Below are 56,144 nucleotides of genomic sequence, written 5' to 3' on the forward strand. Positions count from 1 at the left end.
CACGATTACGAAACCTTCGGCGCCGTGCCCCGCCAGGACCGCCCGTCGCAGTTCGCCGGCATCCGCACCGACGCCGATCTCAATGAAATCGGCGAGCCGGTCATGCTCTACGCCCGGCCGGCGCCCGATTACCTGCCGTCTCCGGTGGCCTGCCTGCTGACCGGCATCACCCCGCAGTGGTGCTTGCAGCATGGCGTGGCCGAGCACGAATTCGCCGGCGTGATCGAACGCGAACTGGCGACGCCGGGCACGATTGGAGTTGGTTACAACTCAATCCGCTTCGACGACGAAGTCACCCGCTTTCTGTTCTGGCGCAATCTGATGGCCCCCTACGCGCGCGAATGGCAGAACCAATGCGGCCGCTGGGATCTGCTGGACCTGGTGCGCGCCACCTTCGCGCTGCGCCCGGACGGCATTCAATGGCCGCAACACGAAGACGGACGTCCCAGCTTCAAACTGGAACATCTAAGCGCCGCCAACGGCCTGGCCCACGAAGCCGCCCACGATGCGCTCTCCGATGTGCGCGCCACCATTGCGCTGGCGCGCCTGATCAAACAGCATCAGCCCAAGCTGTTCGACTTCTACCTGTCGCTGCGCAAAAAAGACGCGGTCAAGGTTCAGCTCCGCCTTCACGCCCCCAAGCCCGTGCTGCACGTTTCCGGCATGTACGGCGCGGAGCGCGGCAATATGGCCGTGGTCTGGCCGCTGGCGGCCCACCCGTACAACGCCAACGAGGTCATCGTCTGGGACTTGTCCCACGACCCCCGCGAACTGCAAGGCCTGGGGCCGGACGCCATCCGCGAACGCCTGTACACCCGCAGCGAAGACCTGCCCGAAGGCGTGCAGCGCCTGCCGCTCAAAACCGTGCATATCAATAAATCGCCCTTCGTGGTCGCCAATCTCAAGGTGCTGAGCCCGGAACGCGCCGCGCATTGGGGCCTGGACATGGAGCAAGTCCAGCGGCACGCGGACTACGCCGGCGCCTTGCCGGACCTGACCCCGGTCTGGAGAAAAGTCTATAAGCGCGAGTCAGGCGAGCCCCGCGACGTCGACGAGAACCTCTACGGCGGATTCGTTTCAAATAACGACCGCAAAGTGCTGACCAAGCTGCGCCGCATGTCGGCCGACCAGCTCGCCGGTGAAATGGCTTTCTTCGAGGACCCGCAACTGGCCGAACTCTTGTTCCGTTACCGCGCGCGCAACTTCCCGCGTTCCCTGTCCGGCGAGGAGCAACAGCGCTGGCAGACATGGCGCCATGCCAAGCTTAACGGCGGCCCCGGTCGTGATTTTCAGCAATTCCGTCAAGAACTGGCGGAGGCCCGCGCCGGCGAGCTAAACGAACAGGCGCAAAGCGTGCTGGCACAGTTGGAGGCCTACGCCGCGCAGCTGTAAGAACCCAATCACAGTCTCGCGAGCAAAAGCAAGACAAGGCGAAAACAAGCGAAAAAGCGGAATGGTCGAGGGGTACATGAGCATTTTGAGCTTGTACTCACTGTGCGACGCTTCACGAAGCGCAGCAGACTTTAGAACAGGCTCCAAGACTACAGCGTCCGCACATAACGCCTGGCGACGAACAAAGCCGCCAGGCTCAAACCCACGATCACGATCATCGCCAAGGTCGATGCGCCTTCATAGCCCCAATAACCAGACATATATCTCCCTTTAAAGCCTGTTCATAAATCTGTCGCTCCGTGAAGATACGACGTTGCAGCTCCTTCGAAAGGCTAATGCCTCATCGCCATGCCGCCGCCTCAGAACCCGTTCAAAGTCTCGCGAGCCAGAGCGAGACAAGGCGAAAACGAGCGAAAAGCGGAATGGTCGAGAGGTACATGAGCATTTCGAAGCGGTACTCACCGTGTCACGCCTCACGAAGCGCGGCAGATTATGAACAGACTCTTAGCCATTCACACCTTGTCTCGCCGTTACCCGCGCGGTAGCTAACAGGTTCTCAAGCCAAACCGGTCTGGCGCATGCGCTCCAGCCCAAAATCGCTGACGCGATAGTTGAACAGCAGACGCGCCCCCTCTTCTTGCCAGCGCTCGCACAGCGCCACCACCAGGCCGCTGGCGCTCAAATCCGCCAGGCAGGCCCGTACCATGCCCAAACAATAAGCATCATCCGGTTTGTGGTACTCCCAGCAGATACGCCGGGCCAGCTCCACATCCCACAAACCCGGTTGCCCGGCCAGGGTTTGCAGAATGAAACCTTTGATATGCACCTTCATGCCCCCTCCTCCACATTGCGCACCGCGCCCGGATGGCGCTCACTGTCCGACACCATGACGAAGCCGCCCAGAATCACCAAGGCCAGGCCAATCAGAAAATGCCACTCGGGAAAGTTCAAGGTAAACGCCGCGGTGAACAGCGTCGCGAACAGCGCGTAGAAAGCGCCGATAGCCTGGCCGCGCCCAACACCGATCAAGGGAAAGGATTTGTACCAGGCCACCGCGCAGAAAGCGAAACTGAGCCCGCCCACCGCCAAATAGAGCATAGGCCGCCACGACCATAGCTCGCCGGCCAGCGAATACACCGGCAAAGGGGTCAACCAGGCCAACGCCGGCAAAATCAGCAACACCCAATACAGCGCCTCTGCCAGATAACGGATCGCCACCCCGCAATCGGGATCGGTCACATCCATCGCTCGTCCAACGATGGCGCCCTCCAGCCCCCAGCCCAGCGCAGCCAGCGCGCCGCCCAGATAGCCCAGCCAGCGCGCGGCGCCCTCTCCGGCCAGGTCGCCTGACAGGCCCGGCGCGTAAATCGCCGCCCCTCCCAGCACGATCACCGCGATGCCCAGTGCCGCGCGGCGGCCTATCCGCTCGTGATACCACAGGCGCGCCAGCGCCGCGCCCACCACCGGGTACAACAGGCCAGCCACTGCGGCGAACACCGCGCCCACATAGCCCATCGCCAGGTAGGAGCCGAAATTGGCCATCAAACCGCCCAATACCGCCGCCAGGAAATACCACTTGGAAATGCCGCCGAAACGCCATAGCGTGCGAAAGAAGTCGGCCAGCTTGCCCAAGGCCGCCAGCCATAACAATTGAAACGCCGCCACCAGGCAAGCGTGAAAAGCCGTCAACACCGCGGCCGCCATCAAAAACGGCTCGGGCCGCCCTTGCGCCAGCCCGGCCAGCGGCGCCTCGTGCCACACCGCGGCGCCCGGCACATACCATGCGCCCCACAACACCGCCGCACAAAGCGCCCAGCCATAGCCCCAGCGGGTCCGGCGGCGGAGATACTGCTGTCTGTGGATGCTGTTCATAGCGCGTCAGCTCCGGTTATCGGACGCCGCCCACACACTCTGCGGCGCCTACTCTGGGTTGAAACGCAACAAGACTCTATCCATCTGCCTTGCCAGACGAGGCACAAAAATTACCATAAGTTAATTTTTTTACCAACAGTAAATCAAAATGCCGTCGCCAATATGTGACCGCAAAGCGGGCGCAAAAAAGCCCGCCGACAAGCGGCGGGCCCCATGTCCCCCTTGGCAAACCGCAGGAATCAGCGCGGCCCCAGGGCTCCGATCAAGCGATCCAGCACGCCGTCGCTTCCCCGATCCGCCGCCAAGGACAACACCAGCGGCAAGGTTTTGCCGCCCTCGGCATGCCATAGCACATCCAACTGCGCGCGGCTGGACATATTGAATATCCCTTCCAGGCTGTCCAACCAGCCCTGCCTCGACACGATGCGCAAGCCATCCAGAAAACGCTGTTCGGGGGCCTCCTCCAAGGCCTCGCCGAACAACAGCCGCGCGGCCTGCGGCGACAAGCGCAAGCGCCCGGCGGCAAGGTCCCACTCCCAGCTGGCCATGGCTATGGACTGCAGCGCCAGCTCGCTACGGAGCCGGGCCTCCTCCAGCGCGCGGCGGGCGGCGCGGCGCTCGGCCGCTTCCTCCACTACGGCAATCAAATGCCATGGCTCGCCGCTCACGGGATGACGGCTCAGCGAGACGCTGACATTCACCCAGACATGGCCGCCCTGTTTGCGCAGCAAACGCTTCTCCAGCGAAAAACTGGCCACCTCCCCGCTCAGCAGCCTATCCAACCTCAATAGATTGTCTTCCAGATCCTCGGGATGGGTCAGTTGCTGAAAGCTCATCCCCTCCATCTCTTGCGGTGAATAACCGGCCATCTCGGCCAGGCGCCGATTCACCTTGAGCCAACGTCCGTCCAGACCCAGATGCGCCAACCCCAGCGCCGCCTGTTCGAAAATCTCCCGAAAGCGCTCCTCGCTCTCGCTGTAGGCCAGCGCGGCCTGTCGGGTGTCGGTCACGTCTTGTGTAGCGCCTATCATCGCCTCCGCCCGCCCTTCCCCGTACAAGACCTCGCCCTCTTCGTGGATATGTCGGCGACGGCCGTCAGGCAGCAAGATGCTGTACTCCACGCAATAGGGTTGGCGCTCGTCTATCGCCCGTCGGATGGCCTGATCAATGCGCCCCCGGTCCTCCGGCGCCATCGCGGCGAAGTAGCGCTCCATCGTTACTTTGAAGGCCTGCGGTTGCCAGCCGAAAATCCGGTAGGCCTCGTCCGACCAGATACAGTCGTCGTTGCGCACGTCCCAAAACCAGCTCCCCAGATGAGCAATGGACTGCGCCTTGTCCAGAATGGCCTGGTTCTGGCGCAGCGCCTGCTCGGCCAGGCAACGCTGGGTGATGTCGAAGCTGACGCCTATCATCTTGACCGGCCGGCGGTCCGCGTCCGGCACGTAAGTGGCGCGCGAGGCGATCCAGCGCGTTTCGCCCGTCGGCCAGCGCACGCGGAACTCCGCCTCGTAAGCAAGGCCGGAACTTAAGCATGTCTCCAGTTTGGCGCGCAGCGCTGGCGCGTCGGCCGGCTCCAGGGCTAGCCAGAAATCCGTCAGCTCGCGGACGGGGCGGCCGAACAGCTGTTCCGCGTTGGCGGAATAGGCCACCGCATCGCTCAGGATGTTCCATTCCCAAGTCACAATGCCGGAAACCTCCTGCGCAAACTTCATCCGCGCTTCGCTTTCCATGATCTCGGCCAGATGCTTGCGACGGATCTCCGTCAATTGCGCGTCCGTCGTTGCCGCCGTGGCGAGATCCAGCACCGCTTGTTCGCCGTAGCGCAGCCATATCCAGTTCACGCCTAGAAAATCGGCCAACACCCGCAACTTGCGGTATTCGATCTCCCCCCCGCGTGTCCATTTGTGAACGGCCGCGGACGACACGCCCAGGGCTTCCGCCACTTGTTTGAGCATGACGCGCTTACGTCCCAGCACGTCTTTCAGACGAACGGCGAAGGTTTCATCCCCGGCGGGAACTGCGGCTTGACTGAGTTGATTTGACGACACAGAACTGGTAGCGGCGGCGGGCCGCGCCTCCTGGGTAATTGAATGCGAACGGGACGCGGCGATGCGCGCGCGCCACAGCCTACGGCTGTCGACCCGCCATGTTAACCCAGGCTAGAAAAATCCCGAAGCGGACTAAAGAATCCGGCGCAGCCAAACCTCAACGGGCCTCCGCCCTGGCGGGAACGCGAGCGATATAGCCAAAGCAAATCAAGCCATCGCCGCCATAGCCGGACCTGGATTGCAGTCCATGGCTAATCGACACTACAATTAAACCAAAGGTAAATTAATTTACCAATAGTTAATTTTACATTCTGTGCGAGGCTGCCATGATCTCAACCCAGCTCTTCATCGATGGCCAATGGCGCGACGCCGCCAATAGGCAAACCCGTCCGATTCTCAACCCCTGCGATGAAAGCGTGATCGCCGCCGCCGCGGACGGCGGCCGTGCCGACGCCCGGGCCGCCATCGCCGCAGCGCGCGCGGCTTTCGATCACGGTCCCTGGCGCTCCAGCACTCAGCGACAACGCAGCCGTCTGCTGCTGGACATCGCCCAACGGGTGGAACGCGAGAGCGAAAGCCTCGCCGCCTTGGAGACGCTGAACACCGGTAAGACCTTAAGCGAGAGCCGCACCGACATGGGCGACATCGCCGCCACCTTCCGTTATTTCGCTGGCCTGGTGGCCACCGAAAGCGGGCAGGTCAATTCCGCTCCTGAGCACGTGATCAGCCGAACCTTGCACGAGCCGGTGGGCGTCTGCGGCCTGATTACTCCCTGGAACTACCCCTTGCTGCAAGCGGCCTGGAAGATCGCGCCGGCCCTAGGCGCCGGCAATTGCGTGGTGCTCAAGCCCAGCAGCCTGACCCCGCTCAGCAGCTGGCGCTTCACCCAGTTGCTGGCCGAGCTGGACTTGCCTCCCGGCGTGTTCAACCTGGTCAGCGGCAGTTCCGAGGTAGGGGCCGAATTGGCGGAGCATGCCGATGTCGACCTGCTGTCCTTCACCGGCGGCGCCCAGGCGGGGGCCAGCATCATGCGCGCCGCCAGCGGCAACTTCAAACGCATCGCCCTGGAGCTGGGCGGCAAGAACCCCAACATCGTCTGCGCAGACGCCGATCTGGACGCCGCCGTCGACTACGCGCTGAATGCCGCCTTCTTTCACGCCGGCCAGGTCTGCTCGGCCGGTTCGCGGCTGCTGCTGCAAGACGAGATTCACGACGACTTCGTGAAGCGGCTGGCGGAACGGCTGCCGCGCATCGTCGTCGGCCCCGGCCAGCAGCCGGACACGCAAATGGGACCAGTGCAGTCGTCCCAACAACACGACAAGATCCTGAGTCTGATCGCCGCAGGCGTGAAAGAAGGCGCCCGCCTGGTCTATGGGGGAGGCCGTCCGGATGGAGAGCGCTACCGTAAGGGCTACTGGCTGCAACCCACGCTGCTGGTCGACGTCCACGCGGACATGCTCATCGCCAAGGAAGAGATCTTCGGCCCGGTCATCACCGTGGAGCGCTTCCGCGACGAGGCCGAGGCGCTGCGGCTGGCCAACAACACCCCTTACGGCCTGGCGGCGGCGGTGTGGACCCAAGACCTGGCGCGCGCCAACCGCATGAGCCGCGCGCTGCGCTTCGGCACGGTTTGGGTCAACGACTACCACCCCTACTTCCCGGAAGCGCCGTGGGGCGGCTTCAAATCCAGCGGCATAGGCCGCGAGCTTTCGCGCATCGGCCTGGACGAATACACCGAGCTGAAGCACAGCTACATCAATCTGGCGCCCAAGCCCATGGGGTGGTTCGGCGCTTGAACCTCCCATCGCCCGGCCCCCGCCTTCGTTCACGTCCGAGGAGAATCAAGATGAGCACCACTCAGGAATACGACTACATCATCGTCGGCGCCGGCTCCGCCGGCGGCGTGCTGGCGGCGCGGCTGAGCGAGGACAGCGACGTCAGCGTGCTGTTGCTGGAGGCGGGCGGCCCGGATTGGCGGCTGGACTGGCGTACCCAAATGCCGGCGGCGCTGGCTTATCCCTTGCAAGGCACCACCTATAACTGGGCCTATATGACCGAACCGGAGCCGCATATGGGCGGACGACGCATGGCCCAGGCGCGCGGCAAGGGGCTGGGCGGCTCCTCTCTGATCAACGGCATGGTCTATATCCGCGGCAATGCGCTGGATTATCAGGGCTGGGCCGAGCTGCCGGGTCTTGGCGACTGGAGCTACGCCGACTGCCTACCTTATTTCCGCAAGGCGGAAACCTATGACAAGGGCGCCAACGACTATCACGGCGGCGATGGGCCGCTTCACGTGACCACGCCCAAGGCCGGCATCAGCCCTCTGTTCGAAGCCTTCATCGAGGCCGGCGAGCAAGCCGGCTACCGCCGCACCGACGATCTCAACGGTTACCGCCAGGAGGGCTTCGGCCCGATGGACCGCACCACCACCGCACAGGGACGGCGCTGCAGCGTGTCTCTGGCCTATCTGGACGCTGCCCGCGACCGCGCCAACCTTTCGGTGAAAACCCGTGCGCTGGCGGACCGCGTCTTGTTCGACGGCGCGCGCGCCGTCGGCGTGCAATATCTGCAGGGTGAACGCAGCCAACGCGCCCGCGCCTTGCGCGAAGTCATCGTCTGCAACGGCGCGATCGCCTCGCCGCAGCTACTGCTGCGCTCCGGCGTCGGCGACGCCGCCGAGCTCGGCCGCCACGACATCGCCGTGGTCGCCCACCTGCCCGGGGTCGGCGCCAACTTGCAGGACCACCTGGAAATGTATCTTCAGTATGAATGCCTGAAGCCGGTGTCGCTGTACCCGTCGTTGAGCTGGTGGAACAAGGCTCGCATCGGCGCCCAGTGGTATCTGAACGGTAGCGGCCTGGGCGCAAGCAATCACTTCGAAGCCGGCGGCTTCATCCGCAGCGACGAGGGCTTCGCCTTCCCCAATCTGCAATACCATTTCTTGCCGCTGGCGGTGAATTACGACGGCAGCCACGCTGTCAAGATGCACGGTTTCCAATGCCACGTCGGCTCAATGCGCTCGCCCAGCGTCGGCCACGTCAAACTGGCCAGCCGCGACCCGCGCGACCCTCCTCAACTTCAATTCAATTACATGGCCCACGACACCGACTGGCGGGAGTTCCGCGCCGCGGTGCGGCTCACGCGCGAGATCATCGGCCAACGCGCGCTTTCCGCCTTCCGAGGCCGGGAAATCCAACCCGGCGCGCGAGTAAGCAGCGACAGCGAAATCGATCACTTCGTCAAAACCCACGCCGAAACCGCGCTGCATCCGTCCGGCACCTGCAAGATGGGCAGCGCCGACGACCCGGCGTCTGTGGTCGACCATCAGGGCCGCGTGCACGGCTTGTCCGGCCTGCGCGTGGTGGACGCGTCCATCATGCCGCGCATCGTCAGCGGCAATCTGAACGCGCCCACAATCATGATGGCGGAGAAGATCGCCGATCAGATCCGCCAATTGCCACCGTTGCCGCGCTCGAACGCGCCGTTCTACCAGGCCGCCCGTGAGCAAGCCTCCGCGACGGACGATGCGCAAGCGCTTCCCCTATAGCCGTTTTCCCAGGAGCTTCGCCATGTACGACCTTATCGGCCTGATCGGCGTCATCAGCTATCTGGGCGCTTACTTAGGCAGCCAGCTATTCGGCTTGCGCACATCGGATCTTCGCTATTTCGTCCTGAATCTGCTGGGTCCGGTCTGTATCCTGGTATCGCTGTCCAACCACTTCAACTTGGCGTCCTTCGTCAACCAGTGCATGTGGTTCCTCATCACCCTGGGCGGCTGGTGGCGCGCCAGCCGCCGCCGGGCGCTGCCGGCGCCAGAATCCGGCTCTTGAGAACGTGTTGACGATCTGCGAGCAGGGCGAGACAAGGCGACAACGGCCGGGAAAGCGGAATGTACGCGTGGTATATGAGCATTTCGAAGCCGTACTCACCGTGGGGCGCCTCACGACGCGCAGCAGATCGTAAACAGATTCTGAGTCATGGGCGGCGCTGTCCGCCCATGATCCACTTATGCGACAATCCGCCGATTGAACCGCAAGACCCGCTCATGAACGACATTCCGCACGCCATCCTGCTGATGGGCCCCACCGCCTCCGGAAAAACCGGCTTGGCGCTGGAATTGGCTCGACATTTTCCGGTGGAGATCATCAGCGTGGACTCCGCGCTGGTCTATCGCGACATGGACATCGGTACCGCCAAGCCCAGCGCGGCGGAAATGGCGCAATGTCCGCATCACCTGATCGACATCATCAGCCCGCTGCAAAGCTATTCTGCCGCTCAGTTCCACGCCGACGCCAACCGGCTGATCCGCGAGATCAACGCCCGCGGGCGGCTGCCCTTGCTGGTGGGCGGCACCATGCTTTACTACAAGGCCTTGCTGGAAGGCTTGTCCGACCTGCCGCGCGCCGACGCCGCGCTGCGCGCGCAATTGGACGCCGACGCCGCGCAAGCCGGCTGGCCGGCGATGCACGCGCGGCTGGCGCAGCTGGACCCGGACACCGCCGCCCGCCTCAACCCCAATGATTCGCAACGCATCCACCGCGCGCTGGAAGTCTGCCTGCTCAGCGGCGAGCCGATGTCGCGCTTGCTGGCTCGCGGCAAGGAAGCCGCGGCGGATTTCCGCCTGCTGTCGCTGGGTCTGGTGCCTGCGGAACGCGGCTGGCTGCACCAACGCATCGCACAACGCTTCGAACTGATGCTGGAGCAAGATTTCCTGGCCGAAGTACGGCGCCTGCGCGCCGATTATCCGGCGCTGACGCTGGAGCTGCCGTCGATGCGTTGCGTCGGCTATCGCCAGGCCTGGGAATATCTGGACGGCGCCGGCGATGAGCAAACCTTCATCGACAAGGGCGTCGCCGCTACCCGCCAGTTGGCTAAGCGCCAGCTGACCTGGATGCGCAGCCTGGACCTTGTGCCGGTCAACGCCCAGCGGGCCGACTTGGCCGAAGAGCTGGCCGCCGCCGTCGCCGCCTTCCAGGCCGGCGAGCCCATGCCCGCCGGCCTGCGTTTCAACGGCGTGTATTAATTGCTCACCAGGGCCGGCTGGCCGACGCGCACAGCGGCACCACCGGTCCGTTGCTGCCTGTGTCGAGGAAGCCGTCGCTGATCCAATCGCCTCCTCGGGTGCGATTCCACACATCGGTGCGGCCCCATACGCCCTCCACCGCTTCGGCGCGCACATGGCACTGCAAAGCGACGCTCTCTCCGCGATTGACCGTGCCGGTGACGCCGGCGCTCAGGCTGGGCGCGCTACGCAGATTCACCCTCCCCTCGCCCTGCGCCGGCGTCGCCACCCCGCTGGCGCCCGCGGGCGCGCCGCCGCCGTAGTTGTTCAGCAGGCCGCCTACATTGACCCGCGTTCCGTTGCGCAAAGCGTACCCTTGGTAAGCGCGGTTGCCGGCGAAGAACTGCCAGCCGCCGAACAGCTTGCCGTTCACCGGCTCGGCCCGGCCCTGATACAACAAGGAAAAATGCACATGCGGGCCGGTGGTGCTGCCGCCGCAAGGCAGGCCATTGCCGATGGTGCCCAGATAAGCGCCCGGATTGACCCGCGTACCGTCCGCCAGCGTGTTCAGATTGATCATATGGTAGTAAGTGGACGAGAAGCCGTTGTCGTGCACCAGCTTGACCAAGCCGCTACCGCCGCGCACGCAGCTCTTGTAGATCACCCCTGCCTGCGGCGCGAGCACCCTGCCGTCTCCGCCGGCGAAATCGATGGAATCGTAAGGCTGACTTTCGCCGCTGTAGCCGTGCGGGCCGCCGGTCATTCGCCAAGCCGCGCCCGGACGCCATGGCAGCCCCAGGCCGGTGGCGTTGGGCGCGAACGGCTGTCCCGGCCGGACCGACTGACTGCCCCAGGCGCGGCGCTCGTCCGCGCTGAGCCAGTTCGCCGGCGCCAGGGTCAACATCGCCGCGAAACCCGGGCTGCCTTCCAGCTCCAGCGTCCAGCCTTGCGCGTCGCGGCGCGCCAGGAACAGCTTGGACACCGGCACATGATCCATCGCCGCGATCGTGGTCATCGTCGGCAGGGGCTGGGTTACCGACCCCAGCACCCAGCCTCCGTCCTCGCTGTCGCGGTTGACCTCCACCAGCATATCCAGCGCCTCCCCCTTGGCCAGCGGCAACAAGGGCTGCAAGGCCTTGGCCGCCGCCTGACGCAACAGCGGGTCCGGCTGCTTCGATTCCGCCTGCGCGCCGCCGGCCAAGCTTGCCAATACCGCCATCATTAGAGCTGCTTGTTTCATTTTGGGCTCCATTCCTGGTTGGGAAAAACCAAAGCGACGCAATGCCAATGACATTACGCCGCAAACCATAGGGTTATAGAAAGACCCGTTCTTATTTCCTGCTGGCCTTTGGCCCAGCAGACAGCCTACAAAAATCAATAAAAAAGCCCACGTCGCATGACGTGGGCGGTGGCGGCGGCAAGGGCCTTTTAGAACCTGTTTACGGTCTGCTGCGCGTCGGCGGGATGGATAGAAAGGGGCATTGAAAACGGCTTCGAAATGCTCATCTAACGCGCTTACATTCCGCTTTCTCAGCCGCTTTCGCCTTGTCTCGCCTTAGCTCGCGAGATCGTAAACACGTTCTTAGCGTGCGGCCACCAGCTTGATTTCCACTTTCCAGGCCGGATTGGCCAGCTTGGCTTCCACCGTAGCGCGCGCAGGCACGCTTCCAGCCGGCACCCAGGCGTCCCAGGCGGCGTTCATCGCATCGTAATCGGCCAGGCTGGCCAAGAAGATGGTGACATCGACGATCTTGCTCTTGTCCGAATCCAGCTCCGCCAACAGCGCGTCGATCTGGCCCAGCACGTTTTCAGTTTGCGCCTTGGCGTCGGCGTCGGTGTTTTCCGGCACCTGGCCAGCCAGGAAGATCAGGCCGTTGGTGACCACGGCTTCTGCCAGACGCGCGCCTTGCTTGTGACGATAAATGCTCATGCGGATTCCCCTTGGTGAGTCGGATCAAGACAAAGATTCTAACCCGGTCGCGCAGGCTATTGCCATGCCTGACGCAAGTCCTCGATCAGCGCGGCCTCGCCCTCGATGCCCACCGACAAACGGATCAGATTATCGGCAATGCCCAGCTCGCGCCGACGTTCAAGCGGAATCGACGCATGCGTCATCGCCGCCGGCAGGCACACCAGGCTCTCCACTCCGCCCAGGCTTTCCGCCAGCGTGAACAACTTCAAACGCGCCAGCACCCGCCGGGTTTCTTCGGCGTCGCCTTTCAAATAGAAAGACACCACACCGCCGAAACCCTGCATCTGCCTGCGCGCCAGCTCATGTTGCGGATGGCTGGCCAGGCCCGGATACAATACCCGCTCCACCTGCGGCTGGGCTTCCAGCCAGCGCGCCACCGCCAGCGCGTTGCTGTTGTGGCGCTCCACCCGCAGGGCCAGCGTGCGCAAGCCGCGCAACACCAAGAAACTGGCGAACGGGTCCAGCACCGCGCCGACGGCGTTGTGCAGGAAAGCCAGCTGCTCGGCCAGCTCAGGCCGCCGCCGGCTCACCACCGCCGCGCCGGCGATCACGTCGGAATGACCGTTCAGATATTTAGTGGCGGAATGGACGACGATGTCGAAACCGAAAGCCAGCGGCCGTTGCACCACCGGCGAGGCGAAGGTGTTATCCGCCACCGTGATCAGGCCGTGCCGCCGTCCCAGCTCGGCCACCGCCGCCAAATCCACCAGCTGGTTCAGCGGATTGGACGGGGTTTCCACCCAAATCATGCGGGTGTTCGGTCGGATCGCCGCCTGCAAGGCCTCTAAGTCCTCCGACGCCACATAGCTAATCTCCAGCTGAGCGCTTTGCTTGCGCACCTGCTCGAACAATCTATAAGTGCCGCCGTACAGATCGTTGACCGCGATCAGGTGGCTGCCCGCCGGCAGCAGCTCCAGCACCGTGGCGATGGCCGCCAGGCCGGAGGGAAAGGCGTAGCCGCGCACGCCGTCTTCCAGCTCCGCCAAAGCGCGCTCCAAGGCTTCGCGCGTCGGGTTCTGCGAACGTGAATACTCGTAGCCGCTGTGTTCGCCCGGCGCGTACTGCCGGTAAGTGGAGGTGGCGTAGATGGGCGGAATTACCGCGCCGAAGGCGTCCTGATGCAGTCCGGCGGTGATGGATAAAGTGTTGAAATCGGTCATGGCGTTTACTTTCAATACGGATGGCCGGTCCCGTTCGGACCGGCGCTTAATTAGGACTAAACGGAGCGCGAGCGCGGCTGACGGCGCCAGAAAGCCAGCAGGTCGGCCTGAGTGATCAGGCCCAGATAGCGCTCGCCGTCCACCATCAAGGCAACGTGGCCGTCGTTGAAAATATGCAGCAGATCCTGCAAAGAAGCCCGCGGCGACAGGGTGCGCACCTCGCTGGTCATCGCGCTGCGCACGTTCTGACGGAAGTTTTCCGGCTCGCCGTGCACTGACAGCAGCAAATCCCACTCGTCCAGAATGCCGACCACCTTGTCATCGGCCAGCACCGGCAACTGCGACACATCGTGCAGGCGCATGCGTTGATACACCACGTTCAAGGGCTCGTCCGGGTGGCAGGAAACGGTGCTGCCGTCGGCGTGGCGGCGCACGATCAAGTCGGTCAGATCGCCCAGCCGCGGCAGCTCCACCAAGCCGTTGTCCACCAGCCAATCGTCGTTGTACATTTTGGATAGATACTTGTTGCCGCTGTCGCACACCAGCGTCACCACCCGCTTGGGCTCGGTTTGGGCGCGGCAATAACGCAAGGCCGCCGCCAGCAGCGCTCCGGACGAGGATCCGGCCAGAATGCCCTCCTGGCTCAGCAAAAGGCGGGCGCTGTCGAAGCTTTCCTGATCGCTGATGCGATAAGCGCGCTTGACCAGGCTGAAATCGGTTTGCGGCGGGATGAAGTCCTCGCCTATGCCTTCGATCAGCCAGCTGCCGGCCTCGCCGTGCCGCCCGGTTTCAACATGGTCGGCCAATACCGAGCCCACCGGATCCGCCAGCACGATCTCCACTTGCGGCGCCTCTCGGCTGAAAAAACGCGTCAGCCCGGTCAAGGTGCCGCTGGAGCCGACGCCCACCACCACCGCGTCCAGTTCATGACGCATCTGCTCCCAGATCTCCGGGCCGGTGCCGGTTTCATGCGCCAGCGGATTGGCCGGGTTGTTGAACTGGTCGATGTAATAAGCGTCCGGCGTTTCCTTGGCGATACGCGCGGCCAAGTCCTGGTAATACTCCGGATGCCCCTTGCCCACGTCGGACCGGGTCAGCACCACTTCCGCGCCCAAGGCCTGCAGATGCAGAATCTTCTCCCGACTCATCTTGTCCGGCACCACCAGCACCAGCCGATAGCCTTTTTGCGAAGCCACCAGCGCCAACCCCAAACCGGTGTTGCCGGCGGTGGCCTCGACAATGGTTCCGCCCGGTTTCAGCTTGCCTTCGCGCTCGGCCGCGGCAATCATCGACAACGCCACCCGGTCCTTGATCGAACCGCCCGGATTGTGGCTTTCCAGTTTCAAATACAGCTCGCACAGGCCGGTGTCCAGATGCGCCACCTTTACCAGCGGCGTATTGCCGATCAAGGACAAAACGGATTGGTCTTGCATATTGAAATCTCCTAGCTACCGCATATAAATATTATTTTTAAAAACTTGTAGTTATATAGAGAGTAAAAAAAACCGCCGCTTCACACCACGGCGGTGGCTTGCAGAAAACTATAGAAAAACACCAGCTCCGGATTGCTGCGCAATTGGCGCAGTTCCCGCGTCATCGCCGCCACCAGCCCGGCGTCCACTCGTCCGGCCTCGATCAGTTGATCCGCGGCCGACAACAACAGCTCGGTCCAATAGTCCAGCACTTGCTGTCGGCGGTGCGGGTCGCGGCTATCCAGATGCCAGGTCTTGACCTGGGTTTCGACATGGCGGAAACCCAGCCGCAGCAGCATATTGCCCAGCTTGGCGCCAACGAAGGGATCTCCTCCTACCGCCAGTTGATGATCATTGAAAGCCAGCCAGTATTGCTGCAGATGGGAGGAATAAGGCGACAGGAAGAAAGAAGCGTTCATCGCCTCGGTGGCGTAGAGCCGCGCGCCAGGCTTCAAGACGCGACGCACCTCGGCCAACACCCGCTCCGGCGACAATACATGCTCCAGCACCCAGCACAGGAAGGCGGCGTCGAAGCTGGCCGGCTGGAAGTCCAAATCCTCGGCATCCATATGCAGCAGCCGAGCACGGTCCTGCCATGGGCTGCCTTGCAGACGCTGGCGCGCCACAGCCAACTGACGCTGGCTGAAGTCGACGCCGGTCACCTCCAGATCAGGATAGCGCCGCAACAGAATCTCGGTCTGCGCACCGACGCCGCACCCTACTTCCAGCAATTGGCCGACGCCGGAGAAATCGATGTCCCGGTACACGACGGATTCTGAGAAGCGCGCCTGGCGCACCAAACGCGCCTGCTCGGTAGCGGAAAAACCATGAATATAGGGCAGCTCGCTCGCCCCGTCGGTCAGTTGCAGTGTAGCCATGTCCATCTCGCAGAGTTGCATCAAGATGGCCCATTATATTTCCAAATATTATTACAAATATAAATTTTATTTCTTATTTTTATATAAAAAACAAATCTAATTGGCATGCAAAAAAGCATGGTTGCCAACCCGCGCGGACGCAAAAAAACCCGCAGCGCGCTGCGGGTTTTTATCGAATCAAACCGGCTTAAACCATTGCGGCCTGACGCAAGCTTATCGAGAAACGCTGCAAGGCGGCGATGCCCGAAGCCTCGGCGCGGGTGCACCAGTCCTGCAGCTCCTTGAGCAGTTGCTCGCGGCTCAGTGTGGAGCGCTCCCACAGGCGGGTCAACTCCTGACGCATCGAATACACCGTGGCCAGCACCTGGCTGTGTTCCATCAAAGCGGCCAACTGCATGCGCTCGGTTTCCGGCGTGTCCTTGGCGTCCTGCTTCAACCACACTTTCATCTTGCGGCTCAGCTTGCTGCCGGAAAAGTCGGGCAGATTGATCTTGTCCAACTCGCTGCGATACACCTCCTTCAACTCACGCGCGTAACGGGAAGCGATGGCGTAGCGGTTGGAAATGATGGCCTGCAAATGTTCAAGATCCAATTGCGGACGCGAAGCGTCCTCGGCCAAGCGCGGCGCCACCTTGCGCACCTTGGCCAGACCCAGGATTTCCAGAATGCGGATATACATCCAGCCGATGTCGAACTCGTACCATTTATACGACAGCTTGGCCGAGGTGCCGAAGGTATGGTGGTTATTGTGCAACTCTTCGCCCCCCACAAGGATGCCCCAGGGGAAGATATTGGTGGACGCGTCCTCGTTCTCGAAGTTGCGGTAGCCCCAGAAGTGGCCAATGCCGTTGATGACGCCGGCCGCCCAGAACGGGATCCAGATCATCTGCACCGCCCAGATCGTCAGCCCAATAGGCCCGAACAACACCAGATTGATCAGCAACATCAGCACGATGCCCTTGGCGCTGTGACGAGTGTAGACATTGCGTTCCAGCCAATCGTCCGGGGTGCCGTGGCCGAACTTGTCCATGATGGCCTGATCCTTGCAGGCGCCGCGGTACAGTTCCGCGCCCTCCCACAATACCTTCTTGATGCCCAAGACCTGCGGGCTGTGCGGGTCGTCCGCAGTCTCGCACTTGGCGTGATGCTTGCGATGGATGGCGGCCCACTGTTTGGTGACCATGCCTGTGGTCAGCCACAACCAGAAACGGAAGAAGTGGCTGGGAATGGGATGCAAATCGAGCGCGCGGTGCGCTTGGTGACGATGCAGAAAGATGGTGACCGCTGCGATGGTGACGTGGGTCAGAGCCAAAGCGACCACGATATAGCCCCACCAGGGGAGGTCAAGCACGCCGTTTATCCAATTCATGTACTAATCGCGCCTCGTAAATCAAACTAGAAGAAAGACTCTATTCTATACAAGCGGTCCGCCAATGTCAGACCGTTTTGCGTTTTCGCCGATTATCCATCCGCCGCAAACGCGAGTTTGGACCCCGCCAGCGCTCTTGGGTTCACTCGCCGGCAGTAACGCAAGCGGCGGACGATGGTGTACCATAGGGCTTCATTCCATCCTAGTTAAGAAAAAGCGCTAGTGTTGCCAAATCGTCGTCTGATCATTGCCGGCGCCACCCTCGGTGGCCTGTTCGTTCTGTATGGAGGCGCAACCCTATGGGCCGGCGTCAAGGCGGAGCAGACCTTGCAGGAACAGCACAAGATGCTGGCCGACCTGCCGCTGTTCAAAGTCAAATCCCACAGCTACCAACGCGGTTGGTTCTCCTCCACGGAAACCACAGAACTGGTGTTCAACCGCCATTTGTCCGGCCCGTATGAAAACATGCTGCCCGACAATGTGAAGCCCTTGTTGAACGCCACCATCAAGTTCACCAACCACGTCAAGCACGGCCCCCTTCCCGGCATCGGCGATTTCGACTTCCGGCCCGGCCGCGCGCTGGTGCGCACGGAGTTCGCGATGAGCGACTCCACCCGCAAGACGCTGGCCAGCTTCTTCGGCGACAAGGAACCCATCACCATCTTCAACCGTCTGGGCTTCGGCGGCGGCGGCGAACTGGACGTCAAGGTTCCGGCCTTCGACTATGAGGAAGCGCTGTCCGGCGTGAAGATGAAATGGAAGGGCTTTGACCTGAAGCTCGACTACGCAAACGGCTACAAGGAATACAAAACCGAAGCGCTGTCTCCCGGCTTCCTGCTGGAAGCCGCCAGCAAAGGCACGGTCGCCTTCGACGGCGTGCGCTACGTTTCCGACATCCGTCCGGGCAGCACCGGCGTCAAGCTGGGCACCAGCGAACTGACCGTGGGCAATGTCCGGCTCAACTCCCGCGAAAGCGTGCCCTACAGCATCAAGCTGAACGAGCTGGTCTATCTGATGACCCGCGTGCGCGTTGGCGAGTTCATCAACCCGTCCGGCGAATTCAAGCCGTCCGCGGTGACGCTAAAGGATTTCCGCTATCAAATCGTCACCAGCGAGCAGGACGACTACGTCAACACCCGCGGCAAGCTCAACTTCGCCGAGTTCAACTTCAACGACCACCGCTACGGCCCGATGCGCCTGGATATCTCGGCCAACCACCTGCACGGCCCGACGCTGGTCAAACTGGACCAGGCCATCGGCCAAATCCCGTTCGAGGGCGTAGACCCCGCGCTGCTGCGCAAGCAATACATCGACACCATCAAGAAGAACGGCATTCCGCTGCTGCAGAACGACCCCAAGGTGGTGATCAACGAGTTCTACCTGAAAATGCCCAACGGCGAAGCCAAGCTGGAAGGCAGCCTGGGCGTCAAGGGCCTGCAGCCCGCGGACCTCAACGACGCGGCGCAGTTCATCCGGCGCTTCGAAGTGGACGCCAAGCTCAGCCTGCCGCGCCAGACGCTGGAAGACCTGGTGATCGCCCAAGCGCGCACGCTGTTCACCGTCGATCAGAGCGCCGAGGACCAGCCGAACATGAAGGAAGTGGAAGACCTGGCCAAGAACCTGCTGGACAGCCAGTTGGCGCAGTGGAAGAGCGAGCAGTACATCGTCGAGGACAAGGGCCAGATCAACACCGAGCTCAATTACGGCAGCGGCGTGCTGACCATCAATAAAAAGAAAGTGGCCCTGCCTTGGGAGGAAGCCGAGGCGGAAAGCCCGCGCGACGCCTCCCAGCCCAGCACCGACAAGAATACGGACAAAAAGAAATAAGGCGGCGGGCGCCGCATGCAAAAAGGGCTGTCGCAAGACAGCCCTTTTTCTTTCCCGACCCGGTCGAAACCTGGCCGCGTTTAATCGTCGTGCATCTGGCTTTGCAGGTAGTTCTGCAGCCCCACGCTTTCGATCAAGCCCAGTTGCGTCTCCAGCCAGTCCACGTGCTCTTCCTCGCTCTCCAGAATGTCTTCCAGCAAGTCGCGGGTCACATAGTCCTTGGCGCTTTCACAGTAGGCAATGGCTTCGCGCAACACCGGCAGCGCGTCCATTTCCAACTTCAAGTCGCATTCCAGCATTTCCTTCGGATTCTCGCCGATATGCAACTTGCCCAGGTCCTGCAGATTCGGCAAACCTTCCAGAAACAGCACGCGCTCGATCAACGCGTCGGCATGCTTCATCTCATCGATGGACTCGTGGTATTCGTGCTCGTTCAGTTTCTTCAAACCCCAGTTCTTGTACATGCGGGCATGCAAAAAGTACTGGTTGATCGCGGTCAGTTCGTTCTTGAGGATCTGGTTCAGATACTTGATAACTTTTTTATCGCCTTGCATCGCGCTCTCCGGGAAGAAATGATTCTTCCATTATGACATAGCGCGAGCCAGTCTCAAGTTATCACAAGCAAAATAAAGGACTACGCGCCGCGGGGTGCGGTGCGTGGAAGATTTGCAGTTCGCTCGGCCTTGGCCGAGACTAGCAACAGGCGAGGTCAGGAGTTAGGCGGCGCTGCGAGCGGTCGAAGCCGGTCCAAGCGCGTGGACAGCCTCCTTGCGAAGTTGGTTAGCCATGCAGGCGCATTTGCCGCACTCTGTCGCCACCCCGAGCTCGCGGCTCAGATCGCACATGCGGGTTGCCCCATTGTGCACCGCTTCGCGGATTTGCTTGTCAGTCACAGCGTGGCAGAGGCAAACGTACATGGCAGTTCCGGTGGTGAGTTAACTCGGGATTGAGTTAAAGTAATCGAGAATCGTTATCAAGAATATAGATTCAAACAAGAATCATTGTCAACAAGAAAGCGCAGACCATGACGCAGTGGAAACCAAATGCGACAGTTGCGGCAGTCATTGAGTTGGATGGGCGCTACCTGATGGTGGAAGAGGTGACCAGCGATGGCATTTGTTTCAACCAGCCCGCCGGCCATCTGGAATACGGCGAAACACTGGAAGACGCGGTAAAGCGCGAAGTTTTGGAAGAAACCGGCTGGCACTTCCGGCCCTTGGGGCTGGTGGGCATTTATCTGGTGGACCGCCCCAACAGCGACATCACCTATCTGCGTTTCGCCTTCTACGGCCACCCCTTGCGCCGCGAGGACTACCCGCGGCTGGACGAGGGCATCCTGTCCGCGCAATGGCTGAGCCACGATGACATCGTCGCGTTGCGCCCCCGGCATCGCAGCCCCGTGGTGCAGCAATGCCTGGACGATTACCGCGCCGGCAAGCGCCACCCCCTGTCGCTCATCCACCACCTCGACCGCTAGCGGGCGCCTTAGCCCGCAGCCCGGAGTCTGCATGTCCTTGAGATCATTGCCTTTCCTATTGGCTATGCTGGCCTGGTTTCCATGGGCCGCGCAAGCCAGCGCCATCAATATCTGCTACCATTACGGCTGTTCCAGACATGCCTACGTAAACATCTCCGCCGAGGCCGACGCCTGGCTCGCCGCTCGCCTGTCCGAGGCCAACAGCCCGGAAACCGAACGTTCCGCCGTCGGCGCCGCGGTCACCGCGCTCTATCACATCGCCGCGCGCACGCTGCCCATCTGGCAGGACAAGGGCGGCAATTTCCGCGACGGACCCGCCGAAGGCCGCATGGACTGCGTGGACCACAGCAGCAATGTCACCACTTTCCTCACTTATCTGCAGGATCACGGCTGGCTGCAATACCACACGGTGGGCAAACCGGCCTGGCGCGCGCCGCGCCTGCTCGATCTGCATTACACCGCGGTGCTGCGCGACATGCTTTCCGGCCAGGACTGGGCGGTGGACAGCTGGTTCAAGGACTTTGGGCAAGCCCCGGTGGTGCTTGCCCTTGATATTTGGATGGAAGGATATTCCCCGTGACGGGTAAGAAAAGAATTGTCGTCGGCATGTCCGGCGGCGTGGACTCCTCGGTGACCGCTTCGCTGCTAAAACAGCAAGGGCACGAGGTGATCGGCGTCTTCATGCAGAACTGGGAAGACGACAACGATGACGAGTACTGCTCGATCAAACAAGATGCGCTGGACGCGATGAGCGTGGCCGACATCGTCGGCATCGACATGGAAATCGTCAACTTCGCCAAGGAGTACAAGGACCGCGTGTTCTCCTACTTCTTGAAGGAATACTCCGCCGGCCGCACGCCCAACCCCGACGTGCTGTGCAACGCCGAAATCAAGTTCAAGGCCTTTCTAGACTATGCGATGGAGCTGGGCGCCGACTGCATCGCCACCGGCCACTATGCGCGCAAGCTGGAAAAAGACGGCACCCACTATCTGATGAAGGCGGTGGACCACACCAAGGATCAGAGCTACTTCCTGTACCGGCTGCAGCAGCATCAGTTGGCCAAGGCCATTTTCCCGCTTGGCGACATCCGCAAGACCGAGGTGCGCAAGCTGGCCGAGGAAGCCGGCCTGCCCACTGCGGCCAAGAAGGACTCCACCGGCATCTGCTTCATCGGCGAGCGGCCGTTCCGCGAATTCCTGCAGCGCTATCTGCCCACCAAGCCCGGCGAAATGATCCTTCCGGACGGCAAGGTGGTGGGCGAGCACATCGGCCTGATGTATTACACCCTGGGCCAGCGCAAGGGGCTGAACATAGGCGGCGCGCGCGACGGCACCGGCGAACCGTGGTTCGTCGCCGGCAAGGACATTCCCGGCAACAAGCTGATCGTGGTGCAAGGCCATGACCACCCGCTGCTGCTGAAGCCCACCTTGGCGATGGCTGACCTGAGCTGGACGCTGCCGGCGCCGCCGGCGGCAGGCGAATACGCCGCCAAGAACCGCTACCGCATGGCCGACGCCAACTGCAATCTATCCGCCATCGTCGACGGCCAGGCCACGCTGACCTTCCGCGACAAGCAATGGGCGGTCACCCCCGGCCAGTCCGCGGTCCTGTACGACGGCGATGTCTGCTTGGGCGGCGGCATCATCCAATAAGAAGCGGTTCAAAGTCCGCTGCGTGCCGACTGCACAATGAATAAGCCCTGCGCCAAGCCGCAGGGCTTTTTTCTTTCAGGCTCAAGGTTGCGGCAAGGGCTGCAGCCGCCTCAAGCCCAGGCTGATCGCCAGCATCGCCGCCAGGCTGGCCGCCAGCACCGCGGCAACGCCTTGCCAACCGCCCCTCCCCCACATCAGGCCGGACAAAGACCCCACCAAGCTGGAGCCCAGATAGTAGGCGCTCAGATAAATGGCCGAGGCCAGCGCCCGCCCCTGCCGCGCCCGCAGCCCCACCCAGCTGCTGGCCACCGAATGACCCGCAAAAAAACCGAAGGTGAACAAGGCGATGCCGGCTACCAGCAGCGTCACGCGGTCGCTCAGGGTCAAGCCCAGCCCCAGCAACATGGACAGGACCATCAGCCACAGCACATTGCGCCGGCCCAGGCGGTCCGACAACTTGCCTACCCAGGCCGATGACCAGACGCCGACGATATACAGCGAAAACACCAGCCCCAACAAGCTCTGGCTCATATTGAACGGCGCGGCCAGCAGACGAAAACCCAAATAGTTGTACAAGCTGACGAAACAACCGGACAACAAAAAGGCGCTGACGAACAACCAGGGCAGTCCTGGATCGCGGAACAAGCCCTTGGCTTCCCGCCACATGCGGCCGAAATCATGCCTGCGCGGCTGGAAATAACGCGACGGGGGCAGATTGCGCCAGAACAAGCAAGCCCCCGCCACGCCAAGCAAGGCCAGCGTCAGCAACGCCCAGCGCCAGCCTAGATGATCGGCCAGCAAGGAAGCGATGAAACGGCCGCTCATCCCGCCCAGCGCATTGCCGGCGATATACAGGCCCATAGAGTGGCCCAGTGACTTGGCGTCCACCTCTTCGCTCAAATAGGTCATCGCCACCGCAGGCAAGCCGGCCAGAGCCAGCCCGAACGCCGCGCGCAGCCACAGCAGATGCTGGAAGCTGTCCGCCAGCGCAGACAGCAACATCAGCAGCGCGCCCAGCGCCAGCGCCGCGTTCATCAAGGGGCGCCGGCCCAGGCGATCCGCCAGCAGGCCGGCGGGAATCAGGCTCAGGGCCAGACTGCCGGTGGCCAGCGACACCACGCCGCTGGAGGCGGCCGGCGACAGGGCGAACTCCTGAGCGAACATCGGCATCAGCGGCTGCGCGCCGTAAAGCATGGCGAAGGTGCAATAGCCGCCGACAAACATGGCTCGCGCGGTGGCGCGAAATTCTGGGGTGCCTGCATGCAATTTGGCCGGGGGAAAGCTGGGTTCGGACGGTGGCGGCGCAAGGGCGCGAAGGCAAGGAGACGACGAATCGGCGGACATGAAAAGCTTTCAATGCGAAATATGGCTTTGAGCTTAGTCTTGGCCGAAAGCGCAGTCCAATATATATTTAAACATCATTTGATACTTTTGAAATATCAATCATGGAACTGCGCCATCTACGCTACTTCGTTGCGGTTGCCGATGAGCTCCACTTCACCCGCGCGGCCCAGCGCCTGCACATTGGCCAGCCTCCGCTCAGCCAGCAGATCCAGGCCCTGGAATCCGAACTGGGCGTGCGGCTGCTGCGCCGCCACCAGCGCAAGGTGGAGCTGACCGAGGCCGGCCGCCAATTCCTGGGCCGCGCCCAACGCATTCTGGCCGACGCGGAACTGGCCGCGATGGAAGCCCGGCGTGCCGCGCGCGGCGAAATCGGAGAGTTGAGCATAGGCTTCACCTCCTCTTTGCCGCTGTCCCCCATCCTTCACACCGGCTTGCACGATTATCGCCAGCGCTTTCCGGAAGTGCGGCTCAAACTGCGCGAGATGTTCACCACAGACCAATACCAAGCCTTGCAACAACGGCGACTGGACATCGGCTTCGTGCGCTTCAACGGTCTGGAGCCCATGGAGGACATCGCGATGGTGGAATTGCAGCGGGACGCTTTGCGGGTGGTGATCAGCGCTGATCATCCGCTGGCGGGCCTGCCGGCGCTGCGGCTCGAGCAATTGCGCGGAGAGAGCCTGATCGGCTATCCCCAGGAGGCCGGCACCGGCTTGAATACGGTGCTGCGCGAACTGGCGCGCCGCCAAGGCATGGACTGGCGGCCGCGACAGGAGGCGGGCGAGGCGATCACCCAAATCGGCCTGGTGGCCGCCGGACTCGGCATCGCCATCCTGCCCTCTCCGCTGGAATGCGTGCGGCTCCCCGGCGTGCGCTATGTGCCGCTGTTGGACGAGGGCGCTTATCTGGCGATGGGCTTGGCCACCCGTCTGGACGAAGATTCGCCGCTGGTGGCCCAGTTTCTCAATTTGATGCGCGAGCGCTGGCTCAACGACCGCCGCTGACGTCCAGCAAGCTGCCTGTACAGAAAGAGCTGGCGTCGGACAACAGCCAGACAATGGCGGCGGCCACCTCCTCAACCGCGCCGCCGCGCCCCATCGGCACGCTGCCGGCCAGGCGCTCCACCCGGCCGGGCTCGCCGCTGGCGGCATGAATGCCGGTATGGATCAGCCCCGGCCGCACTGCGTTGACGCGGATGCCTTCGGCGGCCACCTCCCGCGCCAGGCCCAGGGTCAGGGTATCGATGGCCCCCTTGCTGGCGGCGTAATCGACATACTCTCCGGCCGAGCCCAGCCGCGACGCGGCGGAAGAGACGTTGACGATGGCGCCGCCAACGCCGCCATGGCGGGTGGACATCCGGCGCACCGCCTCGCGACAACAGAGAACGGGGCCCAACACATTGCTGCGCAAGACTTGCTCCACCCGTTGCGCCGAGTAATCCTCCAGCCGGCCAATTGGCGCGGTGACGCCGGCATTGTTGACCAGCGCGTCCAGGCGGCCAAAATGCGCCGCCACCGCGTCGAACAAGCCCACGATGTCCGCCTCGAGCGAGACATCTGCGCAAAACGCTTCGGCGTCCGCGCCCGCTTGCCGCAGCTCGGCCACAACCGCCTCCGCTCCGGTTTGGTCAAGGCGGTAATTGACTGCAACGCGCCAGCCCTCTACTGCCGCCAGGCGCGCGGTCGCCGCGCCTATGCCGCGCGAAGCGCCGGTAATCAACACCACTTTGACGCTCATCTTCACCCCTTGCGCATGAATTGCTGATGCCAGCGCGTGCGCGCGCCGCGCGCCGCGCCGAAACGCTCCGCCAAGCGCTCTCCGTCTCCCGCCGCCAGCATTTGACGCAATTGGTCCAAACCGGCGCGATAGCGGTCGAGTTCCTCAAGCAAGGCGTCCCGGTTGGCCAGGCTGATGTCGGTCCACATTTCCGGATGGCTGCCGGCAATGCGAGTGAAGTCGCGAAAACCGGTGGCGGCGAAATCAAAGCAGCGCTCGGCGTCGGCCTTGCCCGCCACCATGTCCACATAGGCGAAGGCCAGCAAGTGCGGCAGGTGGCTGACGGTGGCGAACACCGCGTCGTGCTCCTGCGCCGTCATGCAGTGGATTTCCGCGCCGCAGGCGCGCCATAGCGCCGCCACTCGCTCGGCGACGGAAGGCAGGGTCTCCGGCAACGGCGTCAGCACGACTTTGCGGTTTTCGTACAAGCCGTACTGCGCGGCGGCGGCCCCGGATAGATCGGAGCCGGCAATGGGATGCGCCGGCACGCAATGCGCCAACTGGTCCGGCAGATGCCGGCGGTACAGCTCCACCACGTCGCCCTTGGTGCTGCCGGCGTCGGTAACAACCGTCTCCGGCCGCAGCCGCGGCGCCATCGCCGCCATCAGCGCGCCCATCTGCCCCACCGGCGAGGCCAGCAACACCAGATCGGCGCGCCCGGCCACCTCGGCCAAATCCTGGCTGATTTCGTCCACCACGCCCAGTTCCAGCGCCCGCTCCAGGTTTTCCCGGGTGCGGCCGACGCCGATCACATGCCGCGCCATCCCGGCGCGCTTCAGCGACAGGGCGAACGAACCGCCAATCAGGCCCACGCCCACCACCACCAGGGTATCCATCCCTTGCTGCACCGCTTCTCCTCTATCCATCGCCTTGGAACCTAGAACGGCTATCATACCTGCCTAGTGTTGGCTGACAACCACTCCGTTGCGACGCATCAAGCGCGCGCCCTGCATAGGACATCCGATGAGCTACAGTTTTTATTGCTATTTCAAGGTCGACACGGACAACGCGCCCCTGCTTGCGCGGCTGCGGGCGCTGCAAGCCGGCGTTCTGGCCCGCGCTGGCGTCGCCGGCCGCCTGCTGCGTCGACGCGACGACGCCGGCACCTGGATGGAAGTTTATGAGGAGATAGCCGACGCGGACGCTTTCCGCCGCGTCTGGCAGGAGGTCAGCGCCGAATGCGGACTTGCGGCCTTAAGCCGCCATGAGGAGTGGTTTCAGCCGCTGGATTAAGAAGCTGTTCACGATCCGCTGCGCGTTGTGGGGCGTGACACGGTGAGTATCCCTTCGAAATGCACACGCACCGTGTCAGCCGTTTTCAAGGCGGTATCGCCGAAGCGCAGCAGACTTTGAACTGGTTCTAAGAGCCTGTTCACGATCTCGCGGGCAAGAGCGAGGCAAGGCGAAAACGAGCGAAAAAGCGGAATGGTCGAGTGGTACATGAGCATTTTGAGCTTGTTTTTAACGCCGTATCGCCGCAGCTCAGCAGATCGTGAACAGGTTCTAAGAAATCGGCCAGCTCAGGGTATCTACTGGCCGCGCCAAGTGAAATCCCTGGACAAAGTCGCAACCGGCGGCGCGGGCGATGTCCAGTTGCATCTCGCTTTCTATGCCCTCGCCCACCACCTTGGCCCCGTGCAGCTTCAGGATGGCCACCAACTCGGCCAATTTGTCTCGCAACGCCGGCCGCATCAAGGCACGCCGCATCAGCACCTTGTCCAACTTGACGTAATCAGGCTCCAGCAGCCACACCCGTTCCAGATTGGACGCGCCCTGGCCAAAGTCGTCCAGGGAAATCAGGAAGCCCAGATCGCGGTAGCGTTGCACCGCGCCATGCAGCCGCACCGGATCGCTGACCGCGTCCTCGACAATCTCCAGGCACACATGGCTAGGCTGCACGCCCAGCAGTTGCAAGACCTCGGCGAAAAACTGCCCATGCGCCTCGTTAACGTTCACCAAGTGCTGGGCATTGACGTTTAGCGACAGCACCAGGCCCGGCGGCGGCGCTTGCAACAAGAAATTGAGCAGATGCAGACAGCGCAGCTGCCGGTCCACATACACGGTGCGGCGCGGCGTGGTTTCCGCGGCGAACAGCACCGTGGGAATCAATTGCCCCCCAAAGCGGTCCGACACCCGCGCCAGCGCCTCCACCGACCACAACTTCGGCTCGCCGTCCTGCAAACGGAACACCGGCTGGAAGACGCTGCGAAAGCGCCAGTCCTCATGCTGTCCGCGCACGCGCTCATCACGCCAGGACAAGGGCTCCTCCTCGAAGCCATGCCGCGCCAGCATCTGATTCAAGCGCGGCAACGCCGCCTGCGCGCGCGGCGCGCCCAGGTCCCAAACCGCCACCTCACACTCCGCCATCGCCGACATCGCGCCTCCCGGCATGCGCCAAGAAAACAAACAAGAAAAAGGCCGAACATCGTTCGGCCCAAACAGGATACGAGAGAAACCTGCATGCGGTTCCATTGAACCGGCAAACAGAAAAAGGCCGGCTTTCAGGCGACAGCGCCGCCGAAAGCCGCCAGCGCTCTACTGCGCCAGAAAGACCGGCTCAATATACATGGCTCTCTTTATCTCTAAAAATAATTAAATGCTCGTTGTATAGTTCGCATAAATCTATGAGTCGAATTCAGGCTTGCTGCGAAGCCGGCTTGGCTTCCGCCTCGTCCGTCTCCCCCGCCGGCCTTCCCATGATGCGGTCCAGCCACAACGCGATCACGCCGTCGCCGGTGACGTTGCAGGCGGTGCCGAAACTATCCTGCGCCAAATAGAGCGCAATCATCAGGGCCAGGCTGGCCTCGGGGAAATGCAACATGCTGGCCAGGATGCCCAGCGCCGACATCACCGCGCCGCCCGGCGCGCCCGGCGCCGCCACCATGGTCACGCCCAAGAGCAGGATGAAGGGGAACATCACATCCCAGCTAGGCACATCCAGGCCGGCCGTCATCAACATCACCGCGGTGGCGCAAGTCACCAGCGTGATGGTGGAACCGCACAGGTGGATCGTGGCGCATAGCGGCATCACGAAATCCGCCACCGGGCCGGAGACTTTCATCTGCTTGGCCGAGCGCAGCGCCACCGGAATCGTCGCCGCCGACGACATGGTGCCCAACGCGGTCAGGTAGGCCGGCAGCATATTGCGGATCAAAGACCAGGGGTTGCGGCCGCTGGCGAGGCCCGTCACCGTGTACAGCAGGGTCAGCCAGATCCAATGCATGGCGATGGCCAGCACCAGTACCACGCCAAAGGTCTTCAGCGTGGAGAACACGGAGCCGTCGGCCGCCATCTCCGCGAAAACGCAGGCGATATAGGCAGGCAACAACGGAATCAGCACTTTTGCCAACACCAGTTCGACGATGTCCTTGCCTTGATCCACCACTTCCTTGAGGCGCTGCGCGCGGGTGACGGCGATGCCCAGGCCAAACACGAAGGCCAGCATCAAGGCGGTCATCACGTCGAACAGCGGCTTGATCTCCAACGTGAACAAGGCCTTGATCGCCGCCGGCTTATCGGTGGCGTGCACGCCCTGAGCGATCAGCGACGGCAGCACGCCGGAGGAGACGGCGAAGGCCGCCAAACCGGACAGAATAGTGGAGCAATAGGCCAGCCCCACGGTCCAGCCCAGCATCTTGCCGGAGTTGGACTCCAACGCGGCGATGCCGCTCATGATGTAAAACACGATAATCAGCGGAATCATGAAGCCGATGAACTGCCCGAACAGGGCTTTGAAAGTCATCAGCAAGGCCAGCGGCCCATCCGGGGCCCATAGCCCCAGCGCCAGGCCAACCGCCATGCCGGCCAGTAGTTTAAGGATCAATTTCACGGCAACCTCTCTGAGCTTGGTCTTAATGTTGTTCGCGATCCGCGCATGCGCTTGCCGCCATGCCCGGTCCGGACACGGCGCGCCAGTCGGAAGAATGGAATCCGCCCGGCAAGGGCGGCTTGGACAAGAAAGCAGACGCGGTCTGGGCAGGCCTGCCGACAACGCCGGGAACTGCCCTCCCGGCGCCAGGCTTCAACCTTCAGGCTTGAAGCGACAGGCTGTGTTGCAGGGCTCGCAGCAGCGGATGAGGTGTCCAGTTGCGCTCGCCCAAGCGGGTAATCTGCCAGATACCCATCAGGCTATTGGAGAGAAACACCGCATCGGCGTCAATCAAGCGCGACGTGGAAAGTCGCGTTTCAGTAAAAGAGCGTCCGATATCCAAACAATACGCGGTCAACCAATCCCGCACCGCTCCGTTCACACCGCAACGGTCCAACCTCGGCGTGACGATCGCTTCGCCTTCCAGCACGTAGACATTGCTCATCGTGCCCTCGGCCACCCAACCCTCCATGTCCAGCATCAGGCCCTCGGCGACGGCGGGATCTTGCCACTCAGAGCGCGCCAGCACGTTCTCCAGCCGGTTTAGGTGCTTGATGCCGGCCAAAGCCGGCTGCAAGGCCAAGCGGGTTTCGCACCAGCGCGCCGTCACGCCCTGTTCAGATCGCTCCGGCGGATAGCCGTTCCAGGCCGCGGCGCTGACGATCCGAGTGCAGGACGGGGCCTCCGGCATCGCATAACCGCGCGCGCCTGCGCCGCGGGTCAGCATAATCTTAGCCGCTGCGCGCGGCAGGCCGTCTCCCGCCGCGGCCAGTTCCGCCAGCAGCAAGCTCTCCTCCGGCGGGGGCAGGCGCAGCCTGCGCGCGTCGTCGCACAAACGCGCGTATTGCCACGCCCACAACCTGGGCTTGCCCTCTCTCAGCTCCAGCGTCCGAAACACGCCGTCGCCGTAGGCCAGGCCGCGATCCGCAGCAGCGACCCCCTCGTCGGCGCGGCCATTGATCAGCATCGCCATCAGGCCTGCTCCACGCCCAGCGCCCGCAGCAGGCCGCGCGCCTTGTGGCGGGTTTCCTGCAGTTCGCGCTCGGGATCGGAATCGGCGACGATGCCGCCGCCGGCGCGAAAACGCAGCGAGGCGCCCTCTTGCATGAAAGTGCGGATCAGGATGTTCAAGTCCATGCTGCCGTCACGGTTGAGGTAGCCAAGGCTGCCGGTATAGGCGCGCCTAGCGCTGTTTTCCAGTTCGCGAATAATTTGCATGGTGCGCACCTTGGGGCAGCCGGTGATGGTGCCGCCGGGAAACAACGCACGCAGCGTGTCAGCCGGACCCACGCCGGAACGCAGGCGGCCTCGAACATTGGATTCAATGTGATGAACATAAGCGTAGCTTGCCACGGCCATCAATTCGTTGACCTCAACGCTGCCGGGCAGGCAAATACGCCCCAGATCGTTGCGCTCCAGATCGATCAGCATCACATGCTCCGCCCTCTCCTTGACGCTGGAAATCAACCGTTGCTTCAAGGCGGCGTCTTCCACCGGGTCCTTCGAGCGCGGATGGGTGCCGGCGATCGGCCGCGTTTCCGCCCATCCCTCGCTCACCCGCACCAGTCTCTCCGGCGAAGAGCTGACGATCTGCGCGTCGCCAAAGTCCGCCAAGGCCGAAAACGGCGCCGGGTTGGCGCGGCGCAGAGCGGAGAACAGATCGACGGCGGCCACGCCGGCTTCCAGCTCGGCGCGCCAGCCGCGCGAAATATTCACCTGGAACACATCGCCTTCGTAGATGTAGCGCTTGAGACGGACGACCGCGTCGGTGTACCACTGCGGCGGATCTTCCTCCAAACCCCGCAGGGCCACCGGACGCGGCGCGAACACCGGCGCAGCTTGGGCCAGGCTCAACGCCCGCTGCCACAGTTCGGCGCTTTCCGCCACGATCCAGCCGCAGCCCTCGCGGCGATCCACCAGCACCGCGGCCGGGGTGCGCGCCAACGCCGCCAGCGGAAAGCTGTCCGGCAACGCTTCGGGCACGCTGGGCTCGAACTCGGACAGCAGATCGTAGCCCAGGTAAAGAAAATGCCCGCCGACAAAAGGCAGTTGGTGGCGGTTATCGACCGCTTGCGGCTTGAACTCCGCCAAGCGACGCAGGAAATCGCCGCCTTCGCCCGCGTAAAACAGCTCGCGCCCGTCTTCCAGCAACAAAAGATCCCAGCCAGTGTCCCCGGAGGACATCATCAAGTAGGGAAAGGTTTGCGGATCCGCCGCATGCATCGCCAGCAAGTCCGGCGCAAAATCCAGTTTCTGAGTGAACATCGAGAAAGTCCCGGGCCGGCAGCCCGGCGCAGCTTGCCGCCCGCTTTGACCCGGACGGCGTGAAAACAAAGAAAAACCGCTGCGAGTGTAGCGCAGCGGTTCGGGCTGTCAATCGACAAGACTACGATCAGACGCGCTTGAACACCAGCGTGCCGTTGGTGCCGCCGAAACCGAAGGAGTTGGAGATGCCGATATCGATCTTCATCTCGCGAGCGGTATTGGCCACGTAGTCCAGATCGCAGCCGGCCTCCACATCCTGATCGTGCAGGTTGATGGTGGGCGGCGAAACCTGGTTGTGCACCGCCAAAATGGTGTAGATCGCCTCCACGCCGCCAGCGCCGCCCAGCAAGTGGCCGGTCATCGACTTGGTGGAGTTGACCACCAGCTTCTTGGCGTGGTCGCCAAAGGCCAGTTTGAGCGCCGTGGTTTCATTGGCGTCGCCCAAAGGCGTGGACGTGCCGTGAGCGTTCACGTACTGCACTTGGTCGGCGTTGATGCCGGCGTCGCGCAGCGCGTTGCTTATGCCGCGCGCGGGACCCTCGGCGCTGGGCGCCGTGATGTGGTGGGCGTCCGAACTCATACCGAAGCCGATCAACTCGGCGTAGATCTTGGCGCCGCGTTTGACCGCGTGCTCATAGTCTTCCAGCACCAGCACGCCGGCGCCCTCGCCCATGACGAAGCCGTCTCGGCCCTTGTCCCAGGGACGGGAAGCCGTGGCCGGGTCGTCGTTGCGCGTGGACAAGGCCTTCATCGCGGCGAAACCGCCGATGCCCAGGCGGGAAACCGCGCCTTCGGCGCCGCCGGCCACCATGACGTCTGCGTCACCGTACTGGATCATCCGCGCCGCATCGCCGATGCAATGCGCGCCGGTGGTGCAGGCGGATACGATGCCGTAGGTCGGACCCTGATAGCCTTTCAGGATGGATACCTGGCCGGCGATCAAATTGATCAGCGAGCCCGGAATGAAGAACGGGCCGATCTTGCGCGGGCCGCCTTCCTGCAAGGCCACGCCGGTTTCCTCGATCAGCGGCAAGCCGCCGATGCCGGAGCCGATGTTGACCCCGACCCGGGTCTTGTCCAGGCCCGGAATATCATCCAGCCCAGCGTCCGCCACCGCCTGCAAGGCCGCGGCGATGCCGTAATGGATGAACAGGTCGTTGCGGCGGGCTTCCTTCGGCGAGATATAGTCGCTGATCTCAAAGCCCTTCACTTCGCCCGCGATCTGGCAAGCCATGTCGCTGGCGTCGAAACGGGTAATCTTGGCGATGCCGCTGTGGCCGGCCAGCAAATTGGCCCAACCGGTGGCGACGTCGTTGCCGACCGGGGACACATGGCCCAGGCCGGTTACTACAACTCTGCGTTTTGACACGAAGAATCTCCGTGAGAGATGGGAGGGCAGTCTCCCGACGAGACCGTCCACGCATTACGATGCCCTACGGTTTGGCAGGGATCAAACGCGCGTTTGGCATCCTCTTGGCAAAAGACCTCTGCGAAGAGACCAGAAGGCTCCGGGCAGAGGTCCTAATACCCCTCGAAAGGGAAGGAATTACTTGTTCAAGTGAGCAGTGACGTAGTCGACGGCTTGCTGAACGGTGGTGATCTTCTCGGCCTCTTCATCCGGAATTTCGCACTCGAACTCTTCTTCCAGAGCCATTACCAGCTCAACGGTGTCGAGGGAGTCGGCGCCCAGATCGTCCACGAACGAAGATTCGATTTTCACTTCGGCTTCGTTCACGCCCAGTTGTTCGGCAACGATCTTCTTAACGCGCGCTTCGATGTTTTCCATTTGTTTAAACCCTTGACCTTTCTGATTCGGGATAACAAAACCCCGGTATTCTACAAAAAAAAATTAGAGCAGCCTACCTAAATCTCCAGGCGGGCCGCAAGCTCGTTCACGGCATCAACATGCCGCCGTTGACATGCAGCGTCTGGCCGGTGATATAGCCAGCGCGATCCGACGCCAAAAATGCGGTGGCGTCGGCGATATCCTTGGCGTCGCCCAGGCGGCCCAGGGCAATCTGCTCGACCAGCGCCGCGCGTTGCGCTTCCGGCAGCGCGCGGGTCATGTCGGTATCAATGAAGCCGGGCGCCACGCAATTGACGGTGATGTTGCGGCTGCCCACTTCGCGCGCCATCGACTTGGTGAAGCCGATGATGCCGGCCTTGGCCGCAGAATAGTTGGTCTGGCCCGGATTGCCGGACACGCCCACTACCGAGGCGATATTGATGATGCGGCCGAAGCGCGCCTTCATCATGCCCCGCAGCACAGCCTTGGACGCCTTGAACACCGATTTCAAATTGGTGTCCATGATGTCGTCCCAGTCTTCGTCCTTCATCCGCATCAGCAAGCCGTCGCGAGTGATGCCGGCATTATTGACCAGGATCGCGATTGCGCCGAATTCTTTCTCGATGGATTCGACCAGCGCGTCGATCGCGCCGGCCTCGGTCACATTCAGCACCCTGCCGGCGCCGCCCTGTGCGGACAGACGCTCATGGATGCTCGCTGCGCCGGCCTCGCTGGTTGCGGTGCCGATCACCACGGCGCCTTCGGCGGCCAGCGCCGCGGCGATCGCCGCGCCGATGCCGCGCGATGCGCCGGTGACCAATGCCACTTTGCCTTGCAGGCTCATTGCAGTCTCCTTATCGTTATTCCCGGCCCCGTCTTGGCGAGGCCGCATTACATTCAGTTCAGTTCGCCGCGAGCGGCTTCCAGCGCCGCCACATCAGTCAGCGCCAGACATTTGACGTTACCGTCGATGCGCTTCGCCAAGCCGGCCAATACCCTGCCCGGCCCGCATTCCGCCATCTGCGTCACGCCATCGGCGGCCAGCTTCTGGATGGTCTCGGTCCAACGCACCGGCATGTACAACTGGCGCGTCAGCGCGTCGCGAATCTGCGCCGGCTCGGTGTAGCTGGCGACGTCTGCGTTGTGCAGCACCGGAATGGCCGGAGCGCTGATGTCCGCCTGTTCCAGCGCCGCGGCAAGCTGCTCCGCCGCGGGCCGCATCAGCGCGCAATGCGAGGGCACGGACACCGGCAAGGGCAGCGCGCGCTTGGCGCCGCGGGCCTTGCACTGCTCCATGGCCCGTTCCACCGCGCCTTTATGCCCGGCGATCACCACCTGGCCCGGCGAATTGAAATTGACCGCTTCCACCACTTCGCCCTGAGCCGCTTCCGCGCAAGCGGCGCGGATGTCCTCGTCGGACAAGTTCAGGATGGCGGCCATCGCGCCGACGCCCACGGGCACCGCGGATTGCATCGCCTCGGCGCGCAGACGCACCAGTTTCACCGCTTCGGCGAAGGGCAGCGCCGCCGCCGCCACCAAGGCGGTGTATTCGCCCAGGCTGTGACCGGCCACCAGCGTCGGCTGCCGGCCGTTCAACTCCTGCCAGGCCAGGTAAGTGGCGTAGCCGGCGGCCAGCATGATGGGCTGGGTGTTGACGGTGGCGTTGATCTCGTCGGCCGAGTCCGCCTGCAGCATCGCCCACAGGTCGACGCTCAAGGCGTCCGATGCTTCGTCAAAAGTGTGTTTCACCACGGGCAAATCGGCAAAGCCATCCATCATTTTCAAGCTTTGCGAGCCTTGGCCCGGGAACAGAAATGCAAACGCCATAGTCGACTCCTGAGAATTCGACGCAAGAATGACGCAAACCGGCGACGTCTGCCAAGCCTAACGATCAAATATCGCTCAGACTAGTGACCTCACGGTCAGCCGTCGGCGGCTTGCGCGCCAATGTTTGGATCAGATCTTCAACAATACAGCGCCCCAGGCGAAACCGCCGCCTATACCTTCAAGCAATACGGTCTGGCCCCGACGAATGCGCCCGTCGCGCACCGCGCTGTCCAAGGCCAGCGGAATCGATGCGGCGGAAGTATTGCCCTGTTGCGGCAATGTGACGATCACGCGGTCCATCGGCAAGCCCAAATGCTTGGCGGTGGATTCGATGATGCGCAAATTGGCCTGATGCGGCACCAGCCAGTCCACTTCGCTCTTGTCGACGCCGGCTTCCGCCAGCGTCTTGACGGCGATGTCGGACAAGGCCTTGACCGCGAATTTGAACACAGCCGGGCCATCCATGTGCAGATAGGGCATGCCCTGGATCTTGCCGCCTGAAATCTGGGCCGGGGTGTTGAGAATGTCCTTGTAGCGCCCATCCGCCGCCAGCTTGGCGTGCAGGATGCCCGGCTCGTCGGAATCGCCGAGAATCACCGCGCCGGCGCCGTCGCCGAACAGCACACAGGTGCGGCGGTCGTCCCAATCCAGCACCCGCGACATGATTTCCGCGCCCACCACCAAGGCGCGACGGGCCATGCCGCTCTTGATGTAGTTGTTGGCGGTTACCAAGGCGAACATGAAGCCGGCGCATACCGCCTGCACGTCAAACGCCGCGCAGCCGGGAATGCCCAGTTTTTCCTGCAGCAAACAGGCTGTGCTGGGGAAAACCATGTCGGGAGTGGTGGTGGCGACGATGATCAGATCGATCTCGTGCTTGTCGATGCCCGCGCTCTGGATCGCGGCTTCCGCCGCCTTGAGCGCGAGATCGCTGGTTTTGTGTTCCTCTGCCGCAATATGGCGCGCGTGGATGCCAGTGCGCGAGACTATCCACTCGTCGCTGGTATCCACGCGTTCGGCCAACTGCGCATTGGTGAGCACCTGCTCGGGCAGAAAGCTGCCGGTGCCTAGAATGCGGGAATAGCCCATGGTTGTCAGTTCGCTTCCGCCTCGGACTGCTTGAGATTATTTAATTGGTGCGCAATCCGGTCGGCGATGTGACCAATCACGTCGGAGCCGGCTTCCTCGCAAGCCTGCTCCAGCGCGTAACGGAATCCTGTGACATCGGTCCCGCCGTGGCTTTTCACCACGATGCCGCGCAGCCCCAGCAAGCTGGCGCCGTTGTAGCGGCGAGGATCAATGCGTTTCTTGAAGAGCTTGAGCACCGGCAGCGCGGCCAGCGCGCACAAGCGCGTCCACCAACTGCGGCCAAACTCTTCTCTCAGGAACACGGCGAACATGTGAGCCAGCCCCTCAGCTGTCTTCAAAGCCACATTGCCGGTGAAACCGTCGCAGACTACCACATCCACCGTGCCTTTACAGATGTCGTCGCCCTCCACGTTGCCGTGGAAATTGAGTTCGGACTGGCGCAGCAGTTCAGCGGTCTTCTTGATATTGTCGTTGCCCTTGATGTCTTCCGAGCCGATGTTCAGCAGGCCCACGCTAGGAGTGGCGATGCCGCTAAGGCACACCACCAGTTCGGACCCCATGATGCCGAACTGCAACAGTTGTTCTGGAGTGCAATCGACGTTGGCGCCCAAGTCCAGCACGCAAGACAAGCCCTTGACGGTGGGCAGCATCTTGGCGATGGCGGGCCGGTCGATGCCGGGAATGGTCTTGAGCACGAAACGCGCGGTCGCCATTAGGGCGCCGGTATTGCCGGCGGACACGGCGGCCTGAGCCTCGCCTTCTTTGACCAGATTGATGGCCACCCGCATCGACGAGTCTTTCTTGTTTTTCAAGGCGAACTGAGGCGCCTCATCCATGCCCACCACTTGGGTAGCGTGCTGGATGCGGATGCGTTCACGCGCGACGCCTTGGTGCGCGTCCAGTTCCGCCTCTAGGGCAGGCTGGTCGCCAACAAGAATCAAACGGGTGTCGGGATGGTTCTGCAGGAATTGGATCGATGCAGGGACGGTAACCTTGAGGCCAACGTCACCGCCCATTGCATCAACCGCGACGGTGATAGTCATCAACGAGTGCGGTAATAGTGCTGCCTAATCAGTGAGGAAAGTAGGAAAACGGGGAGATTACTCGCCCTTGGTCTTCACAACTTTGCGGCCGCGGTAAAAACCGTTCGGGCTGATGTGGTGGCGCAGGTGTGCTTCACCGGTGCTGGCTTCTACGGCCAATGCCGGGGCGGTCAGAAAATCGTGTGCACGATGCATGCCGCGCTTGGACGGGGACTTTTTGTTCTGTTGAACAGCCATGGTCGACTCCTAAGAAATTCAAGTAGATTCGGTTCGAATCCGGGTTTTACTCGGACTTGGGTCTCTTAAGCGCCGCCAGCACCGCAAACGGATTGGGCTTGTCAGCCTTGGCGAGCGAGAGAGTTTCCCTGCCGCAATCGTCGTGTTTCGGCGACAACGGCAAGCCCATAATGATTTCGTCTTCGATCAGCGCAGTCAGGTTCAGTTCCGGTTCGGCGATGATCGCGTCCAGCTCTTCGTCTTGCTCGCAAGCTTCTTCCAGCTTGTCCGGATCGGTAAACAAGGTGACCACCGAATCGGTGTCCAGGCTGTACGGCATGCTTTCCATGCAGCGCTGGCAAGTCACTTTGAGTTCCGCCGACAAATGAAGACGCAGCGACAAACGGTTCAACCGGTCGCGAAAACCGTCCAGGGCGTATTTTACTTCCCCGGAGGCGTCGGACAGGTCGCTGTGCACACGCTCATCCAGCTCGCCAACCGGCAGTTTGCCGGCTTGCGAACGCCCTTCCCGGGCGAACTTGAGCGGATCGATCAAAATCGGTTTAGACATAAACCTCGCATGGTACAATCCATTCCCCTGATTTGTCAAAAGAAACAAGGAGCCCTCCGCGCGCGCCGCCAGGCCGCCCCGGCTCCGCAACAAGCGACGTCCACACCATGCAGATCGTACTGGCCTCCACTTCCCGCTATCGCCAAGAAATCATCGCCCGTCTGGGCCTGCCCTTCCACGCCGAACCGCCGGTGTGCGACGAAACCCCGCTGCCGGGCGAAACCGCGCTGGAAACCGCGCTGAGGCTGGCGCGCGCCAAGGCGCAATCGCTGGCGGAGAAGCATCCGCAAGCGCTGATTATAGGTTCCGACCAAGTGGCTTTGCTTGACGGACAGCAGATAGGCAAGCCAGGATCGTTTGAAAACGGCGTCAAGATGTTGCAATGGATGAGCGGCCGTACCGTCGTCTTCCATTCGGCGCTGGCCTTGTATAACAGCGCCGAAGGCCGCCTGCAGGAAACGGTGGGCATCACCCGCGTTACCTTGCGCGAGCTGAGCGAAGCGCAAATCCGCAACTACCTGGAACGCGAACCGGACGCGCTGCACTGCGCCGGCAGCGCCAAGAGCGAAGGCCTGGGCGGCGCGCTGCTGGAACGCGTGGAATCCGACGACCCCAACGCGTTGATCGGCGTGCCCTTGTTCAAATTGATTACGATGCTGGCCAACGAAGGCGTGGAGATTTTGCGATGAGCGGCACCCTGTTTCTAATCCCCGCCCCCTTGGGCGACGAATCCATCGCCTGGCTGCCCGAAGCCGAACGCGCCAAGGTGCTGCACCTGACCCGCTTCGTGGTGGAGGCCGAAAAAACCGCGCGCAAGCATCTGAAGGCGCTGGGCGTCAGCGCGCCCATCCGCGAACTCGCCATGAGCACGCTGAACGAGCACACCCCGGCCGCCGACGTGGCCGCCTTGCTCCAACCTCTGCTGGACGGCCACGACCTCGGCCTGATTTCCGAAGCCGGCTGCCCGGCGGTGGCCGACCCCGGCGCGCAACTGGTGGCGCTGGCGCACGAACGCGGCTTGCGAGTGGAGCCCTTGATCGGCCCCTCCTCCATCCTGCTGGCGCTGATGGCCAGCGGCGCCAACGGACAGTGCTTCGCCTTCCACGGCTATCTGCCGGTGGACGCCGCGGACAAGGCCAAAATCGTCAAGGAACTGGAGCTGCGTTCGCGCCAGCGCAACGAAACTCAAGTCTTCATCGAAACGCCGTACCGCAACAACGCCTTGCTGCAACAGCTGCGGGACACGCTGTCCCCCGCCACCCGGCTGGCAGTGGCTTGCGACCTGACTTTGCCGAGCCAGACCATCGTCAGTCGCCGGGTCAAGGACTGGCCCAAAGACGCGCCGGATCTGCACAAACGTCCGGCCATTTTCATCATTCACGCCGCCTGAGCCCGCCCATGGCCAAAATTCCGCCGCTGATCCACTCCCTGCTGGATACCGATCTTTACAAGTTCACCATGCTGCAAGTGGTGCTGCACCAGTTCCCCGCCTCGCACGGAGAGTACGAGTTCAAGTGCCGCAACCGTCCAGACATGCCGCTGACCCAGCTGAAGAAGGAGTTGGAAGCGCAACTGGACTGGCTGTGCCAGTTGCACTTCACCCAGGAAGAGCTGGCCCATCTGCGCACGCTACGCTTCATCAAGAGCGATTTCGTCGATTACCTGGAGCTGTTCCACCTGCAGCGGCGCTTCATCACTGTGTCCTGCCAAGACGAGGAACTGGTGATTCGCATCAAGGGCCCGCTGGTGCAAGCGATGTTCTTTGAAATCTTCGTGCTCGCCATCGTCAACGAACTGTATTTCCGCCGCCTCGATTCAGCCGAGGTCCGCGCCGAGGGCCTCCGCCGGCTGGAAGCCAAGATTGCCGTGCTGGAACGCTTCCGCGACAGCGAGGCCGAACAGCAACGCTTCCCCTTGCTGATCGCCGATTTCGGCACCCGCCGCCGCTTCAGCCGGGAATGGCAGCAGCACGTGGTGGAGCGCCTGAACAACGCGCTGCCGGACATTTTCCGCGGCACCAGCAATGTTTATCTGGCCTGGAAACTGGGCATCACCCCGATAGGCACCATGGCGCATGAGTTTTTCCAAGCCTTCCAGGCGCTGGGGGTGCGGCTGCGCGATTTCCAGAAGGCGGCATTGGAATCCTGGGTGCAGGAATATCGCGGCGACCTCGGCATCGCGCTGACCGACGTGGTGGGCATGGACGCTTTCCTGGCGGACTTTGACCTTTATTTCGCCAAGCTGTTCGACGGCCTGCGCCATGACAGCGGCGACCCCTATCAATGGGGCGAAAAGGCGATCGCGCATTACCGCAAGCTGCGCATCGACCCGGCCACCAAAATGCTGACCTTCAGCGATGGCCTGAGCGTGGACAGCGCGCTGGACCTGCACCGCCACTTCAGCCCCAATATACAAGTCAGCTTCGGCATCGGCACTCATTTCACCAACGACATGGGGCTTGAGCCACTGCAAATCGTCCTCAAATTGGTCAGCTGCAACGGCCAGCCGGTGGCCAAGCTGTCCGACAGCCCGGGCAAGACCATGTGCAGCGACGAAACCTTCCTCGCCTATCTGCGCCAGGTGTTCAAGGTGGCGCTGCCAACCTGAGAGCGCACTCAAAGTCCGCTGCGCGTCGGAAGGGAAATTGTGCGATGAGCGCCGGCTTCGAAATGCTCATGTACCACGCGCACATTCCGCTTTCTCAGCCGTTTTCGCCTGTCTCGCCCTAGCTCGCGAGACCTTGAACAGGCTCGGAGCCCTCCTCGAACGCCAGCGCGCTCAGCACTTGCCGGCGCGCCGGTTCTGGCAACCCTTCGCCGGCCAGCGCGACCGTCTGCCTGCCCAAGGCTTGATAGACGGCGCGCAGCTCGCCGTCGTCCATCGCCTGCAAATGCAGGGCCACCGTCGACGCGTCGCCCCGCGCGATCGGCCCGGTCAAGGCCGCTTGCGGCCCTAGCGCCAACGCATTGCCCAAGGTCTGCCGCATCAACCCTCCCAGCAAAGGCGTCAACAATTCTTCCGGCACGCCGCCCTGGCAGGCTAAACGCCGCGCGATGGCCATCAGCGTCACTAGATAATTGGACGCCACCGACAAGGCCGCGTGATAGGCCGGTTTGCCGCCGTCGGCCAACCGAAACGGCAGGCCGCCTATGGCCTGCGCCAGCGCCCGCAAAGCGGCGCACGCCTCGGCATCGCCCTCCAGCGCGCACAGCACGCCGGAAAACCCTTCAAGCGCGACAGCGGGATCGGCGAAGGAAAATGCCGGATGCAGGCTGCCGATATGCGCGCCGCGCGCCGCCGTCGGCCGCAATAATTCGGCCCCGCTAACGCCGCTGGCGTGAAACACCACCGCGCCGGACGGCACGCCGGACGCGGCCAGCCGCTGGGCACAATCGGCGATCGCCGCATCCGGCACCGCCAGCAGATAAAGATCGGCGGCGGCCAAATCCGCCCACTCCGTCACCGGCCGGCCCATGCCGATGAAGGCGCAGGCGGCGGCGGCGGAGTCCATATTGCGCGTCATCACGTCCTGCACGCTGTAGCGGCCGGAACGCCGCGCCAACGCCGCCAAGGTCTTGCCCAGGCGCCCCGCGCCTATGATGTTGATCCGAATCACGCTCCCCCCCTGAATATCTCAACCGCCTGGGCGAGACCCGACCCGGGCGCAGACAAAAAAACATCGTTGCACGATAATGCGGTGCATGGACGCCGCGCATCGGCGACGCCTGCCTCCGGAGAGATCTCACCATGAAGCTCGCCGTTTTTCTCGGCGTCATCGCCGCCGTCTTTCTCTACCTGATCACGCTATACAACGCGCTGATCAATTTGAAGCACCAGTTGACGCAAAGCTGGGCCAATATCGATGTCACCCTCAAACAGCGACACGACGAGTTGCCTAAGCTGGTGGAGGTGTGCCGGCAATACGCCCAGTTCGAACAGGAAACCCTGACTCAGGTAATGGCCGCCCGCGGCGCGGTGGCCGATTCCGCCCGGGCCCGGGATCCGGAAGCCCTCGGCGCAGCGGAAGGCCGCCTGCACGGCCTGATCAGCCAGCTGTACGCGGTGGTCGAAGCCTATCCGGCGCTGCAGGCGGATCAGCAATTCTCGCAATTAAGCGCGCGCATCAGCCAACTGGAAGAAGCGCTGGCGGATCGCCGCGAACTTTACAATGAGGCGGTCAAACTCCACAACGCCCGCATCGAACAGTTCCCCGATGTGCTGCTGGCCCGATTATTTCACTTCCCGCCGGCCCGGCCCCTGCGTTTTGCCGCCGCGGAAACCCGCGACGTGGACATGAAAGCGCTGTTCGCGCGCGACTGACATGCCGGCGCTCCCCTCTGTGCTGCAAGTCCTGGGGCTGACCCTGTATCTGCTGGCCGCAGCCATATGGCTCCTTGGCGGAGAAGCCCGCCACGGCCTGCTGATCGCGGCCATCGTCGGGCTGATAAGCTGGCGCATGAACTACCGCCATTATCGCCAGGTGGCGGACACGCCCACCTCCAGGCTGGGCAGCGCGGCGTTGGGTCAGGTCGAATTATGCGGCCGGGCCCGCTGCCATCCCGGCGCGCCCAACTACAGCCCCTTAAGCGGCCGGCGCTGCGCTTGGTATCGCTGCTGGCGCGTAGACGAGCGCCGCAAGCTGGACTGGGATGACTGGCTGGCCTGGGCCTTACAACGCTCCAACCGAATGGCGACCAGTACCAACCCGCCGGAAATCAGCAGCGACGACAGCTTCCTGCTAGTGGACGGCGACGCGGAAGCCACCATCCTCCCCGGCACCGCGCAAGTGGTCGCCCGCCACCGGCGCCGCTGGCACGAAGATGGCATGCTGCTGATAGAGGAATGGATAGACGAAGACGAGGCCATCTATGTCCGCGGCCAGTTGCGACGCCTGGATTTTCGCGCCACCGCCCTGGACTTGCGCCTGGACATCGGCGCCAAACTGGCGGAATGGAAAAACGACAAGGAAGACCTGTTGCGCCGCTTCGACCTGGACGGAGACGGCCAACTCAGCGAACAGGAGTGGTCGCTGGCGCGCGCGGCGGCGCAACGCGAAGTCATCGCCCTGCAGCAGGAACTGGCGCGACAGCCGGCCTCCTTGCTGCTGAGCGGCGATGAGCAAAGCGGGCCGCTCATCATCACCACCTTGTCGCCGGAGCAAAGCGCGCGATGGTTCCGCCGCCGAGCCTGGCTCCACACCGCCGTGGCGTTTGCCTGCGTATTGGGCTGGCTCAAGCTGGCTCGGCTCTAAAAACCTGCTCAAAGTCTGCTGCGCGTCGGCGATACGGCGTTAAAAACAAGCTCAAAATGCTCATGTGCCACGCGTACATTCCGCTTTCTCAGCCGTTTTCGCCTTGCCTCGCCTTAGCTCGCGAGATCGTAAACACGTTCTAAACCTCTATACTGAAACCAGAGCAATCGCCACGCGGCAGGAGCGCACATGATCCGCCTAATCTATAGCAGCGCAGCCCACCACCCGGTTTCAGCCGAAACCATGCATAAGCGCATCCGCCATTTTCGCGACTACAACCAAAGCCAGGGCATCGCCAGCGTGCTGCTGATGCTGAACGACGACTTTCTGCAAATACTGGAAGGCCCTGAAGAAAACATCGATGCGCTCTATCAACGCATCGCGCGCGACCCGTTGCACCATCAACTGACTTTGCTGTCGCGCGAGGAGATCGAACACCCCATTCTGGCGAACCATCCGCTGGAATACCTTGCTCCGGTGCCGCAAGCCGATGGCAAACCGCTATCCGCGGCCGCCATCGCCCGAGACGCCGGCTGGACGCTGCACGGCAAGGTCCAGCATGTGATTCAAAGCTTTCTCGACGGCAAATGGCATCACCACCTGCCCAACGGCATGAATCCGCAAGTGCTGCACCGCGGCTGAATCCATCTATATATAGTGTCTTCGCGATCAACCGCGGCTTGCACAACCCCCTCTTCGGCCCTCCATCTTGCCTCACACATCCGCAAACAAGCGTTACCGCGCCGCAGCAGTGAGCGCCTGGTCGATGTCGGCCAGAATGTCGTCGATATGTTCGATGCCTATCGACAAACGCACCATTTCCGGCCGCACCCCGGCGCGCAATTGCTCATCAGCCGACAACTGGCGATGAGTGGTGGTGGCCGGGTGGCAGGCCAGCGATTTGGCGTCGCCGATATTCACCAGCCGGGTCACCAGTTGCAAAGCGTCGATGAAGCGCCCGCCTGCCGCCGCGCCGCCCCGGATGCCAAAGGACAGCACACCGGAAGCCCGGCCGCCGAAGTAACGCTGGGCAAGGTGGTGGTCCGGGTGATCTTCCAGCCCGGCGTATTCAACCCACTCCACCGCAGGATGAGCTCGCAGATGCTCGGCCACTTGCTGCGCGTTGGCGCAGATTCGGTCCATGCGCAACGCCAGTGTCTCTATGCCTTGCAAAATCAGAAAGGCGTTGAACGGCGCCAGCGCCGCTCCCATATTGCGCAAGGGCACCACTCGCGCCCGCGCGATATAGGCCGCCGCCCCCAGCGCTTCCACATAGTTGACGCCGTGATAGCTGACGTCCGGCGTGTTCAAGCGTGCGAAGCGCTCGGCATGCTCGGCCCAAGGGAAACGGCCGCTATCGACAATAGCGCCGCCTATGCTGTTGCCGTGTCCGCCCAGATATTTGGTCAGGCTGTGCACCACGATATCGGCGCCGTGCTCGAACGGTCGGCATAGATAAGGCGACGGCACCGTGTTGTCGACGATCAAGGGCAGACCATGGCGATGCGCTTGCTCGGCGAAAGCGGCGAAGTCGACCACATTGCCCAGCGGGTTACCAATGGACTCGCAAAACACCGCCTTGGTGCGCGCATCCGCCTTTTCTCCTATTTGCTCCGGATGACGGTGACTGACAAAGCGCACCTCGATGCCTAGCTGCGGCAGCGTGTGGGCGAATAAATTGTAAGTGCCGCCATACAGGGTGCTGGTCGCGATGATGTTGTCGCCGGCCTCGGCAACAGTTTGTATCGCGTACGTGATCGCCGCCATGCCGGAAGCCACCGCCAGCGCGCCAATCCCGCCCTCCAGCGCAGCCACCCGCTTTTCCAGCACATCGGTGGTCGGGTTCATGATGCGGGTATAGATATTGCCCTGCACTTTGAGATCAAACAGATCCGCACCGTGCTGAGTGCTGTCGAATGCGTAGCTGGTGGTTTGGTACAAGGGCACCGCCACCGCCTTGGTTGTCGGATCCGGCGCATAGCCGGCATGCACTGCCAGGGTTTCCAGCTTCATCTTGTCGGTCCTTCCTTCTATTCAGGGTAAGTGGCATACCGTTCGCCCATGCCACCCACCTACCTTAACCGGGAACCAAGACCAACAAAAGAAGCGAAACCTAACACCGCCAAACCAAACAATCTATGCGGACGCAAGAACAGACTGCAAACCTCGTACAACTTCAAAACAGACAAAATAAAACAAAACATATTTTACAAACAACAAGTTAGCACTCACAGCCAATAGCATATATTCAAGTACCCATCTCTTTTCAAGCTATTTACATAGACATCGCTTTCTATTATGATTCGATTGTGAATTCGTTCCGATGTGCGTCTTGCGGCATCGTGAATTCTCTTCAAGTCACGTTGATTTTTGAGCCCGCTCCTCGCGGGCTTATTTTTTTTCACCTCTCCGAATCATTCCATTCTTCCTCTCACCGCCGATACCCCTTTAGCATAAGGCTTTCCGCCAGCAAGTGCGTTTTTACAACACTTGCACGCAATGAGCCATTTTCATGATTTACCCATTTACTTCATTGGCTTAGCAAGACATTTCCATGTAAAACCACACATACAAAGCAACAATTGGTTGTTGATTTGCAACACCGCATTTACCTAAAAGTTGCATTTACACAACTTAGCCAATAGCATTTGCTCACATTCCTAAACCCATATAAAAGGATGACTTGACCATGAAAAAGAGTCTGATCGCCCTGCTGGTAGCTACTCTGCCGGCTGCAGCTTTCGCTGACGTGACCATCTACGGCAAAATCAAAGGCGGCGTTGAATACGTTGACAATGGTTCCACCAAGCAAACCAACATCGACGACCTGGGTTCCCGTATCGGCTTCAAAGGCAAAGAAGACCTGGGCAACGGTCTGAAGGCTATCTGGCAAGTTGAAACCGGTTTTGGCATTGATGGCACCGGTAAAGCAAATGATGACGGCTCCGCTAATAGCAGCAGCGGCACCTTCGCCAACCGTAACTCCTTCATCGGCTTGCAAAGCGATCTGGGTACCGTTCGTCTGGGCAACGTGTCCAACTTCCTGGACAGCGACATGGGCATCGTTGACAGCTGGGAATACAAGAACGACGCACTGGGCCTGGGCGTATTCACTCGCGACGGCACCCGTCTGAAGAACTCCGTACGCTACGACCTGCCGAGCATCGCTGGCTTCAGCGCTGCCCTGCAATACGGCACCAAAGAAGACAAGAGCACGAACACCAAAGCTCGCGAAACTTCCATCGTTGGCTTGGGCTATGAAAACAGCGGCTTCTTCGGCAAATACGCTTACATCCATGAAAGCAAAGCGCTTGTTGATGGCATAAAAGACAACACTGGCATGTCTTTTAACGTGAACCAGACTGCTAACGATAAGCATCGCTTGGAAGTTGGTTACAACGCCAACAACCTGCTGGTTGCCTTCGGCTACCAACAGCAAAAAGGTGGTGTAGATATCGTTGGTTGGAGCAAATACGTAACTCCGGGTTTTGTTATTCCCGGCAACTTTGACGGCAATACCAAAGTTAAAACTCGCGAATACGCTCTGACTGCTGCCTACACCCTTGGTGCTTTCACCCCGAAATTCACCTACGCTCATGGCGACAAGGTTGAAGCAGGCGGCGTGAAACTGAACGACACCGGCTACAACCAGTACGTACTGGGTGTTGACTACGCGATCTCCAAGCGCACCACCTTCGGCGCGCAATACGGTCAGATCGACGTTAAAGGCGGCGTGAAGGATGCCAACAAAGATCTGAAGGCTTTCGGCCTGAACATGATCCACGCGTTCTAATTTGTCGGTTCGACGCAAGAACCTACGAACATGAATGAGAAAAAGGCCCGCGCAAGCGGGCCTTTTTCATTGCCGGAGCCTTCTTCTCCAGCTCACGGCCATTCCTGCGATAGCCATAGACGATAGTCTCTAGCAGCAGTCAGTCTCCGCCACACCTCCATGAAAAAAGGGCAAGCTGCACGCTCGCCCTGTGATGGCCCTGCTTCGCCGCGAATCAGGCCGGCGCCGCCTCGAACGCCCAAGTATCCTCCAGCCCGAATTCCACCCAGCACTCGCCCTTGGGCTTGGCTTGCTGACCAAAGGCGCGCAAGCGCAGATCTCCATGTTGCAACAGGTATTCCCAGCGGTCGCCCAAATACATCGACGCGATCAAGTGGGCCGGCAGGCTGTTGCCGCCCGGCTCATCTTGCACGCGCAACCGTTCCAAACGGATCACCGCCTCAGCCTGCTGCCCCACCTGCAATGCCTGCCTCGCAGTGGCGCGAAGTTGCCAGCCCTCGCCCAGCAAGGTGACGCTGGCGCCATCCCGAGCAGCCACCTTGGCCTGCAACGTATTGTTGGCCCCCATGAATTGCGCGGTATAAAGGGAAGCCGGCGCGGAATACAGCTCGGTAGGACTGCCTGCCTGTTCGATGCGACCGTTCTTCAACAACAAAATCTGGTCCGACATCGCCATCGCCTCACCCTGATCGTGGGTGACGCACAAGGCGGACAAGTTCATCGACACGATCAGTTCGCGCAACCACGCGCGCGCCTCTTCGCGCAGCTTGGCATCCAGATTGGACAGCGGCTCGTCCAGCAGGATCACCGGCGGGTTGTAAATCAGCGCCCGGGCGATAGCCACGCGCTGCTGCTGGCCGCCGGACAATTGATGCGGATAGCGCTCCGCCAGATGCCCTAGCCCCAGCTTGTCCAGAATCTGCCTCACCCTTGCGGCGATCTCCGCCGTCGAAGTCTGGCGCAATTTCAAACCATAGCCGACGTTCTGCGCCACGGTGCGATGCGGCCACAAGGCGTAAGACTGGAACACCAGGCCGAGGGAACGCTGCTCCACCGCCAGATTACAACCGGCGGACGCGTCATACAAAGGCCCGCCGTCCAGCAGGATTTGACCGGCCGACGGCTGCTCCAGCCCGGCGATAGCGCGCAGCAAAGTGGTCTTGCCGCTGCCGGAAGCGCCAAGCAAGGACACCACCTGGCCGGCGGCTAGATCAAAGGAGACACCCTTCAAGATTGGATTCTGATCGTAATTCAGATGCAGATCGCGCACGCTCAGCTTAGTCATGCAGTTTCACTCCCAGACGCAAGGCCAGCGCCAAGCCGGCGCCCACCATCAAAATATTGATCACAGACAGAGCCGCCACTTGGTCCACCGCGCCGGTGGCCCACAAGGACACCAGCAGGGAACCGATCACCTCGGTGCCCGGCGACAACAAATACACCGCAGTCGAATACTCCCGCTCGAAAATCATGAAGATCAGCAGCCAACTGGACAGCAGACCAAAACGGATCAAAGGCAAGGTCACGTCCAGACTGGTCCGCCGCTGACTGGCCCCGGCGGTGCGAGCGGCTTCTTCCAGCTCCGGCCCTACTTGCAGCAAGGCGCTCTGCACCAAGCGCATGCCATAGGCCAGCCAGACCACGGTGTAGGCCAGCCAGATCGACAGCATGCTGTTCTTCGCGCCTTGTAGGCCGGGCACAAACAAGAACACCCACAGAAAGGCCAAGCCGGCCAGGATGCCCGGCACCGCGCGAGGCAACAGCACCAGATAATCCAGCAAGCGCGCCCCCCAATCGTGGCGGCGATGACCCGCGAAACCGACCAGGGTGTAGAAGCCCACCGCCAGCGCGCCGCCGATCACGCCGACGCCCAGCGTGTTGACGATGGCGCGGACGATGTTGTCTTCCTCGAACACCAGCGCGTAATGATCCAGCGTCAAGGTCTCCAGCAAGGACACGCCCTCGCCCCAGTGACTGACCACGGAGCGCAGCGCAATGCCGGAAATCGGCACCACCACGGTGAGAAACAGCCACAACAGCACGATGGCCAGCGCCAGATAACGCCAAGGCCCCAGCGATAGCGGATGCTGGCGGCCGGCCTTGCCCTTGAGCGCGACGAAACGCTGAGCGCTGCGCAACAATCGGCGCTGCAACAGGACCAGCGGGAAAGTAATGGCGATCAGACACACTGCCACCGCGGCCATCAGGTGATAGGACGGCACGCCGAGTTTATTGGTCAGCTTGTACAGATAAGTGGCCAGCACCAGATGCCCTTCCGGATCGCCCAGCACCAGCGGCAGGCCGAATACCTCGAAACCGAGAAACACCACCAGCACGCCGGCAAACAGCATGGAGGGCATCACCATCGGCAGGCTGACGTCCCGCGCCACGCGGAAGGGACTGGCGCCGGCCACGCGCGCGGCCTCTTCCACATCCGAGCCCAGATTGCGCAAGGCCGCCGACGCGTACAGATAGACATGCGGCACATGAGTCAGCCCCGCCACTACCGCGATACTCAGCAGGGAATAGATGTTCCACGGCACCTCTTCCACGCCGAACCACTGCTTGAACCATAAAGAATAAAAACCCACCGGCCCGGCCGCCACCACATAACCGAAGGCCAGCACCATGGGCGACACGAACACCGGCGTCAGCAGCAAGGGCTCCAGCCAACGCCGCCCGGGCAAGTCGGTGCGCGCCATCAAAAACGCCAGCACCCCGCCCAGCGGAATAGCGATCAGCGCCATGCCGGCGGCGATCACCAGCGAATTGCCGAGCGCGGACCAGAAATCGGGATCGGTGAACACAAAGCGATAGGCGACCAGCCCCACGTTCTTGTCCGCCATGAAAAAAGGCTGATCCAGCAGGCTTTGGTAGACCACCAACGATAGCGGGGCCAATACCAGCAGGGCCAGCACGCCCAAGACCAGCCAACGGCCGGCGGCGCTCCCGCGTGGCCAGCCGCCGTGGACGGCGGCCTTGGCCGTCTCAACGGGGACTGCCGGATTAATGGAAGAGTTCATGCTTGCTCCCAGACCTGCGCGCAGGCCTCTGCGCCGTCCGCGCGCGGCGGACGGCTGATTCTGTCATTGGAAATGTCGGCCGCTGCGGCCGAGGACACGCTACTTCTTCAGCGCTTGCTGCCAGCTACGCATGAAGTCCAGCCGCTTGGCCTGGTCCAGATAGACCAGCAGGCCGGTGCCCACCTGGATAGGTTTGGCGCTGCCGCCCAATTGCTGGTTCAAGGCAGCGATGGAAGCCGCGCCGCTCACGTCGCTGCGCAGCGAGAACAGCTCGGACTGATTGGCCAACACGCTTTGGCCGCGCTTGGACAGCAAATAATCCAGCCACAGCCGCGCTGCACCGGGATTGCGCGCCTTCTTGGAAATGATGGCCAAGCGGCTGACCACTTGGGTGTAATCCTTGGGATAAACGTAGCCGATGGCCGGGTCTTTTTTCGCCTTGGCGTAAGCGTAGGAGCCAAGGATGTTGTAGCCGATCAGGTTCTCGCCCGAGGAGATCCGCTCCATCATCGCACCGGTGGAGGTTTGCAGTTTGACCCCCGTGGCGCCAAGCGTACGCGCCAACTCCCAGGCCCCGTTGGCGTTATGGCGCACGTCCTGAGTCAGAAAATTGAAGCCGACGCCGGACTTTTCCACATCGTAAGTCGTGACCTTGCCTTTGAAACGGACCGGGTTCGCCTTGAGGATGCGCACCAGGTCGGCGCGGGTCTGCGGGATTTCCTCCGGCTTCAGCAAACGCTTGTTGTAGACAATGGCCACCGGCTCGTAGGTGGTGCCGTAGGCTTGCTGTTGATAATGCGCCCAGGTCGGTATATTGGCCGCCTCCGGCGAGGCGTAGCTGGCGGCGTAGCCATCATTGACGAACTTCACCTGCAAATCCATCGCCGAGCTCCACACCACATCGGCGCTGGCGCTATTGGCCGCGTTCTCGCTGATGAAGCGGTTGTAGATCTCGGTGCTGTTCATATCGTGATATTCCACTTTGACGCCGGGATACAAGGCTTGGAAATCCTTGATCAAGGGCCTCGCCGCGGCACTGTCCGTGGCTGAGTACACCACCACCTTGCCCTCCTTGACGGCGGCGTCCACCAAATTCTGGTAAGCGGCGGGATAGCCGGCTGGCAGCGCCGCCCAAGCGGCGGCGGAACCCAGCGCACAGCACAGCGCGGACAGGCTTCTGACTCTATTCATGGTGTTGCTCCTAGGTAGATGAAGATGTTCGCGACATCTTTCGAATCGCGCAGCTCTATTGGCTTCGCTTCCCCAGCCATGATATTAGAGTAAAGCTTTCAATCCGCTTTCAGTGACCCACACCATGCGCTTGCTCTTAGTCGAAGACAATCCGGCCTTGTCCGAATCGCTGGCCCAGGCCTTGCGCCAGGCCGGCTTCGCCGTGGACTGCATGCTCAACGGCAGCGACGCCGATCATGTGCTCCGCACCCAGGACTACGCGCTGGCCATCCTTGACTTGGACCTACCCAAACTCAACGGCTGGGAAGTGCTGCGCCGGCTGCGCGGCCGCAAACAAACACTGCCGGTGCTGATACTGACCGCGCACGGCTCGGTGGAGGAGCGGGTGCGCGGGCTGGACCTGGGGGCCGACGACTATCTGGCCAAGCCCTTCGATCTCAATGAACTGGAGGCGCGGGTGCGCGCGCTGATCCGCCGTAGCCACGGCAGAGAGAGCCCTCTGCTGGAATTAGGCCCCCTTAGCTACGACAGCGTCGGACGCCAGTTTCAACTGAGCGGCGACGCGCTGCATCTGACGCCGCGCGAACACGCGGTGCTGGAAGTGTTGATGTTGCAAGGCGGCAAGGCCATCGGCAAGAGCCAGCTGTCGGAAAAGATTTTCGGCCTGGATGAAACCGGCAGCGCCGAAGCCATAGAAATCTATGTGCACCGCCTGCGCAAGAAACTGGCCGGCCAGCCGGTTTCCATCGTGACCCTGCGCGGGCTGGGCTATCTGTTGACCACTCCGTAAATGCGAACCGCCCTCTCCCGTCTCAAACCCGCCAGCTTGCGCAAGCAATTGCTGCTCGGGCTGTCCGTTCCGCTGCTGCTGATGCTGGCGCTGGACGGCTGGATGACTTACAACCGCGCCTTGCAGGCGGCCAATACCGCCTTCGACCGCATGTTGCTCAGTTCCGGCCGCGCCATCGCCGACGGCGTCGCCGCCCACGACGGCGCCGTCAGCGTGGACATCCCCTATTTCGCTTTGCAAATGTTCGAGTCCAACGCTTCCGGCAAGGTCTTCTACCGCGTCAGCCGCGCGGACGGCGCGTTGCTCACAGGTTACGACGACTTGCCGCTGCCGCCGCCGAGCCGGCGCGAGTCCATCCGCTACCAGCCCGATTACATGGACATCACCTACCACGGCGAAACGCTGCGCCTGCTGACCTTGCGGGTATCGGTGCGCGACATGAGCACGCTGCGCAGTCAGGACGTGTGGATACAAGTGGCGGAAACGCCGGAATCCCGGGAGCAACTGGCGCGCACCTTGCTCATCGGATCCCTGGCGCAGGAAACACTGCTCGGCATCCTCATGCTCGCCATCGTGCTGCTGGCGGTCGGCCACAGCCTGCGCCCTTTGCGTCGTCTGTCCCGTAATGTAGTGGCCCGCAAGGAAACCGATCTCAGTCCCCTGCCCAGCCGCGAACTACCCACCGAGTTGACGCCCTTGGTGGAAGCCCTGAACCAGCAAGGCGTGCGCTGGCACAAATTGCAGGCGGCGCGCCGCCGCTTCATCGACGACGCCGCCCATCAGCTGAAAACGCCGCTGGCGGTGATGCGGACTCAAGCGGAGCTGGCGCGTCGCCAGGCGCTCGAACCCTCATTGCGCCAGCAACTGGACAAACTGCTCGCCTCGCTGGACAGCGCCAGCCATGGCGTGCATCAGCTATTGCAACTGGCGCGGGTAGAGCCGGACAACGGCCAATCCATCAAACTGGACGACATGGACCTGGCCGCCTGGGTCAGGGACTGGGCACTGGAGCAAGCGCCCTGGGCGCACGGCCAAGGCGCGGATCTGGGTTACGAAGGAGAAGATACGGTGCGGATACGCGGCAACGCCGGTCTGCTGCGGGAATTGCTGGCCAACCTCCTGGACAACGCCATCCGCTACCACCCCAGGGACAGGGACGCGCAAATCACGATTGCGGCCGGCGGGTTGCCGACGCCGTGGCTGCGTGTCGACGACAACGGCCACGGCATCGCAGAAACGGAACTAGACAAGGTATGGCTGCGTTTTTATCGCATCGCCGGCGCAGCCAGTAGCGGCAGCGGCCTTGGCTTGGCCATTGTCAGGGAGATCGCCCACCGGCACGGAGCGGCGGTGGAGTTAAGCCGCAACGCCGGGGGCGGGCTCCGCGTCAAACTGCAGTTCCCCCCGGCCGGCAACGAAGCGGTTTAGAACGGAAGCTGGTACAAAGGGTTACGGCTATCGGCGCCTTCCGCTCGGATGCGCTCCAGTTCGGTGCGCAAAGCGGTCAGCAACCACTGTTCGCGCATTTTGTCCCCTTCCGGATGCTCGTTCAGCATCCGGTACAAGGCCATGCCGTGGAAGGTGGTCATCATGGTCAGCAAAGTAGCGAAGAAGCCGGTAGAGATCGCGTAACGCGGAAACAGCGATGCCATCATCGCGACGAAGCGATCGCGGAAGTAGTTGCTGGAGCTGGCCAGGAAGATTTCCCGCAGGTCGGCGGTGGTTCGGGCCGCCATCAGCAGTTCCATCAACACGATGTGGCGCGGCGACAGCACCAAGGCCTTCATCAGCGCGACGATTCTCTCCTCTTCCGGCATCGTGCCGGGCATTTCCGCCGCCAGCTTGAGCCCGGCCTCGAAAATATCGTCGACTACCTTGCGCCCCACCGGCAGCATCAGTTCGTTCTTGGTAGCGAAATGGCGGAACAAGGCCCCCTGAGAGACGCCGGCCCGGCTGCAGATCAACTGCACGCTGGTACCGTGATAGCCAAACTCCAGCAGACACTCGATGGCCGCTTCCACCAGTTTCCCAATGGTGGACTCCCTACGACTTTGTTGTGTTCGTCTAGTTTGCATTATATTCTTATGTCATGTTTATCCCAACCAAGCTTTGATGATACGCGAAACTTTTGCCATAAGCGAGGGTGAGCGCACGCTAAATAGGCCAGTGAGTAGTTTCAACTAGGGACAACCCAAAAAACGCTGTCCTTTTTAAGATTATTTCCCAATAACACTTAAAAAGAGGTCGCAAAAATTAAAATAATTATTATTAAATTGCTTAGTTCTAATGATTTGGAACATTTTGCATGACAGGCTGTCCTCGCAGCCGCGTCCATCGTGGTCTAGCGGCCGGCGTGGCATCCGCGCAACGTGGGAAAATAGCGGCAAGATCGCCGCTGATATGCGAAAAACAGCGCCATCGCCAAGATAATCGCTTGCACCCGCCTTTGACTCCCCAGCCCTCAGCCCACTCGCTCTCGGCGCACTGCGCTTCTTCTCAAGATAACAAGCACACACTCAAGCAATGTCATCCTTAGGAAGCAGACAGTTTCTAATCGAAAAAATAAATACTCTAAAACAACATTTCAACAAAAATACGATGCTGAATTAGTTGATACGGGAAAATATTCACTTATAAGTTCGCATCCGAACATTACCCTGAGTCTAGCGCCAGATGCTGACAAAACCTGACGGACCAGCCGCAAGCGGCCAGTCCGCCGGGCTCAATTCAACTGCGCCCGCCCAAAGTCCACCCGCCCAAACGGGCTAACCGCATAGCCGCTCAAACTCTTGCTTGCCAATGCGTAAGCGGTGGGATGCGCCAACGGCAGCCACAGGGCCTGTTCCTGGATCAACTTTTGCGCCGCCAGATACAGTTTGGCGCGCTGCGCGAAGTCGCTGCTCTTCTTGCCGTCGCTGATGAGCTTGTCCAGCTTGGCGTCGCAGAAACGCGCGAAATTGGTGCCGGACTGCACAGCCGAGCAGGAGAATTGCGGTGTCAGGAAGTTGTCCGGGTCGCCATTGTCGCCAGCCCAACCCATGAACAATAACTCATGCTCTCCGGCTTTGGCGCGCTTGATCAGCTCCCCCCACTCGATCACCTTGATCTGCACCTTAACGCCGATCTTGGCCAGATCCGACTGCAACAGCTCGGCGCCGGCCTTGGGATTGGGGTTCAGCGTGCTGCCGCTGGGCCGCACCCATACCGTGGTTTCGAAACCGTCTGGATAGCCTGCCTGGGCCAACAGCTTCTTGGCTCGCGCCGTATCGTAGGGATAGGGTTTCACGCCCTTGTTATAACTCCACGTATTGGGCGGATAAGGCAGGTCCGCCGCGGTGGCGGTGTTGTCGAATACCGTTTTCAGGTAGCTGCTCTTATCGAAAGCCAGGTTGAGCGCTTGCCGCACCAAGGGGTTGTTCAGCGGCTTTTTCTGGCTGTTGAAGGCGATGAAAGCCGTCATGAAAGCAGGAGTCTGCAACACCTGCAGCTTGGAATCGGCCTTGGCCGCCAACACATCCTGCGGCTTGGGCGACAAGGCCAGCTGGCACTCTCCCGCCTTCAATTTCTGCGCCCGCACCGCCGAATCAGGAGTGATGGCGTAGATCAACGCTCCGACCTTGGGTTTGGCGCCCCAATAAGCGGGGTTTGGCGCGTAGCGCACCACCGCGTCCTTCTGGAAGCTACGGAAGACAAAAGGGCCGGTACCGATGGGCTTGGCGTTCAAGTCCGCCTGACGACCGGCCGCCAGCAACTGCCCGGCGTATTCAGCCGAGTAGATCGACGCGAAGCCCATCGTCAGGCTGGACAGAAAGGTGGCTTCCGGATAGTTCAGCTCGAAACGCACGGTATTGGCATCGACCTTCTGCACGGCCTTGATCAGCTTGGGAAACTGCATCGACTGCGCGTGCGGATAACCGTTCGGCGCGCTCTTGTACCAAGGGTGCGCGGGGTTGAGCATGCGTTCGAAGGTGAACACTACGTCGTCGGCCGTCAGCTTGCGGCCAGGCTTGAAATAATCGGTGGCGTGAAACGCGACATTGGGACGCAGCTTGAAGGTATAGCTGAGGCCGTCCTCGCTGACCTGCCAGCTTGCGGCCAGCCCCGGAGTCACTTTGCGAGTAGCCGGATCGTATTCGACCAAGCGGTTCATCAGCACGTCCGCCGACGCATTGGTGGTGACGAGGGA

Annotated in this window: 53 protein-coding genes (2 of these 53 cut by a window edge); 20 read left to right on the forward strand and 33 right to left on the reverse strand. The window is 61.9% G+C overall.

The genetic code is table 11. The annotated features are described in order from the left end of the window. On the forward strand, positions 1-1,392 hold the 3' portion of the coding sequence (gene sbcB / locus DXT74_RS19880; protein WP_194426841.1) for an exodeoxyribonuclease I. It extends 24 nt beyond the left edge of the window; only the last 1,392 of its 1,416 coding nucleotides appear in the window; its start codon lies off the left edge, out of view; its stop codon occupies positions 1,390-1,392. A gap of 556 nt (positions 1,393-1,948) precedes the next feature. Here sbcB and DXT74_RS19885 read toward each other — a convergent pair. The 3 genes from DXT74_RS19885 to DXT74_RS19895 form a co-directional block, all read right to left on the reverse strand. Further along, positions 1,949-2,224 carry a hypothetical protein gene (locus DXT74_RS19885; RefSeq protein WP_043635805.1) on the reverse strand — a complete coding sequence of 92 codons (276 nt, stop codon included), beginning with the start codon at positions 2,222-2,224 and terminating at the stop codon, positions 1,949-1,951. Continuing rightward, a complete protein-coding gene (locus DXT74_RS19890; protein ID WP_052370442.1) occupies positions 2,221-3,264 on the reverse strand; it encodes a DMT family transporter in 1,044 nt (347 codons plus the stop codon). The genes DXT74_RS19885 and DXT74_RS19890 overlap by 4 nt, the downstream gene beginning before the upstream one ends. A 239-nt stretch (positions 3,265-3,503) precedes the next feature. Beyond that, complete coding sequence (locus DXT74_RS19895; RefSeq protein WP_194426842.1) at positions 3,504-5,219, reverse strand: helix-turn-helix transcriptional regulator; 1,716 nt, start codon at positions 5,217-5,219, stop codon at positions 3,504-3,506. Positions 5,220-5,638: 419 nt separating this feature from the next. Here DXT74_RS19895 and DXT74_RS19900 point away from each other — a divergent pair, with 419 nt between their 5' ends. The 4 genes from DXT74_RS19900 to miaA all read left to right on the forward strand — a co-directional run bounded on the left by DXT74_RS19900 (position 5,639) and on the right by miaA (position 10,338). Next, entirely contained in the window at positions 5,639-7,108 is a 1,470-nt protein-coding gene (locus DXT74_RS19900) for an aldehyde dehydrogenase family protein (protein ID WP_194426843.1), read from the forward strand. Between the two features lie 50 nt (positions 7,109-7,158). Then, positions 7,159-8,862, forward strand: a complete 1,704-nt coding sequence (betA, locus tag DXT74_RS19905; RefSeq protein ID WP_194426844.1) for a choline dehydrogenase — start codon at positions 7,159-7,161, stop codon at positions 8,860-8,862. A gap of 22 nt (positions 8,863-8,884) precedes the next feature. Next, entirely contained in the window at positions 8,885-9,145 is a 261-nt protein-coding gene (locus DXT74_RS19910; protein ID WP_019103463.1) for a hypothetical protein, read from the forward strand. A gap of 215 nt (positions 9,146-9,360) precedes the next feature. Further along, entirely contained in the window at positions 9,361-10,338 is a 978-nt protein-coding gene (miaA, locus tag DXT74_RS19915; RefSeq protein WP_194426845.1) for a tRNA (adenosine(37)-N6)-dimethylallyltransferase MiaA, read from the forward strand. A gap of 4 nt (positions 10,339-10,342) precedes the next feature. Here the strand turns inward: miaA and DXT74_RS19920 are convergent, their stop codons facing one another. From DXT74_RS19920 to DXT74_RS19945, 6 genes are all read right to left on the reverse strand, one after another. Next, a complete protein-coding gene (locus DXT74_RS19920; protein WP_161784615.1) occupies positions 10,343-11,557 on the reverse strand; it encodes a M23 family metallopeptidase in 1,215 nt (404 codons plus the stop codon). A gap of 342 nt (positions 11,558-11,899) precedes the next feature. Next, complete coding sequence (locus DXT74_RS19925; protein ID WP_043591820.1) at positions 11,900-12,247, reverse strand: RidA family protein; 348 nt, start codon at positions 12,245-12,247, stop codon at positions 11,900-11,902. Between the two features lie 56 nt (positions 12,248-12,303). Then, positions 12,304-13,449, reverse strand: a complete 1,146-nt coding sequence (locus DXT74_RS19930) for a PLP-dependent aspartate aminotransferase family protein (RefSeq protein WP_019103973.1) — start codon at positions 13,447-13,449, stop codon at positions 12,304-12,306. Between the two features lie 56 nt (positions 13,450-13,505). Further along, positions 13,506-14,882, reverse strand: a complete 1,377-nt coding sequence (locus DXT74_RS19935) for a cystathionine beta-synthase (protein WP_019103974.1) — start codon at positions 14,880-14,882, stop codon at positions 13,506-13,508. An 80-nt stretch (positions 14,883-14,962) separates the two neighbouring features. After that, on the reverse strand, positions 14,963-15,799 hold the full coding sequence (locus DXT74_RS19940) for a class I SAM-dependent methyltransferase (RefSeq protein ID WP_019103975.1): 837 nt from the start codon (positions 15,797-15,799) through the stop codon (positions 14,963-14,965). Between the two features lie 187 nt (positions 15,800-15,986). After that, the gene (locus DXT74_RS19945) at positions 15,987-17,168 is read right to left on the reverse strand and encodes a fatty acid desaturase (protein WP_019103977.1); all 1,182 of its coding nucleotides are present in this window, start codon (positions 17,166-17,168) and stop codon (positions 15,987-15,989) included. A gap of 222 nt (positions 17,169-17,390) precedes the next feature. Here DXT74_RS19945 and DXT74_RS19950 point away from each other — a divergent pair, with 222 nt between their 5' ends. Beyond that, positions 17,391-18,995, forward strand: a complete 1,605-nt coding sequence (locus DXT74_RS19950) for a YdgA family protein (protein WP_019103978.1) — start codon at positions 17,391-17,393, stop codon at positions 18,993-18,995. Between the two features lie 80 nt (positions 18,996-19,075). Here the strand turns inward: DXT74_RS19950 and bfr are convergent, their stop codons facing one another. Together bfr and DXT74_RS23250 are read right to left on the reverse strand one after the other, a co-directional pair. Then, the gene (bfr, locus tag DXT74_RS19955; protein WP_019103979.1) at positions 19,076-19,549 is read right to left on the reverse strand and encodes a bacterioferritin; all 474 of its coding nucleotides are present in this window, start codon (positions 19,547-19,549) and stop codon (positions 19,076-19,078) included. 162 nt (positions 19,550-19,711) lie between these two features. Continuing rightward, positions 19,712-19,912, reverse strand: a complete 201-nt coding sequence (locus DXT74_RS23250; RefSeq protein WP_043635824.1) for a (2Fe-2S)-binding protein — start codon at positions 19,910-19,912, stop codon at positions 19,712-19,714. Between the two features lie 107 nt (positions 19,913-20,019). Here DXT74_RS23250 and DXT74_RS19965 point away from each other — a divergent pair, with 107 nt between their 5' ends. Genes DXT74_RS19965 through mnmA form a run of 3 tightly spaced genes read left to right on the forward strand, consistent with a single transcriptional unit; the run spans position 20,020 to position 22,125 of the window. Then, positions 20,020-20,472, forward strand: a complete 453-nt coding sequence (locus DXT74_RS19965) for an NUDIX hydrolase (RefSeq protein WP_043635827.1) — start codon at positions 20,020-20,022, stop codon at positions 20,470-20,472. A gap of 31 nt (positions 20,473-20,503) precedes the next feature. Next, positions 20,504-21,052 (forward strand): hypothetical protein, encoded by a 549-nt coding sequence (locus DXT74_RS19970; protein ID WP_231138230.1) that lies wholly within the window; start codon positions 20,504-20,506, stop codon positions 21,050-21,052. Continuing rightward, on the forward strand, positions 21,049-22,125 hold the full coding sequence (gene mnmA / locus DXT74_RS19975) for a tRNA 2-thiouridine(34) synthase MnmA (protein ID WP_194426846.1): 1,077 nt from the start codon (positions 21,049-21,051) through the stop codon (positions 22,123-22,125). Before DXT74_RS19970 ends, mnmA begins: the two co-directional genes overlap by 4 nt. A gap of 81 nt (positions 22,126-22,206) precedes the next feature. On the opposite strand, the gene DXT74_RS19980 is transcribed toward mnmA, so the two are convergent. Further along, complete coding sequence (locus tag DXT74_RS19980) at positions 22,207-23,349, reverse strand: MFS transporter (RefSeq protein ID WP_231138231.1); 1,143 nt, start codon at positions 23,347-23,349, stop codon at positions 22,207-22,209. 221 nt (positions 23,350-23,570) lie between these two features. Between DXT74_RS19980 and DXT74_RS19985 the strand changes: the two genes are divergently transcribed. Then, positions 23,571-24,473 (forward strand): LysR family transcriptional regulator, encoded by a 903-nt coding sequence (locus tag DXT74_RS19985; RefSeq protein ID WP_194426848.1) that lies wholly within the window; start codon positions 23,571-23,573, stop codon positions 24,471-24,473. Here the strand turns inward: DXT74_RS19985 and DXT74_RS19990 are convergent. After that, on the reverse strand, positions 24,457-25,206 hold the full coding sequence (locus tag DXT74_RS19990; protein ID WP_081546180.1) for an SDR family oxidoreductase: 750 nt from the start codon (positions 25,204-25,206) through the stop codon (positions 24,457-24,459). The two genes, DXT74_RS19985 and DXT74_RS19990, sit on opposite strands and share 17 nt — an antisense overlap. A gap of 2 nt (positions 25,207-25,208) precedes the next feature. Further along, entirely contained in the window at positions 25,209-26,138 is a 930-nt protein-coding gene (locus DXT74_RS19995; RefSeq protein WP_231138232.1) for a prephenate dehydrogenase/arogenate dehydrogenase family protein, read from the reverse strand. Between the two features lie 70 nt (positions 26,139-26,208). Here DXT74_RS19995 and DXT74_RS20000 point away from each other — a divergent pair, with 70 nt between their 5' ends. After that, positions 26,209-26,478, forward strand: coding sequence for a DUF4936 family protein (locus DXT74_RS20000; protein ID WP_043635846.1), 270 nt, complete (start codon positions 26,209-26,211; stop codon positions 26,476-26,478). A gap of 270 nt (positions 26,479-26,748) precedes the next feature. On the opposite strand, the gene DXT74_RS20005 is transcribed toward DXT74_RS20000, so the two are convergent. The 12 genes from DXT74_RS20005 to DXT74_RS20060 form a co-directional block, all read right to left on the reverse strand. Then, positions 26,749-27,621, reverse strand: a complete 873-nt coding sequence (locus DXT74_RS20005; protein ID WP_194426849.1) for an EAL domain-containing protein — start codon at positions 27,619-27,621, stop codon at positions 26,749-26,751. A 259-nt stretch (positions 27,622-27,880) separates the two neighbouring features. Beyond that, positions 27,881-29,074 (reverse strand): dicarboxylate/amino acid:cation symporter, encoded by a 1,194-nt coding sequence (locus DXT74_RS20010; protein ID WP_114153768.1) that lies wholly within the window; start codon positions 29,072-29,074, stop codon positions 27,881-27,883. Between the two features lie 199 nt (positions 29,075-29,273). Further along, positions 29,274-30,086 carry an aminodeoxychorismate lyase gene (pabC, locus tag DXT74_RS20015; protein WP_194426850.1) on the reverse strand — a complete coding sequence of 271 codons (813 nt, stop codon included), beginning with the start codon at positions 30,084-30,086 and terminating at the stop codon, positions 29,274-29,276. Further along, a complete protein-coding gene (locus DXT74_RS20020; RefSeq protein WP_043635854.1) occupies positions 30,086-31,378 on the reverse strand; it encodes an aminodeoxychorismate synthase component I in 1,293 nt (430 codons plus the stop codon). Before DXT74_RS20020 ends, pabC begins: the two co-directional genes overlap by 1 nt. Positions 31,379-31,505: 127 nt before the next feature. Further along, positions 31,506-32,747: a beta-ketoacyl-ACP synthase II gene (gene fabF / locus DXT74_RS20025; protein WP_039756356.1), complete on the reverse strand. Its 1,242-nt coding sequence runs from the start codon at positions 32,745-32,747 to the stop codon at positions 31,506-31,508. A gap of 177 nt (positions 32,748-32,924) precedes the next feature. Further along, positions 32,925-33,164, reverse strand: a complete 240-nt coding sequence (acpP, locus tag DXT74_RS20030) for an acyl carrier protein (protein WP_019103041.1) — start codon at positions 33,162-33,164, stop codon at positions 32,925-32,927. Positions 33,165-33,270: 106 nt separating this feature from the next. Continuing rightward, on the reverse strand, positions 33,271-34,008 hold the full coding sequence (gene fabG, locus DXT74_RS20035) for a 3-oxoacyl-ACP reductase FabG (protein WP_019103321.1): 738 nt from the start codon (positions 34,006-34,008) through the stop codon (positions 33,271-33,273). Positions 34,009-34,061: 53 nt separating this feature from the next. Next, positions 34,062-34,991 carry an ACP S-malonyltransferase gene (gene fabD / locus DXT74_RS20040; protein ID WP_019103320.1) on the reverse strand — a complete coding sequence of 310 codons (930 nt, stop codon included), beginning with the start codon at positions 34,989-34,991 and terminating at the stop codon, positions 34,062-34,064. A 129-nt stretch (positions 34,992-35,120) separates the two neighbouring features. Further along, a complete protein-coding gene (locus DXT74_RS20045; RefSeq protein ID WP_019103319.1) occupies positions 35,121-36,080 on the reverse strand; it encodes a beta-ketoacyl-ACP synthase III in 960 nt (319 codons plus the stop codon). A gap of 5 nt (positions 36,081-36,085) precedes the next feature. After that, on the reverse strand, positions 36,086-37,123 hold the full coding sequence (gene plsX / locus DXT74_RS20050; RefSeq protein WP_194426851.1) for a phosphate acyltransferase PlsX: 1,038 nt from the start codon (positions 37,121-37,123) through the stop codon (positions 36,086-36,088). Between the two features lie 57 nt (positions 37,124-37,180). Next, positions 37,181-37,360, reverse strand: coding sequence for a 50S ribosomal protein L32 (rpmF, locus tag DXT74_RS20055; protein WP_011136965.1), 180 nt, complete (start codon positions 37,358-37,360; stop codon positions 37,181-37,183). A gap of 46 nt (positions 37,361-37,406) precedes the next feature. Beyond that, the gene (locus DXT74_RS20060; RefSeq protein WP_043591833.1) at positions 37,407-37,910 is read right to left on the reverse strand and encodes a YceD family protein; all 504 of its coding nucleotides are present in this window, start codon (positions 37,908-37,910) and stop codon (positions 37,407-37,409) included. Positions 37,911-38,017: 107 nt separating this feature from the next. On the opposite strand from DXT74_RS20060, the gene DXT74_RS20065 reads away from it, so the two are divergent. The 3 genes from DXT74_RS20065 to pncB are packed head-to-tail and all read left to right on the forward strand — an operon-like array spanning position 38,018 to position 40,517. After that, complete coding sequence (locus DXT74_RS20065; protein WP_043591835.1) at positions 38,018-38,599, forward strand: nucleoside triphosphate pyrophosphatase; 582 nt, start codon at positions 38,018-38,020, stop codon at positions 38,597-38,599. Continuing rightward, on the forward strand, positions 38,596-39,300 hold the full coding sequence (locus tag DXT74_RS20070) for an SAM-dependent methyltransferase (RefSeq protein ID WP_081546160.1): 705 nt from the start codon (positions 38,596-38,598) through the stop codon (positions 39,298-39,300). The genes DXT74_RS20065 and DXT74_RS20070 overlap by 4 nt, the downstream gene beginning before the upstream one ends. A gap of 17 nt (positions 39,301-39,317) precedes the next feature. Continuing rightward, positions 39,318-40,517 carry a nicotinate phosphoribosyltransferase gene (gene pncB, locus DXT74_RS20075; protein ID WP_039756072.1) on the forward strand — a complete coding sequence of 400 codons (1,200 nt, stop codon included), beginning with the start codon at positions 39,318-39,320 and terminating at the stop codon, positions 40,515-40,517. A gap of 118 nt (positions 40,518-40,635) precedes the next feature. Here the strand turns inward: pncB and DXT74_RS20080 are convergent, their stop codons facing one another. Next, positions 40,636-41,526, reverse strand: coding sequence for a Rossmann-like and DUF2520 domain-containing protein (locus DXT74_RS20080; protein ID WP_194426852.1), 891 nt, complete (start codon positions 41,524-41,526; stop codon positions 40,636-40,638). 131 nt (positions 41,527-41,657) lie between these two features. Between DXT74_RS20080 and DXT74_RS20085 the strand changes: the two genes are divergently transcribed. The 3 genes from DXT74_RS20085 to DXT74_RS20095 all read left to right on the forward strand — a co-directional run bounded on the left by DXT74_RS20085 (position 41,658) and on the right by DXT74_RS20095 (position 43,803). Further along, positions 41,658-42,230, forward strand: a complete 573-nt coding sequence (locus DXT74_RS20085; RefSeq protein WP_194426853.1) for a LemA family protein — start codon at positions 41,658-41,660, stop codon at positions 42,228-42,230. 1 nt (position 42,231) lies between these two features. Beyond that, positions 42,232-43,161: a hypothetical protein gene (locus tag DXT74_RS20090; protein ID WP_194426854.1), complete on the forward strand. Its 930-nt coding sequence runs from the start codon at positions 42,232-42,234 to the stop codon at positions 43,159-43,161. 189 nt (positions 43,162-43,350) lie between these two features. Continuing rightward, a complete protein-coding gene (locus DXT74_RS20095; protein WP_081554249.1) occupies positions 43,351-43,803 on the forward strand; it encodes a BLUF domain-containing protein in 453 nt (150 codons plus the stop codon). A 93-nt stretch (positions 43,804-43,896) separates the two neighbouring features. Here the strand turns inward: DXT74_RS20095 and DXT74_RS20100 are convergent, their stop codons facing one another. Further along, a complete protein-coding gene (locus tag DXT74_RS20100; RefSeq protein WP_081546152.1) occupies positions 43,897-45,174 on the reverse strand; it encodes an O-acetylhomoserine aminocarboxypropyltransferase/cysteine synthase family protein in 1,278 nt (425 codons plus the stop codon). 676 nt (positions 45,175-45,850) lie between these two features. Between DXT74_RS20100 and DXT74_RS20105 the strand changes: the two genes are divergently transcribed. Beyond that, a complete protein-coding gene (locus DXT74_RS20105; protein WP_194426855.1) occupies positions 45,851-46,954 on the forward strand; it encodes a porin in 1,104 nt (367 codons plus the stop codon). Positions 46,955-47,168: 214 nt separating this feature from the next. Here the strand turns inward: DXT74_RS20105 and DXT74_RS20110 are convergent, their stop codons facing one another. From DXT74_RS20110 to DXT74_RS20120, 3 genes are all read right to left on the reverse strand, one after another. Continuing rightward, positions 47,169-48,239 (reverse strand): ABC transporter ATP-binding protein, encoded by a 1,071-nt coding sequence (locus tag DXT74_RS20110; RefSeq protein ID WP_194426856.1) that lies wholly within the window; start codon positions 48,237-48,239, stop codon positions 47,169-47,171. Further along, the gene (locus DXT74_RS20115) at positions 48,232-49,977 is read right to left on the reverse strand and encodes an iron ABC transporter permease (protein ID WP_114153798.1); all 1,746 of its coding nucleotides are present in this window, start codon (positions 49,975-49,977) and stop codon (positions 48,232-48,234) included. Before DXT74_RS20115 ends, DXT74_RS20110 begins: the two co-directional genes overlap by 8 nt. A 99-nt stretch (positions 49,978-50,076) precedes the next feature. After that, positions 50,077-51,168, reverse strand: coding sequence for an ABC transporter substrate-binding protein (locus tag DXT74_RS20120; RefSeq protein ID WP_194426857.1), 1,092 nt, complete (start codon positions 51,166-51,168; stop codon positions 50,077-50,079). 124 nt (positions 51,169-51,292) lie between these two features. On the opposite strand from DXT74_RS20120, the gene DXT74_RS20125 reads away from it, so the two are divergent. Next, positions 51,293-51,958, forward strand: a complete 666-nt coding sequence (locus DXT74_RS20125) for a response regulator (RefSeq protein ID WP_019103304.1) — start codon at positions 51,293-51,295, stop codon at positions 51,956-51,958. Then, the gene (locus DXT74_RS20130) at positions 51,959-53,386 is read left to right on the forward strand and encodes a sensor histidine kinase (RefSeq protein WP_194426858.1); all 1,428 of its coding nucleotides are present in this window, start codon (positions 51,959-51,961) and stop codon (positions 53,384-53,386) included. Here DXT74_RS20130 and DXT74_RS20135 read toward each other — a convergent pair. Together DXT74_RS20135 and DXT74_RS20140 are read right to left on the reverse strand one after the other, a co-directional pair. Then, positions 53,383-54,033: a TetR/AcrR family transcriptional regulator gene (locus DXT74_RS20135; protein WP_081546138.1), complete on the reverse strand. Its 651-nt coding sequence runs from the start codon at positions 54,031-54,033 to the stop codon at positions 53,383-53,385. The genes DXT74_RS20130 and DXT74_RS20135 overlap by 4 nt on opposite strands. Positions 54,034-54,680: 647 nt before the next feature. Beyond that, a protein-coding gene (locus tag DXT74_RS20140; RefSeq protein ID WP_194426859.1) for an ABC transporter substrate-binding protein crosses the window boundary here: on the reverse strand, positions 54,681-56,144 show its 3' portion. 120 nt of this gene lie beyond the right edge of the window; 1,464 of the gene's 1,584 nt are visible here — the last part of the coding sequence; its start codon lies beyond the right edge, outside the window; the stop codon is at positions 54,681-54,683.

The sequence above is a fragment of the Chromobacterium sp. Rain0013 genome (assembly GCF_015291765.1).
GTDB classification, from domain to species: domain Bacteria; phylum Pseudomonadota; class Gammaproteobacteria; order Burkholderiales; family Chromobacteriaceae; genus Chromobacterium; species Chromobacterium haemolyticum.

What these genes read in the sequence shown, in the direction of transcription:
- DXT74_RS19885 (WP_043635805.1), bottom strand. Translation starts at nt 2,224, where the DNA reads ATGAAGGTGCATATCAAAGGTTTCATTCTGCAAACCCTGGCCGGGCAA.
- DXT74_RS19890 (WP_052370442.1), bottom strand. Translation starts at nt 3,264, where the DNA reads ATGAACAGCATCCACAGACAGCAGTATCTCCGCCGCCGGACCCGCTGG.
- DXT74_RS19895 (WP_194426842.1), bottom strand. Translation starts at nt 5,219, where the DNA reads ATGCTCAAACAAGTGGCGGAAGCCCTGGGCGTGTCGTCCGCGGCCGTT.
- DXT74_RS19900 (WP_194426843.1), top strand. Translation starts at nt 5,639, where the DNA reads ATGATCTCAACCCAGCTCTTCATCGATGGCCAATGGCGCGACGCCGCC.
- betA (WP_194426844.1), top strand. Translation starts at nt 7,159, where the DNA reads ATGAGCACCACTCAGGAATACGACTACATCATCGTCGGCGCCGGCTCC.
- DXT74_RS19910 (WP_019103463.1), top strand. Translation starts at nt 8,885, where the DNA reads ATGTACGACCTTATCGGCCTGATCGGCGTCATCAGCTATCTGGGCGCT.
- miaA (WP_194426845.1), top strand. Translation starts at nt 9,361, where the DNA reads ATGAACGACATTCCGCACGCCATCCTGCTGATGGGCCCCACCGCCTCC.
- DXT74_RS19920 (WP_161784615.1), bottom strand. Translation starts at nt 11,557, where the DNA reads ATGAAACAAGCAGCTCTAATGATGGCGGTATTGGCAAGCTTGGCCGGC.
- DXT74_RS19925 (WP_043591820.1), bottom strand. Translation starts at nt 12,247, where the DNA reads ATGAGCATTTATCGTCACAAGCAAGGCGCGCGTCTGGCAGAAGCCGTG.
- DXT74_RS19930 (WP_019103973.1), bottom strand. Translation starts at nt 13,449, where the DNA reads ATGACCGATTTCAACACTTTATCCATCACCGCCGGACTGCATCAGGAC.
- DXT74_RS19935 (WP_019103974.1), bottom strand. Translation starts at nt 14,882, where the DNA reads ATGCAAGACCAATCCGTTTTGTCCTTGATCGGCAATACGCCGCTGGTA.
- DXT74_RS19940 (WP_019103975.1), bottom strand. Translation starts at nt 15,799, where the DNA reads ATGGCTACACTGCAACTGACCGACGGGGCGAGCGAGCTGCCCTATATT.
- DXT74_RS19945 (WP_019103977.1), bottom strand. Translation starts at nt 17,168, where the DNA reads ATGAATTGGATAAACGGCGTGCTTGACCTCCCCTGGTGGGGCTATATC.
- bfr (WP_019103979.1), bottom strand. Translation starts at nt 19,549, where the DNA reads ATGCAAGGCGATAAAAAAGTTATCAAGTATCTGAACCAGATCCTCAAG.
- DXT74_RS23250 (WP_043635824.1), bottom strand. Translation starts at nt 19,912, where the DNA reads ATGTACGTTTGCCTCTGCCACGCTGTGACTGACAAGCAAATCCGCGAA.
- DXT74_RS19965 (WP_043635827.1), top strand. Translation starts at nt 20,020, where the DNA reads ATGACGCAGTGGAAACCAAATGCGACAGTTGCGGCAGTCATTGAGTTG.
- DXT74_RS19970 (WP_231138230.1), top strand. Translation starts at nt 20,504, where the DNA reads ATGTCCTTGAGATCATTGCCTTTCCTATTGGCTATGCTGGCCTGGTTT.
- DXT74_RS19980 (WP_231138231.1), bottom strand. Translation starts at nt 23,349, where the DNA reads ATGTTTGTCGGCGGCTATTGCACCTTCGCCATGCTTTACGGCGCGCAG.
- DXT74_RS19985 (WP_194426848.1), top strand. Translation starts at nt 23,571, where the DNA reads ATGGAACTGCGCCATCTACGCTACTTCGTTGCGGTTGCCGATGAGCTC.
- DXT74_RS19990 (WP_081546180.1), bottom strand. Translation starts at nt 25,206, where the DNA reads ATGAGCGTCAAAGTGGTGTTGATTACCGGCGCTTCGCGCGGCATAGGC.
- DXT74_RS19995 (WP_231138232.1), bottom strand. Translation starts at nt 26,138, where the DNA reads ATGATAGCCGTTCTAGGTTCCAAGGCGATGGATAGAGGAGAAGCGGTG.
- DXT74_RS20000 (WP_043635846.1), top strand. Translation starts at nt 26,209, where the DNA reads ATGAGCTACAGTTTTTATTGCTATTTCAAGGTCGACACGGACAACGCG.
- DXT74_RS20005 (WP_194426849.1), bottom strand. Translation starts at nt 27,621, where the DNA reads ATGTCGGCGATGGCGGAGTGTGAGGTGGCGGTTTGGGACCTGGGCGCG.
- pabC (WP_194426850.1), bottom strand. Translation starts at nt 30,086, where the DNA reads ATGGCGATGCTGATCAATGGCCGCGCCGACGAGGGGGTCGCTGCTGCG.
- DXT74_RS20020 (WP_043635854.1), bottom strand. Translation starts at nt 31,378, where the DNA reads ATGTTCACTCAGAAACTGGATTTTGCGCCGGACTTGCTGGCGATGCAT.
- acpP (WP_019103041.1), bottom strand. Translation starts at nt 33,164, where the DNA reads ATGGAAAACATCGAAGCGCGCGTTAAGAAGATCGTTGCCGAACAACTG.
- fabG (WP_019103321.1), bottom strand. Translation starts at nt 34,008, where the DNA reads ATGAGCCTGCAAGGCAAAGTGGCATTGGTCACCGGCGCATCGCGCGGC.
- fabD (WP_019103320.1), bottom strand. Translation starts at nt 34,991, where the DNA reads ATGGCGTTTGCATTTCTGTTCCCGGGCCAAGGCTCGCAAAGCTTGAAA.
- DXT74_RS20045 (WP_019103319.1), bottom strand. Translation starts at nt 36,080, where the DNA reads ATGGGCTATTCCCGCATTCTAGGCACCGGCAGCTTTCTGCCCGAGCAG.
- plsX (WP_194426851.1), bottom strand. Translation starts at nt 37,123, where the DNA reads ATGACTATCACCGTCGCGGTTGATGCAATGGGCGGTGACGTTGGCCTC.
- rpmF (WP_011136965.1), bottom strand. Translation starts at nt 37,360, where the DNA reads ATGGCTGTTCAACAGAACAAAAAGTCCCCGTCCAAGCGCGGCATGCAT.
- DXT74_RS20060 (WP_043591833.1), bottom strand. Translation starts at nt 37,910, where the DNA reads ATGTCTAAACCGATTTTGATCGATCCGCTCAAGTTCGCCCGGGAAGGG.
- DXT74_RS20065 (WP_043591835.1), top strand. Translation starts at nt 38,018, where the DNA reads ATGCAGATCGTACTGGCCTCCACTTCCCGCTATCGCCAAGAAATCATC.
- DXT74_RS20070 (WP_081546160.1), top strand. Translation starts at nt 38,596, where the DNA reads ATGAGCGGCACCCTGTTTCTAATCCCCGCCCCCTTGGGCGACGAATCC.
- DXT74_RS20085 (WP_194426853.1), top strand. Translation starts at nt 41,658, where the DNA reads ATGAAGCTCGCCGTTTTTCTCGGCGTCATCGCCGCCGTCTTTCTCTAC.
- DXT74_RS20090 (WP_194426854.1), top strand. Translation starts at nt 42,232, where the DNA reads ATGCCGGCGCTCCCCTCTGTGCTGCAAGTCCTGGGGCTGACCCTGTAT.
- DXT74_RS20095 (WP_081554249.1), top strand. Translation starts at nt 43,351, where the DNA reads ATGATCCGCCTAATCTATAGCAGCGCAGCCCACCACCCGGTTTCAGCC.
- DXT74_RS20100 (WP_081546152.1), bottom strand. Translation starts at nt 45,174, where the DNA reads ATGAAGCTGGAAACCCTGGCAGTGCATGCCGGCTATGCGCCGGATCCG.
- DXT74_RS20105 (WP_194426855.1), top strand. Translation starts at nt 45,851, where the DNA reads ATGAAAAAGAGTCTGATCGCCCTGCTGGTAGCTACTCTGCCGGCTGCA.
- DXT74_RS20110 (WP_194426856.1), bottom strand. Translation starts at nt 48,239, where the DNA reads ATGACTAAGCTGAGCGTGCGCGATCTGCATCTGAATTACGATCAGAAT.
- DXT74_RS20115 (WP_114153798.1), bottom strand. Translation starts at nt 49,977, where the DNA reads ATGAACTCTTCCATTAATCCGGCAGTCCCCGTTGAGACGGCCAAGGCC.
- DXT74_RS20120 (WP_194426857.1), bottom strand. Translation starts at nt 51,168, where the DNA reads ATGAATAGAGTCAGAAGCCTGTCCGCGCTGTGCTGTGCGCTGGGTTCC.
- DXT74_RS20125 (WP_019103304.1), top strand. Translation starts at nt 51,293, where the DNA reads ATGCGCTTGCTCTTAGTCGAAGACAATCCGGCCTTGTCCGAATCGCTG.
- DXT74_RS20130 (WP_194426858.1), top strand. Translation starts at nt 51,959, where the DNA reads ATGCGAACCGCCCTCTCCCGTCTCAAACCCGCCAGCTTGCGCAAGCAA.
- DXT74_RS20135 (WP_081546138.1), bottom strand. Translation starts at nt 54,033, where the DNA reads ATGCAAACTAGACGAACACAACAAAGTCGTAGGGAGTCCACCATTGGG.